Raw genomic sequence first — 51,945 nt, forward strand, 5'->3', positions numbered from 1 at the left:
CGGAACGGGCGACGGGGCCTCGACAGCCGGCGCCGGAACAGGGCGAAGGGCCGGCTGAGCGGCCGCGAGCTGGGCTGGCGCGGGCTGCGCGGCGGGCACCGGCTCGGCCGCACGGGCCGGCGCGGCGGGCAGGCCGCGCTCGAGCCGGTCGAGCCGGGCACCGAGGCCCGAGCGCGAGTCGTCCACCGCGGGAAGCAGCAGGCGGGCGACGAGCAGCTCCAGGTGCAGCCGCGGCGACGTGGCACCGGTCATCTCGGTGAGCGCGTCGTTCGTCAGGTCGGCCGAGCGCGACAGCTCGGACGCGCCGAGGTGCGCGGCCTGCTGGCGCATCGCGGCGAGCTGGTCGGCGGGCAGCCCGTGCAGCGCCGCCTCGGCCGCGTCCCCGGACGCCGCGATGACGATGAGGTCGCGCAGCCGCTCCAGCAGGTCCTCGACGAACCGCCGGGGCTCGTGACCGGTCGAGATGACCCGCTCGACCACCCGGAACGCCGCCGCGCCGTCGCGCGCGGCGATCGCCTCGACCACGTCGTCCAGGAGCGACGACTGCGTGTACCCGAGCAGCGCGGCCGCGCTCTCGTACTCCAGCGCGCCGTCCGCGCCGGCGATGAGCTGGTCGAGCACGGAGAGGGTGTCGCGCACGGAGCCGCCGCCGGCCCGCACGACGAGCGGCAGCACGCCCGCCCCGACGCCGACCCCCTCCGACGAGCAGAGGTGCTCGAGGTACGGCACCAGCACGTCGGGCGGCACGAGCCGGAACGGGTAGTGGTGCGTGCGGGAGCGGATCGTGCCGATGACCTTGTCGGGCTCGGTCGTCGCGAAGATGAACTTCACGTGCGGCGGCGGCTCCTCGACGATCTTGAGCAGGGCGTTGAAACCCTGGTTCGAGACCATGTGCGCCTCGTCGAGGATGAAGATCTTGTACCGGTCGCGCGCGGGCGCGAACGTGGCCCGCTCGCGCAGCTCGCGCGCGTCGTCGACGCCGCCGTGGCTCGCGGCGTCGATCTCGACGACGTCGAGGCTGCCCGGGCCGCCGCGCGCCAGCTCGACGCACGACTCGCAGACGCCGCAGGGCGTGTCGGTCGGGCTGGCCTCGGTGTTCTGCGCGCAGTTGAGGATGCGCGCGAGGATCCGCGCGGACGTCGTCTTCCCGCAGCCGCGCGGCCCGGAGAAGAGGTACGCGTGGTTGACCTGGCCCGAGCGCAGCGCCTGCCGCAGGGGCGCGGTGACGTGGTCCTGCCCGATGACCTCGGCGAAGCTCTCCGGCCGGTAGCGGCGGTACAGGGCGGTCGTCACGCGCACACCCTAGACGCCGCCACCCACGCGCGCCGCACCCCGGTGCACCCGTCCGGACGGCCTCAGCCGGCCAGCACCAGGCCCGCGAGCGCCACGACGACGAGCGACCCGACGGGCGTCACCCAGGCCCGCGCGCGCTCGCCCATCCGCGAGCCCGCGGCCGACCCGCCGAGCGCGAGGACGAGCTGCCAGGCCAGCGAGGCGAGGCCGGCGCCGACGACGAAAGCGACCGCGGCCCAGCCGCCGGGCGACCCGAGCCGGGCGACCGCGCCGACCGCGACCGTGGCGAACACCAGCGCCGTCAGCGGGTTGACGAGCGTCAGGGCGACGAAGCGCAGGTACGTCGTCCGCTGCGCGCCCAGGAGCGCCGGGACGGGCGGCTGCGTGCGCGTGCGCCACCAGGCGGCCAGCCCCCAGAGCCCGACGACCGCGAGGACGACCGCCGCGACCACGTGCACGGCCCGCTCGTGCCGGCCGAGCGCCGCGGCGAGCTGGGAGCCGACCAGCACCGCGGCCACCGCGTACAGCAGGTCGACGGTAGCGATGCCCGCCGCGGCGGCCACGGCGGTGCGGCGCCCGCGGACGAGCGCCTCCTGCAGGAGCAGCACCGCGACGGGGCCCACGGGCATGGCGACGGCGAGCCCTGCGAGCGCACCGAGTCCGAAGGCCTTCATGAGGTCCAGGGTCCCGCGTCCGGCCGGTGATCCGAAGCGAAATCGCGTGTGGCCGTGCCCACGTCGGCGCGCGGCAGGGGCGCGTCAGTCGGCACGGACGGTCGTCGTCGCCAGCACCTGCCGCAGCAGGGGACGCGACGCCTCGACCGCGCCGAGGACGAGCAGGACCCCGCCGGCCAGGCACGCGGCGAGCAGCACCAAGCCCCGCGGGTCCTGGACGGCCGCGACGCCGAACAGCGGCAGCAGCAGGAGCAGGGCGAGCGCCGCCGAGCCGACGGAGACGAGCACGACGGGCCCGAGCACCTCGCGCCGGCGGACGCGGTGCAGGAGGTCGGCGGGCACCCCGGCGAGCGTCTGCAGCACGAGCTCGCGGCGCCGGTCGAGGACCGCGGCGGCCTGCGTCACGCCCGCGCTCGTCGCCGCGACGACGAAGCTGATGGCCAGGGTCAGCATGCCGCCGGTCATGAGGTCGCGGCCGACGACGTCCATCCCGTCCTGCGCACCCACGCCCTGGACGAGCACCGGCAGGACCGCGAGCGCCCCGGCGACGAAGCCGGCGAGCGCGAGCCCGCCGACGACGCGCCACGCCGCCCGGGGGTCGCCCGCCAGCCGCCGCGCGGCGAGCAGCTGCTCCGGCGTGCGCGCCCGCTTCACGCGCCGTCGTCCGAACACGCCCAGCACCCACGGGCCCATCGCGTTCAGGCAGGCGAACGCGATCGCGAACATGCCGAGGAGCACGGCGACCGCCGCCGCCCCGAAGGCGCCCAGCACCTGCGTCACGACGACGAACGCGGCCATGGCGACGACGGCGACGACGACGCGCACCGCGCGGGTGCCCGGCGGGGTGACCCGCTGCGAGACGCCGAGCGGCGTGACGACGACCCGCCGCAGCGTGACCGCGCCCGACCCGGCCGCCAGGAGCGGCACCGCGACGAGCGCCACCACCGGCGCCTGCCAGCCGGTCCACAGCTCGGCGGCGGCGAGCGGCCGGCCCTGGAACGTGAACCGGGTCCACAGCGGCAGGAGCGCGAGGTAGCCGACGAACCCGAGCGCGGCGCCGACGAGGCCCTGCACGGCCGTCTCGACGAGCGTGAGCCCGACGACCTCGCGCGGCGTGGCCCCGAGCAGGCGCAGCGCGGCGAGGCGGGCGTCGCGCCGGGCGACGCCGAGCCGGGCGGCCGCCCCGCCGAGCGTGAGCAGCGGGACGACGAGCACGACGAGCGCCGTCCAGGCGAACGTGACGTACATGCCGCGCTGCTCCGGCGGGACCGCGAGGCCGGGCGCGTCGACACGCCCGCTGAACGCCAGGAGCCCGCCGACGACGCTCAGCGCCAGCGCCGTCATCGCGGCGAACGCGCCGACGGCGAGCACGGTGGTCCGCCGCGCGTCGCTGCCGCCGGCCCGCTGGAGCCTCGGGGCGAGGCCGACGACGGGCGACACCCGCCGCCGGCGGACGGGCGGCACCGGGATGTCGGCGACGAGCGCGTCGCTCACCGGCGCACCCCCGCCGTGAGGCCGTGCTCCGGCCGGTCCGGCGCGCCGGGGAGGGTGGGGTCTGCGAGGGCGGTCCGTCCCGGCGCCCCCTCCGGCGCCGGGACGGTCCGCCCGTCTCGCACGACGACGCGCCGGCCGCACCAGCCGGCGACCTGCTCGTCGTGCGTCACGACGACGAGGGACGCCCCCACGTCCCGCGTCGCCCGGGTCAGGACGTCCATGACGCCGTGCCCCGTGGTCTGGTCGAGCGCGCCCGTCGGCTCGTCCGCGAAGACGACCGAGGGCCGGGTGACGAGCGCGCGGGCGACCGCGACGCGCTGGGCCTGCCCGCCGGACATCTCGCCCGGCCGCCGGCCCTCCATCCCCTCGAGCCCGAAGGCGTGCAGCCACCGCGCGGCGACCGCCTCCGCCTCGGCGCGCGTCGCCCCGAGCAGCATCGCCGGCAGCGCGACGTTCTCCACCGCCGTCAGCTCCGAGACGAGCTGGCCGAACTGGAACACGAACCCGAAGTGCTGCCGGCGGACCAGGGAGCGCTGCTTCTCGCCCGCCGCGCTGACGTCGACCGGCGCGGCGCCCTCCGGCCGCAGCGCCACCGATCCCTCGTCGGGCAGGAGGATCCCGGCGAGGCAGTGCAGCAGCGTCGACTTGCCGGAGCCCGACGGCCCCATGACGGCGACCGACTCCCCCGGCGCGACGTCGACGTCCACGCCGTCGAGCGCGACGGTCGGGCCGAACCTCTTGACGAGGCCGCGGGCGGTGAGACGGGCAGCGGTGTCGGGCATGCCCCCAGCCTGGGCGGCGGGCGACGTCGCGGGCGTCGGCCGAGGGGCTGGTCCTGCCCTCGTCGCCGTGCGACCTGAGGCGGACCCCGCCCCCCCGGCAGGACCGCAGGAGGACCCGGGCATGCAAGGACCCCTCGCGCACCCGCCAGAGCTCGCCTGCCCTTGCTGCCTTCCGGCCCTGGGGGAGTTCAGCGAGATGACGCCGCACGAGGGGTCTGCCGCCCATCCTAACGGAGCCGCCGCCCACCCCCGACCCGCGCCCGCCGCCTGTGCCGACCCCCCACTCCCCTCCCGCCAATTCGTAGCCGGGCGATCAGTTCGGTGCGTGCGCCCTACGACGTCGTCGCCGGCCTACGAACTGGCGGGTGGGCGGGCGCGAGCGGGCGGCGCCGGGCACGGCGAGGTGGCGCGGGTCAGTCGAGGGCGCGGAGCGTCCGGTCCGGGGCGTCGAGGAAGGCGCGCCAGGTGCGGACGAGGTCGAGGTCCTCCCACGCGCAGCGACGCATGCCCCACTCGCCCAGCTCCCAGACGTCGGCGCCGGGCAGGGCCGCGAGCACGGGCGAGTGCGTCGACAGCAGCACCTGCGAGCCCTCCTCGGGCGCGCGGGCCAGGCGGCTCACCAGCGCCAGGCAGCTCGTGAACGACAGCGCCGCCTCCGGCTCGTCGAGCACGTAGAAGCCGCGGCGGTGCATCCGGTTGCCGACGAGCTCGAGGAACGACTCGCCGTGCGACATCCGGTGGAAGTCGGGGTCGTACCCGCGGCCGGGGTTGTCCTCGAGGAAGGAGTAGAAGGCGTGCATCGTCTCGGCCCGCAGGAAGAACCCGTGCCGCGGCCGGCCGATCGCGCGCTCGAGCTGCAGGTGCTGGGCGAGGCCGGACTCGGTCCGTCGCGTCGAGTACCCGGACCCGATCGACCCGCCCTCCGGGCCCATCCCGTACGCCTCGGCGACCGCCTCGACGATCGTGGACTTGCCCGCGCCGTTCTCGCCGACGAGCACCGTCAGCGGCGCGAGCTCCCAGCCCTCGGTCTGCAGCTGCCGCACGGCGGGGACGCCCGAGAACCACTCGTCCTCGGGCAGGGACCCGGGCCGCACCCGCACCACCGCCGCGCCCGCGCCCACGCCGGCCACGCTAGCGGCCGCGGGTCCCTCCAGGAGCGCGTCCCGGATGCCGATGCAGCGGCGAGGCCCGGCAGCGGCCGGCGAGGAGAGGCACGATGAGCGACGTCCGCCCGGGGTGGTACCCCGACCCGCAGCAGCCCGGGTGGCAGCGCTGGTTCGACGGCGAGCGGTGGACGCCCCACGTGCAGCCCGCGCCCCCGGGTGCGCTGCCGGCCGCGCCCTACGGCGCCGGGCCGAGGCGGCGGACGCCGACGGGCGTCATCGTCGGCGTCGTGGTGGGCGGCTGCGTCGCGGCGCTCGTCCTGGTCGGCGTCGCCGCCGCGATCGCCGTGCCGGCGGTGGTGCGGCAGCAGGAGAAGGCGGAGGTCGCCGCCCTCACGTGCGACGACGCCGTCGAGGACGCGGTCGCCCTCTCGCAGGACGACGACGAGATCCCGGTGGTCTCGATCGACGACGTCACCCTGGTGGAGGACCGCCGGGCCGACTTCCGGCGGCCGAGCGGGACCGGCGACGTGCTCGTCCTCACCTGCGCGGGGTCGGCGACCTGGGAGGACGGCTTCACCGCCGACGCGACGGTCGAGCTCTACCTCGACGCGGAGCTCACCCACCTCGTCGCGCTCGACTGGGACGAGTGAGCGCGCGGCAGACTGGGCGCTGACCCGCCGCCGATCTCCCGGGAGGCTGCCGTGCACGTCGAACCGGTCGTCGAGCCCGACGAGCTCGCGACGCTGCACGCCTCGGTCCTCGCGCCGTCCTTCCCGCCCGACGAGCTCGAGACCGCCGCCGGGATGGCGGAGGCCCTGCGGCGCGGGACGCTCGTGGCGGCCGTCGCGCGGGGCGACGACGGCACCGCGCTGGGCCTCGCGACCGGCAGCTGGTCCGCCGGGACCGGCGTCCTGCTCCTCTCGTACCTCGCCGCGGCGCCGGGCGTGCGCGGCGGCGGCGTCGGCGGGGCGCTGCTCGGCGCGGCGCTCGCGGCCTGGGTCGGACGGCTGGACCCGCTCGTCGTGCTCGCCGAGGTGGAGGACCCTGCCGCGGTGACCGGCGACCGGCCCGTCGACCACGGTGACCCGGCCGCCCGCCTGCGGTTCTACCAGCGACGCGGCGCCCGGTCGCTGCCGGTCCCCTACGTGCAGCCCGCCCTGCACCCGGGCGGGCGGCGCGTCCCCGGGATGCTCCTGCTGGCCCTCGCGGTCCGTGCGGACCTCGTCGACGACGACGGCGCATGGCGGCTGCCGGCCGCCCCGCTGCGCGACTTCCTGACCGGGTACTACGCGCAGACCGAGGGCGGATCGCCGCCGCCGGAGCTGCTCCGCCCGCTGGACCGCACGGAGGTCGTGCTGCCCCTCTGAGCGGCGCCGCTGCGGGTGACCGACGCGGTGTTGGTCAGATGCCGACGCCGCGTCGGGAACGGGCCGCCGGGCCGCGTCAGCTCTCGCCCGGCCCGGCGGTCCGCGCGACGTCGTCGAGGTAGGCGCCGACCAGGGAGGCCGCGGCGGCGTACGCGCGCTCGAGGTCACCGTCCTGCTCGACCCGCCGCGAGGCGGCGTGGACGACCGCGTTGACGAGCTCGGCCGTCGTCCCCGGGTCCGGCACGCCGAGCTCTGTCAGCGCGTCCAGCAGGGGCAGGAGCAGCTGCTCGTGGAACGCGCGTGACTCGCGCGCCAGGTCCTCGCCCGGCGCGACGAGGGACAGGGCCCGTGCCAGCGCGTGCTCACCGTCGGCGACCAGCTCGAGGTTCCCCCGGACGAACGCGAGCACGCGCGCCGCGGGGCCCTCGGCCGCGGCGAGCCCGGCGTCGAGGCGTTCCTGCCACCGGGGGAACGAGTCGCGGACGAGCGCGCGCAGCAGGTCGTCCCGCGAGCGGTAGTACTGGTAGACGCTGGAGCGCGACAGGCCGGCGAGGTCGCCGACCTCGGCGAGCGTCGGGAGGCTGCCCGGCTCCGCCGTCAGCAGGCGACGAGCCGCGTCCAGCAGCGCCCGCTCGCGTGCGGCACGGTGCTCGGCGACGGTGGGCGCATCGATCCGCGGCACGACGCCCCACCCCTTCCGACTCCCGCGGGCAGGCCGCCCGGCACCGGCCCACTCTAGGTCGCCTGCGCGGCTCGACCTGCGGCGACGCGAGGCGCGCCGCAGGTCGCCGGGCCCCCGGTCCGCGGGCGGGACGGCGGCGTCCGCGGCCCCGCACGTCGGGTACCCTGGTCCGGCGTCAGGAGGCGTGCGACCCCGCGAGGGCCGCGCCTGCTGCACCAGGAGGATTCGCCTAGTGGCCTATGGCGCACGCTTGGAAAGCGTGTTGGGTGCAAGCCCTCGGGGGTTCGAATCCCCCATCCTCCGCCAGCCGAAGGGCCCGTGACCCGCGAGAGCGCGTGACGGGCCCTTCGCGTTCCGGACCGTCGACCACGAGGAGCACACCGTGTGCAGCCCCGCCCCCTGCAGCACGTGCGGCAAGACGACCTGGACCGGGTGCGGGCTGCACGTCGAGGCCGCCCTGGCCGACGTCCCGCAGGACCAGCGCTGCACCTGCCCCTGACGCGTCGCCCTCCGCACGGCGCTCAGCCGGCGTGGGCCACGTGCAGCGCCGCCGCGAGGTAGCGCTCGGTCACGCGGGCCTGGACGGCACGCGCCACGGGCCCGCCCGCGCGGACGAACCAGCGGCCGGGACGGCTCACCGCGGTCACGCGGAAGACGAGACCGTCGGGACCACGCTCCACGGCGAACCGCTCGACGCCGTGCTCGGGGTGACCCGGCAGCGAGGCGTAGACGAGCGCGACGACGTCGTCGCTGCGGACGACCTCCAGGACGCGGCACGGCGCCGCGAGCACGAGCGGGCCGACGGCGAGCTCGCTGACCACCGTGGACCCCGCGCGCGCCGGACCGTCCGCGTCCACCCGGAGCCCCGCGAGCCGGTGCAGGCGCCAGGTGGTGAGCGCCTCCCCCACCGCACGGGGTGAGCCGCCGGGCAGCGGCGTGGCCGCCGACAGCACGCGGAAGCCCGGCGGCGGGGCGGCCAGCAGGGCGGCCGACGGGTGCTCGCCGGCGGCGCTCGCGGCGGCGAGACCAGGACCGATGCGCACGTCAGCAGGCTACGCGGGGCCGTCGTCGTCCCCCGGACGGGTGTGGCCCGGATCACCCGGCGCGAACGGGCGAATCCCCTCGGAACCGGGCGTGGCGGGCACAGGGCCGTCGATAGGGTCGGCGCGCCCGTCGCAGCCGACGGCGTTCTCGAGCGGGGTCTCCCGCAGGGGGCCGCACGATCAAGGAGAAGCATGAGGCGTCGTCTCGCCATCGTCCTGGGAGCGGGGTTGAGCCTCGTGCTCGCCGCCGGCCCCGCCACCGCCGTCACCGCCCCGCCGACCCCGACGCCCCGGGCCGCCGACGTGGACACCTCGGCCGTGTCCGGCACCGTCGAGATCCTCGCGGGCGACGACTTCGAGTCCGGCACGTCCACGCAGGTCGCGCACGTCGTGACCGACGAGGGCCGCGTCGAGATCCCGAGCCGGCTCGCGCAGGACCTCGTCGCGGGCTCGACGGTGGAGGTCACGACGGACGCGGGAGGGGACGTCACGGGCGTCGCGCCGCTGACCGCGCCCGCGCCGACGGCAGCCGCGCCCGACAAGGGCACCCACGAGCTCGTCTTCATGCCCGCGACCGTCGGGACGACCGCGCCGCCGCTCACCACGGCCCAGCAGGCGCAGGACCTGACGACGAAGGTCGACGCCTACTACAACACGGTCACCAAGGGCGCGATCCGCTTCACGCGCGGCTCGGTGGTCCCCTTCACCGTCGCGTCCGCGACGAGCGCGAACAGCTGCTCGGCCGAGGCGCTCTACACCGCGGCGGTGGCCAAGCTCGGCACCGCGGCGAAGTCGCGCTTCCACCACATCGTGATCGTCACGCCCGACATCGCGGGCTGCTCGTTCGCGGGCCTGGGCTCGATGGCGCCCTACCAGGACGGCCGCCAGCGGATCTGGCTGTTCGGCACCGAGGCCGTGCGCTCCGGCGTGCTCGCGCACGAGCTCGGCCACAACTTCGGCCTCGAGCACTCCGACCAGCTGCTCCCGTCGTGCGCCAACCCGACGACGCCGACGCAGGCGCTGTCGTCGAGCTGCTTCGAGGAGTACGGCGACCCGTGGGACGTCATGGGCGGCATGTACTACTCGTCCTCGCGTGACGTCGTCGGCCACATGTCGGCCTCGCACCTGGACAAGCTCGGCCTGCTGCCCGCTGCGGAGAAGGTGACGCCGCGGTCGACCGCCACGGTACGCCTGACGCCGGTCGCGAAGGGCACCGCCCCGCAGGGCTCGTACCGCCTGCTCTCCATCCCGTACGGCTCGCGCGTCTACACCGTGGAGTACCGCCAGGCGACGGCCGGCACCCTCGACTCCTGGATCAACACGGCCTACAACCCCTCGCGGGGCGCGGCCGGGTCCGGCGTCGTCATCCGCCTCGCGGACGTCAACGGCGCCAACCAGGAGACGTCGTTCATGCCCCCGGGCGCGGCGACGCGCGCGTGGCAGGCGGGCCAGACCTTCACCGCCGGCGCGCTGTCGATCAAGGTCGTCTCCGCGGACGCCAACGGCGCCTCGATCGCCGTCACCCGTGACATCGACACCGGCAAGCCGTCCTTCGGCACGGTCGGCTACCCGTACGACTACATGACGGTCAGCGGCCGCGGCGACGTCCTCGAGCGCAGCGACCTCAAGGTCGTGTGGACCTCGGTCAAGGACACCGGCTCGGCGGTCGCCACCGTCGCGCTCGTCGTCGACGGCAAGCAGCGCGTCGTCACGCCGCGCCCCGCGCCGTACACGCCGCTGAAGTACTCGCTGAGCAACGGCAAGCACACCTGGCAGCTCGTCGCGCGCGACGTCTTCGGCAACGCGGTCAGCACGACGAAGCGCGTCGTCTTCGTCGACACCGCCAAGCCGAAGGTGACGGCCAAGCCGGCCGCGTACCTGACGAACGGCACGGTGTCGACCAAGACCGTCCCGGTGAAGGTCAAGTGGGGCATGTCCGACGCGTGCGGGTTCTTCTGGACCGGCGTGCAGGGCTCGAACGGCCTCGACAAGGCGTACACGAAGGCGGTCACGGCCGTCACCTCGCGCCTCACCTTCAAGCAGACGTCGCAGTTCGCCTTCCAGGCGCAGGACTGCGCGCTCACGCTGACCCCGGTGACGCTCGGCCCGAAGACGACGGCCTCGCTCGTGAGCACGCCCTCGTCGACCGCGTACAAGGGCTCGTGGGCGACCGTGACGGGCTCGAAGTACCTGGGCAAGTCCGCCAAGGCGTCGAAGAAGGCGGGCGCGTCCGTCACCTACAAGGTCAAGGCGCGCGCCATCGGCGTCGTCGTGACCAAGGGCAAGGGCTACGGCAAGGCCTACGTCTACGTCGACGGCAAGAAGGCCGCGACGGTCGACCTCTCGGCGAGCTCGACGGCGTACGGCAAGCTCGTCTACAGCAAGAACTGGTCGACCGCCGGCACGCACACGATCAAGGTCGTGGCGACGTCGTCGAAGAAGGTCGTGGTGGACGGGTTCGTCCGCCTCTCCTGACCCGAGCAGCGCCGGACGGCGGGCACCCCTGCGGGGGCGCCCGCCGTCCGTCGTCTCCGGCCCCTGCCCCTGCGGTGCCGGCCTGCCCCCTCCCCCGCACGAGTTCGTAGGGCGGCGACGGCTTCGTAGGTCCGGAGCGACGAACTCGTCGCCAGGCTACGAACTCGCGGGTGTCCGGAGGCGGGTGCGGCGACGGGGGACGGACGCCCGGCAGCGGGCCGGAGGTAGCCTGCGGCCGTGGCCGACGACGCTCGCCCCCACGTCGTCGTGGTGGGCTCCGGGTTCGGTGGGTCCGTGGCGGCGCTGCGGCTCTCCGAGAAGGGGTACCGCGTCACGGTGCTCGAGGCCGGCAGGCGGTTCACGCCCGAGACGCTGCCCCGCACCTCGTGGGACGTGCGGCGGTTCCTGTGGGCGCCCCGGCTGGGCTGGCTCGGCATCCAGCGGATCCACGTGCTGCCGGACGTCGTGGTGCTGGCCGGCGCGGGCGTCGGCGGCGGGTCGCTCGTGTACGCGAACACGCTCTACCGGCCGGAGTCCGACGCGTTCTGGGACGACCCGCAGTGGTCCGCGATCACCGACTGGCGCGACGAGCTCGCGCCGCACTACGACCAGGCCCGGCGCATGCTCGGGGTCGTCGACAACCCGACGACGACACCCGCCGATGACGTCGTTCGCGCGGCGGCGCGCGACCTCGGCGTCGAGGGCTCGTTCCGGCTCGCGCCCGTCGGCGTCGTGTTCGGCGAGCCGGGCGCACCGGTGCCGGACCCGTTCTTCGGCGGCGCCGGGCCCGAGCGACGCGGCTGCCTGCAGTGCGGCGAGTGCATGACGGGCTGCCGGCACGGCGCCAAGAACACGCTCGAGACGAACTACCTGTGGCTCGCCGAGCGGGCCGGAGCGCGGATCGTGCCGGAGACGACCGTCACGTCGCTGCGGCCCCGTGCGGACGGCCGGTGGGACGTGGCGACGACGAGGACGGGCCGCCGCTCGCCGCGCGGACGCCTCGTCGCCGACCAGGTGGTGGTGGCGGCGGGCGCGTGGGGCACGCAGGCGCTGCTGCACCGGCTCAAGGCCGACGGGACGCTGCCGCACCTGTCCGACCGGCTCGGCGAGCTGACCCGCACCAACTCCGAGTCCCTCGGCGGCGCGGTCCGGCGGGTGCGCGGGTGGCGGCGGGAGCCCGAGCTGAACCGGGGCGTCGCGATCACGTCGTCGGTGTGGCTCGACGCGCGGACCCACCTGGAGCCCGTCCGCTACGGCCGCGGCTCGAACCTCATGGGTCTGCTCGGCACGGTGCTCACCGACGGCGGCGGGCGGGTGCCGCGCCCGTTGCGCTGGCTCGGCCAGGTCGTGCGGCACCCGCTGCGCGCGTCGTCGGCGCTGTGGGGCATCGGGTCGTGGTCGCAGCGGGCGGTCATCGGGCTGGTCATGCAGACCGGCGGCGCCGCGATCCGCGTCCGGCCGCGGCGCACCTGGCGTGGCGGGTGGCGGCTCACCTCGTCCCCGGACGCGGGCGAGCCGAACCCGACGTGGATCCCGCAGGCCAACGCCGCCTACCGCCGCATGGCCGCGCACGTCGGCGGGTTCGGCGCGAGCAGCCTCGGCGAGATCGTCGACGTGCCGATGACCGCGCACTTCATCGGCGGCTGCACGATCGGCGCCACGCCGGACGAGGGCGTCGTCGACCCGTACCACCGGGCCTTCGGCCACCCCGGGCTGCACGTGCTGGACGGCTCGACGATCTCCGCGAACCTCGGCGTGAACCCGTCGCTCACCATCACCGCCCAGGCCGAGCGCGCGTGCGCGCTGTGGCCCAACGCGGGCGACCGCGACCCGCGCCCGCCCCTCGGCGAGCCGTACCGCCGGACCGCTCCGGTGCCGCCTCGGCGTCCGGCCGTCCCGGCGACGGCCCCGGGCGCCCTACGCCTCACCGTGCTGCGCCGCGACCCTGTGTGACGTGCCCCCGGGGAAGCCGAGGCGCGTGCTGGCAGCATCGCCGCATGGACGTCTACCTCGTGCACCACATCCACCACGCCGCCTTCCTCGACGGGTCGCCCACCGTGCATCGTGGCGACGACGGGGAGCTCGTCTGGGATGAGGAGGACGGCGACGACCTCAAGATGCTGGGGGTCTTCTCCTCCGACGCGGCCGCCGCCCGTGCGGTCGACCACGCGCGGACCCTCCCGGGCTTCCGCGACGAGCCGGACTGCTTCCTCGTCACGCCCCACACGGTCGACACGGCCATGTGGGCCGAGGGGTATGTGTCCGATCCCGACTGACGGCGGCAGGCCGCGGGCCGGTCAGACGTCCTGCGAGTCCGCCACCGGCCCCGCCAGCGCGCGGACCGTGTCGATCGTGTCGGCCTCGGCGGCGGGCTTGTCGTCGCGGTAGCGGAGCACCCGGGCGAACCGCAGGGCGAGGCCGCCGGGGTAGCGGGTGGAGCGCTGGAGGCCGTCGAACGCGATCTCGACGACCTGCTCGGGGCGCAGGGTCACCGTCCAGCCGTCGTCGGCCACCTCGAGCTCGCGGAAGCGCTCCGTCTGCCACGCGAGCATCTCGTCGGTCATCCCCTTGAAGGTCTTGCCCAGCATGACGAAGCCGCCCGCGCCGTCGCGCGCGCCGAGGTGGATGTTCGACAGCAGCCCGGCGCGGCGGCCCGAGCCGCGCTCGACGGCGAGCACGACGAGGTCGAGCGTGTGCCGCGGCTTGACCTTGACCCAGCCGGCGCCGCGCCGGCCGGCCTCGTACGGAGCGGTCGACGCCTTGACGACCACACCCTCCTGCCCGGCGGCGACGACGTCCGCGAACCGCTGCTGGGCCGCGGCGACGTCGTCGGTGACGAGCCGCTCGACCGCGAGCGGACCGGCGACCGCGTCGAGCGCGGCGAGACGGTCGAGCAGCGGCGCGTCGAGCAGGTCGCGGCCGTCGACGTGCAGCACGTCGAAGAAGAACGGCGTGAGGTCGGTCGTCGCCGCCACGTCCGCGTCGCGGGTCGCGCTGCGCGACGCGGTCTCCTGGAACGGGCGGGGACGGCCGGACGCGTCGAGCGCGAGCGCCTCCCCGTCGAGCACCACGTCGGACGCGGGCAACCGGCGCACGGCCGCGACGATCTCGGGCACGCGGTCGGTGATCTCGTCGAGGCTGCGGGTGAACACGCGCACCTCGTCGCCGCGGCGGTGCACCTGGATGCGGATCCCGTCGAGCTTGGTGTCGACGACGACGAGACCGCCGAGCTGATCGAGCGCGGCAGCGACGTCGGGGGCCGACTGCGCGAGCATGGGCCGGACGGGCCGCCCGACGACGAGCCCGAACGACGCCAGCGCCGCCGCGGCCCCCTCGGGATCGGCGGCCGTGAGCGCGGCGACCGCGACCGGTTCCGTCGCACCCGCGAGCATCGCCGCCCGCCGCACGGCCTCGGGCGGCACCCCCGCAGCCTCCGCGACGGCGTCCAGCAGCAGCGCGTCGAGCGACCCCTGCCGCAGCTCCCCGGTGACGAGCCCCCGCAGCAGCCGCTGCTCGTCGGCCGTCGCGGCGGCGAACAGCTGACGCGCGGCGGCCGAGCGGGCCACCGAGGACCCGGGTCCCGACAGCGAGGCCATCGCCTCGAACGCGGCGTCCACCCCGAGCACGGTCAGCGTCGCCTGCTCCGCGGGCCCCGGCAGGCCCGACAGCGACCGCCAGCCCAGGCCCGTGCGGCGCTGGCGCAGCTCGCCGCCGAGGTAGCGGGAGACGACCTCGACGTCGTCGGGCGGCGTGCGGCGCAGCAGGTCGACGAGCAGCGCGCGCTTCGCGAGGCGCGAGCGCGTCGCGGCGACCTGCGTCGAGGTGGCGGCGACGTCGGCGAGGAGCACGCGCCGATCCTCCCGCCCGGCACCGACACCCGCCCGCCGAGCGCCGGCTACGCCGCGATGCGGCTCACCATCGGCAGCCTCGAGCGCGTGAGCAGCCAAGCGCCGCCCGTCGCCAGTAGCGGCACCCCGAGCGCGACGGCCGCGATCGCCGGCCACGGCACGACGACGAGCCACGTGGGGTCGTAGACCTCGAACCGCGCGCGCTCGGAGACCACGAGCACCCGCCCCAGGACGAGCCCCGTCACGGTCCCGACGCTCGCGCCGAGCACGACGAGGACGGCCGCCTGCGCCGCGGCCACCCGTCGCCGGACCCCCGGTGCGGCACCGACGGCGGCGAGCGTGGCCAGGTCCGGCCGCGCCTCGGCGCCCGCGAGGGCCACCGAGATGCCGGTGGCGCCGAGGCCGACGACGACGGCGGCGAGCGCGAGCAACCACACGACGAGCGGCTGCTCCCCGCGGTACCCACGCTCGACGGTGACGTAGCCGGCGCCGTCGGCCCGCATCAGCGCCAGAGCCGCGCGCGACTCCTCCGTCTCGCTCGGCATGCGCGTCGTCGTGGCCAGGAAACCGACGGGGACCGCGACGTACCCGAGGTCGTCCATGACGGGCGGGGGGACGACCAGCCCGTACTGCGCGGGCATCCCGGAGACGCGGCCGGGCACCACGAGGGACCGGTCGGTCGTGTGCTCGCCGGTCTGCGCGTCCCACCGCTCCAGGGCCAGGTGCACCGTCCCGTCGGGCCACAGCGCCCGCTCGTCGGAGACGAGCACGGCCCCGGACCGCAGGGCGGCCGCGTCGTCCTGCGCCCCGGCGAAGCCGAGCCGGCCGACCACGGCGCCGTCGTCGACGAGCGTGCCGCCACCGCCGTGCGCGTCCGTCCAGACCACCTGGTACGAGCCCTCGGCCACGCACCGCGGGTCGCGCCCGAGCTCGCGACGCTCGGCGGGGCTCGCCGCGAGCAGGTCGTCCAGCGGGCACCGCTGGTCGGGCGGCCGCTCGACGGCGACCCACGTCTCGTCGACGGGCAGATCCGCCCCCTGGGGGTCCCGCGTCTCACGGCCCGCCGAGCCCGGCGCGACGGCCAGCGACGCGGCGACGACGTCGCGCACCGGCAGCGTGGCGCGCAGCGCCCGCTCGACCGCGGCGGCCCGCGCCTCGACGTCGTCGCCCTCCGTCGAGAACGACGCGACCACCACCCCCTCCGCGGCGAGCGGCTGGTACTGCGCGCGACGGTGCTGCTCGCCCGACTCGACGTACACGGCCGCGGTGACGACCCCGGCGATCGCAGCCACGATCGCGGCGACCGCCGGGGCGGTGCGGCCGCGCTGGCGTACGGCGTCCCGCACCGCGAACCGCCCCGCGACGCCGAGCCGGGGTGCGAGCCGCCCGACGAGCGCGACGAGCGCACCCGAGCTCAGGACGAGGCCCAGCTCGATGCCCACGACGCCGCCGACGAGCAGCGGGGTGCTCGCCGACCGCACGCTCGCGGCGGCGGCGACCAGCCCCGCCGCCAGCACCACGAGGCCCGCGACGGGGACCGCACGCCGCGGCCGGGCCTCCGACCGCCGTCCGGACAGCGCGGCGACGACGTCCTGCCGCGAGGCCGCCCGGGCCGGGAACCAGGCGGCCGCCGTCGCGACGACGAGCCCGAGGACGACGCCCCAGGGCAGGTACGACCAGGGGACGCGCAGGTCCGGGAACGCCATGACGTCGAGCGCGAGGCACACCCAGCGCACGACGGCGGCGAGCGCGACGCCCGCGACCAGGGCGACGAGCGACGAGGCCGCGCCGATGACGACGCCGCCCAGCAGGACGACCTGCCGCAGGTGCCGACGCTCCGCCCCCGCGGACGCGAGGACCGCGAGCTGCCGCGCCGAGCGCCGCGCCCCGACGGCGAACGCGGGGCCGATCAGCAGGACCGCCTCCAGCACCCCCAGCGCGCCGACGCCCGCGATCATCGCGACCGCCCCGGCGCTGGTGGCCCCGTCGTCCGCGCCGATGCCGAGCGCGGCAAGCTCCGCCCGCGTCGGCGGGTGCGCGACGACGTGCCGGCTGACCACCGTCGAGCCGAGCTCGTTGATCGCGCGGACGTGCTGCCACGTCACCGGCGCGTCCCCGAGGACGAACCAGGCCGCGCGCCCCGCGTCCGCGGGCGCCGGCAGCACGGTGCCGGGGACGGCGTAGACGCTCGCACCCCCGGCCGCGGGCGCGAGGACCCCGACGACCTCGGCGGTCGCCTCACCGAGCTCGACGCCGCCCGTGGCGCTCGGCTGCTCGGGCTGCAGCGTGATCCGGTCGCCGACTCCGACCTGGAGCGCGCGCGCCCACGCGGCGCCGACCGCCACCTGGCCCGGCGCGTCGGGCAGCGTGCCGTCGCGCACGTCCGGCACCACGAGCGCCGCGAGATCCTCGGCGGGCGCCTCCAGCACGGACGACCAGCCCGGCGCCAGCAGATCGCCCGTCGAGAGGCGGGCGCCGCCCTGCCGGACGGCGACGAGGCGGTCCCCGGCCGGCAGCGCACCGGCGAGCGCGTCCTCGTACGAGGCGACGTCGACGGGCTCGACGGCCCCGGGCGCGTCCGCCCCGTACCAGGAGGTCGCGGTCGCGTCCTGCGCGAGACCCGGCTGGATGAGGCCGCCGATCCGCGCCTGAGCCTGGTCACCGAGGATCGCCTGCGCCTGACGGGCCGGCGTCGGGACGGTCGACAGCGCGAGCGTCCCGACGAGGCCGCCGACGAGGATCGGCAGGCCGACCATGACGGCGACGAGCGCCGTGCGTCCCTTCGCGCGACGTGCGTCACGCGCGGCGATGCGCCCCGCGGCACGCAGACCGCGCCACCAGGCGAGCATCAGGCGCCGGCCAGCAGGTGCTCGGCCCGGCTCGGCGCACCGGTGGAGTCCACGACGACGCCGTCCCGCAGGAAGACCGTCCGGTCCGCCCACGCGGCGAAGCGGGCCTCGTGGGTCACGAGCAGGCCGCCGGCGCCCGCGTCGACCCGCGCGCGCAGGATCCGCATGACCTCCTCGCCCGAGACCGAGTCGAGCGCGCCCGTGGGCTCGTCGGCCAGCACGAGGCGCCGCGGCCCGACGAGCGCCCGCGCGATGGCGACGCGCTGCCGCTGCCCGCCGGACAGCTCGTCCGGGAAGCGCCGCGCTAGCTCGGCGATGCCCACCTCGGCCAGCGCTTCCAGCGCCTCGGCACGCGCCCGCCGGGCGGCGACACCGTCGAGCTCGCGCGGGAGCGCGACGTTCTCGATCGCCGTGAGCGCCGGCACGAGGTTGAAGTCCTGGAACACGTAGCCGATCGAGCGCCGCCGCAGCCGGGCCCGCGCCTTCGTCGACAACGACCCCAGGTCGTCGCCCGCGACGGTGACCGTCCCGGCCGTCGGCGAGTCGAGGCCCCCGGCGATGGTGAGCAGCGTCGACTTGCCGGACCCGGACGCGCCCATGACGGCGACGAGCTCGCCGAGCCGCACGTCGAGGTCGACGTCGCGCAGGGCGTGCACCGCCGCCTCGTCGTGCCCGTGCACGCGGCCGACGCCGCGCATCGACAGCAGCACCGGTCCGGGCTCCCGCCCGCTCACCGCTGCACCTGCGGCTCGGGCGCGGGGGCCGTCCCGGCAGCGGCGGCCCCCTGCGCCGCCGCGGCCGGGCCTGCCGGCCGGACGCGCGCCGCCTCGCGGGCCACCCGCGCCTCCACGTGGTCGAGCCAGCGCACCTCCGCCTCGGCGGCGAAGATCAGGTGGTCCAGGACGAGCGACCACGCCAGGTCGTCGCCGGCCTTGTCCGCCTTGAGCAGCGTGTAGTCCCGCAGGGCGCGCATCGACGCGGTCCGCTGGTCCTGGATGACGGCGCGGACGTCGACGCCGGGGGCGGTGGCCGCGAGCGCGATCTTGATGACGAGCTCGTCGCGGGCGGGGGCGGACCGGTCGACCGGCGTGGTCCACCAGGCGGCGGCCGCCTCACGGCCCGCGGGCGTCAGCCCGAACCGCTCGACGTCGGCCTGGTTGTCCAGCGGCTCGACGAGCCCGTCGCGGACGAGCCGCTGCACGGTCGTGTACACCTGCCCGATGTTGAGCGGCCACGTGGCGCCGGTGCGCTGCTCGAACTCCTGACGGAGCTGGTAGCCGTGCATCGGCTGCTCCGCCAGCAGCGCGAGGATCCCCTGCCGGACCGACATCCTGCCTCCCCTGCTTACCGAGTAAGTAACGCGTGACCACCGAGGAGGTTACCGGGTAAGCACCCGACGTCAAGGAGCTCGTCGCCGTTCACCCGTCCGGGCGGTCCCACGGGCGATCCCGGGCCGGGCACCCGGTACCGGGCTACCGTCGAGACGTGCCCCGGTACCGCCACGACGCCTCCGCCTCCGTCCAGGAGGAGGTCGACGCCCTCGTCGAGACGAGCCTCGTGCTCGCCCGCGACCAGCTCGTGCGGTCGGCGGCCTTCAGCCCGTTCGCCGTCGCGGTGACCGTCGACGGCGAGCTGCAGACCTTCACGACGGACCCGGAGCTCTCCGACCGCATCACGACCGCCGACGCGCTGGGCCTGCTCTACGCGAGCGCGGCGGCGGACGACGAGGGGGTCGTCGGGTTCGGGTTCGTCTCGCAGGTGCTGCTCGACGGCGCCGTCGCGGTGCTGGTCGAGGTCGAGCACCGTGAGGGCCCGGCCCTGCGCCTGCACGCCCCCTACCGCCGCACGGGCACCACGCGCGCCGGGGTCGAGCTCGGACAGGTGCGCCTCTCGACGTGGGAGCGCCGCATCTGGCCGTGAGAGGTCAGCCCTCGCTCCACCGCCGCAGGGCCTCGTCGAGCGCCGCGTGCGCCTGGGCGGGCGCCGCGCCGAGCTGACGCGTCACCACGGCCAGCGTCTCGGCCGCGGCGCGCAGCTCGTCGACCGTCGCGGCGGGCGCCGTCCGCTCGAGCACCACCGTCCCGTGCCGGCCCGCCGCCTGCACCCAGCCGTCGCGCGCCAGCGCCTCGTACACCTTGTTCACCGTGCCCCGGGCGAGGCCCAGGTCGGCGGCCAGGTCGCGGATCGTCGGCAGTCGGCTGCCCGGCCGCAGCTGGCCTGACGCGATGAGGCGCTCCAGCTGCACGCGCAGCTGCTCGAACACCGGGACGGCCGACTCCTGGTCGACGTGCAGGATCACTCGGCCACCGGGGCGGCCGCGGCCTGCGGGCGGGCGCGGCGCAGCAGGACCACCGTCACGACGAGCCCCGCGACGACCGTGACGGCCAGCACCACGCCGAGCGCGGGGCCCGGCGTGGGCAGGCCGGCGCCGGAGAGCACCCACGTGGCGACCAGCACCGCCGCGGCGAGCTGCAGCCACGACACCGAGGCGTCGGCGAACGACCGGATCCGCGCGTCGACGGCCTGGGCCCGCTCGGAGAGCACCGGCCGGCGCCGGGTGTGCACGGCGTGCCGGGTCGCCTCCGCCACGGCCGCCATCCCCAGGCCGAGCACCGCGACGAGCAGCGCGTCGCCCCCGTGCCCGACGACGAGCACCACCACCGCGCCGACGAGCGACGCGACCGTGAGGATCCGGGCGGCCCGCACGACGCCGGGGCGAGGGGCGCCGGGACGGGGCCGCAGCGAGGCGGCGACGACGGACGAGCGCGGCTCCGAGAGCCGGAACGTCTCGGCGGAGAGGGCGCCGACGAGGATCCCGGCGAGGGAGCAGAACAGCAGGTCGCCGAGCGGGCTCCCACCGCCGACGCCGATCCGGATCTGCTGGTACCAGCCGATCCCGACGACGAACGCCACGCACGCGCCGAAGATCCCGCCCACCAGGCGGTGCCGCTCGTGCCGTCCGAGGTAGCGCCGGTAGACCTCGGCCTCGTCCGGCGGCACGTCCGCGCGCCCGGCGAGGGCGACCACGTCGCGCTGGCTCGGCGGGCGGCGCAGCGCGACGACCAGGATCGCCACGGAGCCGCCGAGCGCCAGCAGGGTGACGACGGGAAGCCATACCCGTGCCATCAGGACCTCCTCCCGGACGCACCCTTTCGGTCCGTCACATTGTCATAGTACATTGGGCCAATGACGACGACAACGCCCCGCACCGACGAGCCGGTCGACCCGACCCTGGCCACGCTGGTCCCGCGCCGCAGCCGCCTGCGGGACGCGGCCGCCGTGACGGCGGGGGTGCTCGTCGTCCTGCTCGCGCTCGCCTCGGCCACGGTGCTGCGCCCGGGCTTCGACGGCAGCTGGGCCGCCGGCGCGCGCCAGATCGACGGGACCGACCGGCTCGACACCCAGTACTGGCGCGTGCCCACCGGGTGGACCACCGTCACGCTTCTCGGCGTCGAGGACGTGCCCGGGGCGACCGTCGAGGGCGCCTGGCTCCTGCCCTCCGACGGCACGTCCGTGCCGTCCGACCCCGCGGGCGAGGGCGACCCGCTGCCCGCCTCGGCCGCGCCGGGCACGGAGGTGCAGGTCGTCGTCCGGTGGCGCGTCACCGACTGCGAGCGGGCGGCAGCCGCCACGCCGGTGGTCCACCTCCGGTCCGCGCTCGGGCTCCGGTCAACGGTCGACCTGGGCGGCACGCTCGGCGACTCGCTGCTCGGTGAGGACGGCCGGGCCTGCCACTGACCGCGGGCACCGGCCCGCACGACCGCGCCGTCGCAGGTCACAGGTCGGACACGATCTGGTGGCTTTGTGGGTGCGGTGCCGTACGGTAGTCGCCGTAGTCGCTGTGCATCGCTTGTCTGACCAGATTCTCCGTGGATTTACCCGGCTCGCCCGGGCGGACGACGACCACCGTGATTCACCGGTCCCGGCTCACGCCGGGGTCGTCCAACGCCGCAGGAGAGAAGAAGGAACATGGCTGCAGGCACCGTGAAGTGGTTCAACGCCGAGAAGGGCTTCGGTTTCATCGCCCCCGACGACGGCGGCCCGGACGTCTTCGTCCACTACTCCGCCATCAACTCGCGCGGCTACCGCTCGCTCGAGGAGAACCAGAAGGTCACCTTCGACGTGCAGGAGGGCCCGAAGGGTCCCCAGGCGTCGAACGTCGAGCCCGCCTGACGACTTCGTCGGACGACTCGACCTCGACCAGGTCAGGTCTCATGGGAACGGCCAGGACGGTGCACCGTCCTGGCCGTTCCTCATGTCCGTCCCGGAGAGGCTCCGCGTTCCCGTCCGGACCGGTGTGCTGCAGGTCGCCGTTGACCTGCAGCGGGAAGACCGTACCGCCTGTGACGGCGGTCACGTGCCGGTCCGTCCAGAATCCCTCGTCCGGGTGGACGACCTGCGGCTCGGGGCGAACTTCCGCCCCGTTCGCGGCACTCCGCGGACGACGGGTGGGCGCGCTGCGCCCGCCGCCTACACTCGGGGCCGTGATCTTCAAGGCGGTGGGTGAGGGCAGGCCCTACCCCGACCACGGGCTCGAGACCGTGAAGCAGTGGGCGGAGGTCCCGCCGCGCCAGGTGCGTCTCGACGAGCTCGTGACGACCAAGCGGACGCTCGACCTCGACCACCTCCTCGCGGAGGACTCGACGTTCTACGGCGACCTGTTCGCGCACGTCGTCCAGTACAAGGGCGTCCTGTACCTGGAGGACGGGCTGCACCGCGCGGTGCGGGCCGCCCTGCAGCAGCGCCCGATCCTGCACGCCCGGGTGCTGGTGGTCGAGTGAGCCAGGTCGACCGCGACCGCGCCCTGCGGCGCCGGCACATGCACGAGCGCCAGGCCGTCGTCTTCGGCGTCCTGCTCGCGACGCTCGCCGTCGCCGGCCTCGGCGCCGCGGCGATCTTCACCGACGCGATCTCCGTGCCCTTCCTCGACAAGGGCTTCAGCACCGAGCCGAGCGCGACGGCCCGGGCCGAGGCGGTGCCGTGCCCGCCCGAGGGCGCCAAGCCCGTCGCGTACAAGAAGGTCAAGGTCACGGTCTACAACGGCACCCAGAGCCCCGGCCTCGCCGGGGCGACGGGTGAGGCGCTCGCCGAGCGCGGCTTCAAGGTCGCCGGCACCGAGAACGCCCCGACGTCGCTGGACGGCACGGCGCGCATCACGTTCGGCGCCAAGGGCGTCGCCGCGGCCTACACGCTCAGCGCACAGCTGCCCGAGGCCCAGCTGCGGCTCGACGCCCGGGACGACGCGACGGTCGACCTCATCATCGGCGGCGACTTCGTGGACCTGCTGCCGGCCGACGAGGTGCAGCTGGACCCGAAGCAGCCGCTCGAGGGCATGCCGGACTGCGTGCCCTTCGACCAGGTCACCGCTCCCCCGACCCCCGCCGCGACGCCCGCCGCCGGCTGACGGCGCCGGCCCGGCCCACCCGGGCGATCTCACAGCTGAGCCGGGCCCGCCGCCCGCGCCCCCTGGCTACCCTGGGACCCGCACCCGCCCGCCCCTCGCCCGGAGGCCCGCCCTGACCGTCGTCGACCGCCTCCTGCGCTCGCGCCGCGCCCTGTGGACCGCCTTCGTGCTCGTCCACGCGTGGCTCGCGGCCCTCGGGCTCGCCCCGCTGAAGCAGCAGTCCTTCTGGGACCTGACGCTCTACCGCTACTGGATGTGGCTGGGGATCCACGAGGGCCAGTGGCCCGTGCTGTCCGGGGACTGGGTCTACCCCGCCGGCGCGCTGGTGCCGATGCTGCTGCCGTCCGTGGGAGGCACCGACCGGGACGGCCTGTACCTCGTCCTGTGGTGCGTCATGGTCGCGGCGCTCGACGCGGTGGCGGTCGCGATGCTCACGCGCCGGGGCCGGCGCCTGCTGGGTGCCTGGTGGTGGCTCGCCTTCCTCGTGCTGCTCGGCCCCATCGCGATGGGACGCCTCGACGCCGTCGTCGTGCCGCTCGTCGTGGCAGCCCTGCTCGTCGGCCTCTCGCACCCCCGGGTCGCCTCGGTGCTGCTGACCGCGGGCGCCTGGATCAAGGTCGCCCCCGGGCCGCTGCTCGCCGCGCTGTTCCTCGCCGTGCGCAGGCCCTGGCGGGACGTGGTCGCGCCCGCCGCCGCGGTCAGCCTGGTCGTCGTGGGGCTCGTCGTCATGGGCGGCGGCGCGGGGCACGTCGCCTCGTTCCTCGGGGCGCAGGGCACGCGCGGCCTGCAGATCGAGTCGCCCGGCGCGACGCCCTGGGTGCTCCTCGGCCTGGTCTCCGGCTCCGTCGACCGCTACGTCAACCGCGAGCTCATCACGTGGGAGATCCGCGGGCCGGGCTCGAACGTCATGGCCGACTTCCTCGGCGTCGCGTTCGCGCTCGCGCTCGCCGCGGGCGCCCTGCTGCTGTGGTGGTGCCGCCAGCGCGAGGGCGAGCGGTTCTGGCACGACGAGACGGCGCGGGCGCAGCTGCTCGTGCGCGGCGCCATGCTGCTGACCCTCGTGACGATCGTCTTCAACAAGGTGGGCTCGCCGCAGTACATGACCTGGCTGGCGGCCCCGGTGGCCGTCGCGCTGGCGCTGCGCCTGCCGGGCTGGCGCCGGACCGCCGCCGTGACCCTCGGCGTCGGGCTCGCGACCCAGCTCGTCTTCCCGTGGTTCTACAGCCAGATCACCGGCGGCTGGCCGGTCATGTCGCTCGTCCTGGCCGCCCGCAACGTCGCCCTCGTGTGGCTGCTCGTCGTGACGGTGCTGGCGCTCGTGCGCGAGGCGCGTGCGCGCGAGACGGTCGAGCCGGCCCCGGACGAGCCCGGGCTCGAGGCCCGGCCCGCGCGGTAGGCCGCCGCGGTAGGCCGCCCGCCGCGCCGCAGCGCGGCGGGCGGGACGCGTCACGGCAGGTGCGGCGCGATCTCCTGCGCGACGTGCGCCAGGTGGTCGAGGTCGTGCAGGTCGAGCACCTGCAGGTACACCCGCGTCGCGCCGAGCGACGAGAGCCAGCCCAGGCGGTCGACGACCTCCTGGGTCGTGCCCGCGAGCCCGTGCTCGCGCAGCTCGTCCGGCTCGCGCCCGATCGCGGCGGCCCGGCGGCGGAAGGCCGCCTCGTCGCTTCCCACCGCGAGCACGAGCGCGACCGAGAGCGTGAGCGACGAGGCCTCCCGCCCGACCTCGTCGAGCGCGCGCCGGACGTTGGCGAACTTCTCCTCGACCGTCCCCAGCTCGGGGAAGGAGAGGTTGAAGTCGGACGCGTAGCGGGCCGCGAGCGCGGGCGTCCGGACCGGCCCGTTCCCGCCGACCACGATCGGCACCCCGGCGCGCGACGGGTCCAGCGGAGACCGCTGCACCGGCTTGGGCAGGGCCGGCGAGTCCGTGAGCGTGTAGAGCGGACCCTCGTGCGTGTAGGTCTCGCCGACCGGCGTGCGCCACAGGCCCGTGACGACCTCGAGCTGCTCCTCGAGCATGCCGAACCGCCGCGGCGGGAACGGGATGCCGTACGCGGCGTGCTCCTGCTCGAACCAGCCCGTCCCGAGGCCGAGCTCGACGCGTCCGCCGGACATCTGGTCGACCTGCGCGACCTGGATGGCCAGCACGCCGGGGTGCCGGAACGTCGCGGAGGACACGAGCGTGCCGAGCCGGATCCGGCTCGTCTCGCGCGCCAGCCCGGCGAGGGTCACCCACGACTCGGTCGGCCCGGGCAGGCCGTCGCCGCCCATCGCGAGGAAGTGGTCGGAGCGGAAGAAGGCGTCGAACCCGAGCTCCTCGGTCGCCCGTGCGACCGCGAGCTGGTCGTCGTACGTGGCCCCCTGCTGGGGCTCGGTGAAGATGCGCAGCTGCATGGCTCCTACCCTCGCACGGGCCGCCGACCCGCTCGCGCGGTCCTGCTGCGGGCGGGTGAGGTGCGGTGTCGCTGCTCGCGACGGCGGCGGGCGCGTGCGACGGTGAGGGCATGTCGTTGCGCCCGTCGACCCCCGCGGCCGTCGTCCGGGAGACGCTCGACGTGGCGGACTGGCGGCGGCGCGTCGCCCGCACGTACGCCGAGGTCCGGACGATCGCCGAGGACGACCCCGAGGCCGCCCACGGCGTGTGGGTGCAGCAGCGCGACGAGCTGTTCGCGGAGCACCCGGCCTCGCCCCTGAGCGCCGGCGAGCGCGCGTCGTTCGGCGGGCTGGACGTCGCGCGCTACGACCCGGCGTACCGGTTCGAGGCGGAGATCGAGCCGACGAGCGTCCAGCGGCTCGACGTGGCGACGGGCACCGACGGCGTGGTGCCCTACGAGCGGATCGGCACGGTCACCCTCGGCGGGCTCGGCACCGTCGCCGTCTGGGCGCTGCGCAGCTACGGCGGCGGCCTGTTCCTCCCGGTGCGCGACGGGCTCGCGGGCCGCCCCGGCGGCACCTACGGCGGCGGGCGGTACGTGCTCGACACGATCAAGGGCGCGGACCTCGGCGTCCGGCAGGGCCGTCTCGTCGTCGACCTCAACTTCGCCTACAACCCCACGTGCGCGTACGACCCGGCGTGGGCCTGCCCGCTCCCCACGCGCGCCAACACGCTGGCGGCGCCGGTCCCCGTCGGCGAGCTGGCGTGGCCCGAGCCGGCCGGCGGCGCCGACGCCTGACGGCAGGCGAGCGCGTCAGGCGGCGCGCACCGGACGAGGCCGCGCCGGCGAGCCGGCGGGAGGGGGGAGGGTCCTCGTCGTGCGTGCGCGCCGCCTGACGCGCGGTCGGTGGTCCGGCGCGGCCGCCGGGCGGGTGGACCTCAGGCGACCCGCAGCCGGCCGTCGGCGGGCGTCGCGGGCCGGTCGCCCTCGACCGCCGGGACCGGGGTCGGGCTGGTCTCGGCCTCGTAGCGGCGCTGCGCCTCGGTGAGGACGGCCGTGATCTCGTCGCCGATGAGCTCGTAGCGCTCCAGCAGCGCGTCGCGGAGCGCCTCGACGAGGTGCCGGTTGCGGGACAGCAGCCGGCGCACGGCGGTGCGGGCCTCCTCGAGCACCTTCTCGAGCTGCTCGCGGGCGCTCGCGTCGGCGATGACCGCGGAGACCAGGTCGCGGTCGGTCGCGAGGAACGAGACGAGCGAGCCGGTCATGCCGGCGGCGCCGACCATCTGCGCGGCGGTGCGGGTCGCGGCCGCGAGGTCGCTGGCCGGGCCTGTCGTCGTCTGGCCGAAGAACAGCTCCTCGGCGACCCAGCCGCCCATCGAGATCTGCACGAGGGCGTTGAGGTCGTAGTGGGAGTGCGTCCAGACCTCCTCGCAGTCGTCGTGCGCGAGCAGGCCCAGGGCGTCGCCGCGCCGGACGATCGTGAGCACCTCAAGCGTGCGGTTCTGCGCGGTGAGCCACGCGACCGTGGCGTGCCCGGCCTCGTGCGTCGCGATGAGCCGCTGCTCGGCCGCCGTGTACTGCACGGGTTGCCCGATGCCGACCATCTCGGTGATCCGGGCCCGCTCGATGTCGACGAACGACATCTGCTGCGAGCCCCGGCGCAGCGCGTTGACGAGCGCCTCGTCGAGGAGGTGCTCGATCATCACGGGGGTCCAGCCGTTCGTCGCCGCCGCGATGCGGTCCCGCGAGCGCGGCTCGTCGAGCTCCGGCTCGTGAGAGCGGCGCGCGAGGAAGTGGTCGACGAGCGCCCGGCGGCCGACCGCGTCAGGGGTCGAGAACGTGAGGCGGCGGTCGAACCGGCCCGGGCGCAGCAGGGCCGGGTCGAGCTGGTCGGCCCGGTTGGTCGCGGCGATGAGCAGGATCGGCGCCCGGACCGGCCGGCGCTGCTTGATCTGCCGGTGGGCCGGCAGGAAGAGGTTCACGCGGGCAACGAGCCGGTTGAAGAGCTTCTCGCCGCCGGTCGGCTCGTCGAAGGACTGCATCTGGACCAGCAGCTCGTTGACGACGCCGCCCGTCCCCTCGGAGATCACGGGGCTCGTCACGACGGTCGGCCCGCGCCGCTCAACCGGCATGCCGAACGGCGCGCTGTGGAACACGCCCGCGCCGGACGGCCCGGCCGAGAAGGCGAGCGCGGACGAGGCCGCCGAGCGCGGCACCATCCCGCCGCGGGCCATCGCGATCGCGTCGATCTCCTCGATGAACCCGATCGCGCCGCCCTCCGCGCGCGCGGCCTTGCGCAGCGCCTTGAAGTAGGAGCGGATCTTGCGGGCCGTGGCGCCGTAGTACATCGACTGGAACGACGTCGCGGAGACGAACAGGAACGGGACGCCGGCCTCGGCGGCCATGGCCTTCGCCGTCATCGTCTTGCCCGTGCCCGGCAGCCCCTCGAACAGCAGGCCGCGCCGCGGGGTGCCGCCCATCTGGTCCGCGAACCGGCGGTGCGTCTGGAACAGGTCGATGGACCGGCGCACGTCCTCCTTCACCGGGTCGATGCCCACGACGTCGTCGAGGCGGACGTCGACCTGCTCGGGCCGGTAGGTGAGGTGCGGCGAGCGCGACGAGCCGACCTGCGTGCCCAGGACGACGACGATCATGAGGACGAAGAACAGGACGACCGTCAGCAGGAACGGGTCGATCGCAGGGACGACGGGCAGCACGGGGACCCCGAGCACGGCCGCCGTGACGACCCAGACCTCCGCGAGGATGACGACCGCCGCCAGCCGGTACACCCGCCGTCGGCGCATGCGCTCGCGGTCCAGGGCGATGTCGTGCGCGCCGAGCCGGATGGGCGACTGGTCCTCGGTCATGTCGTCACCTCTCGTCGGGCGGGGGCCGCGTCCGGCGAGGGCGCCGGTCGACGGGCAGGCGTCGTCGGACCCCGCGTCCGTCCATCGTGGGCGCCCCCGCGAGGGTCGGCAACATCGGACATACCGGACCACCCATTCGGACGAATCGGACATGCCGATCGGACCCACGGGCCCGGGGGACGTGCCACGCTCCTCCCATGACGCCCGGTGATGCGCACCGCATCGCGACGCCCGCCATCGGCAACCTGCGCGAGCTCGGGGGCCGGCCGACCGCCGACGGCGGGACCGTGGCCCGCGGGGTCGCGTACCGCTCGGCGGAGCTCGCCGCCGACGCGATCACCGACGACGAGGTCGTCGCGGCCCTGCGCGTGCGCACCGTGGTCGACCTGCGCACCGCGGCGGAGCGGCTGGCCCGCCCGGACGTGCTGCCCGCCGGCGCGCACGGGGTCACCCTCGACGTCCTCGCCGGCCTCCCGGCGCCGACGGGCCCGCTCGCCGACCTCGGCCGCGACCCCGCCGCGCTCGACGGCCGCCTCGACCACGTCGACGTCGTCCAGGCGATGACCGGCACCTACCAGGCGCTCGTCGCGGACCCGACCGCCCGCACCGCGTACGCGGCGTTCGTCCGGATCGTCGCCGACCCGACGTCGGGCCCGGTCCTGTTCCACTGCACCGCCGGCAAGGACCGCACCGGCTGGGCGGCCACGGTCCTGCTGCTCGCGGCCGGGGTGGACGAGGACGGCGCGATGGAGGAGTTCCTCGCCGTGAACCCCGCGGTGCGCGAGCTGTTCGCGCGGGCGCTGGCGAGCCTCGGGCCGCGCGCGGAGGTGCTCCTGCCGGCCTTCGAGGTGCGGCCGGAGTACCTGCAGGCGGCGCTGACGACGGTGCGGGAGCAGTTCGGGTCGTTCGACGGCTACCTGCGCGGCGGGCTCGGGCTCGCGGACGACGAGGTCGCGCGGCTGCGGCGACGTCTGCGACCCGACCAGTGAGCGCGGTGGTGCCGGCCGCGCCCGACGGCCCACCATGGGACGCATGACGAGCCGCGGTCGCCCGCGCCGCCGGACGGCGGCGGTGTCGCTCGTCCTGCTCGCGCTCGCCGCGGGCTGCGGCGTGCCACCGGACGCCGACCCGGCGGACCCGGTCGCCGTGCGGGCGGTCGTCGTCCCCGACAAGCGCCGGGCTCCGGAGCCGCCCGCGGCGCCGGACCTGTCCACGCTGCTCGTCGTCGAGCCGCGCGTGGTCGTCCCGGGCCTGCCGGGCTCGGAGGGGGCCGAGCCGGTCCGCACGGACGACGGCTGGCAGACCGTGACGGTGCTGCGGGACACCGCCGCCTACGACGCGCCGGACGGCGAGGCCGTCGGCGTGCTGCCCGCGCTGACGCTGCGCTACCCGACCGTCCTGCCGGTCGTCGGGCGCGAGTCCGGGTGGGTGCGGGTCATGGTCGCCGCGCGCGGCGCGCTGCCGTCGCAGGACGCGAGCCGCGTCAATCACCGCACGGCGTGGGTCCGCGTGCGGGACACGCGCGCCGGGTCGACGTCGTGGCGGCTCACGGTCGACCTCTCCGAGCAGACGCTGACGGTCGACGACGGCGAGCGCACCCGCGTGCTGCCGGTGCTCGCGACGGGCCGCCCGGGCGTGACGCCCACGCCACGCGGCCTGCAGTTCGTCGTCGGGCCGTTCTGGGACGAGCCCGGCACCACGACGCCGCGCGTCGTCCTCCTCTCGACGCAGAGCGAGACGATGGACGACTACGACCGCCGCACCGGCACGTCGGCCAGCGCGATCCACACGACCACGCTGCGCGCGACGGGCGAGGTGTCGAACGGGTGCGTCCGGGTCACCGACGAGGTGCTCGACGTGCTCTGGCACCGCGTGCCGGCCGGCACGCTGGTCGACGTCGTCCCGTAGGCACTCGCAGAGCGCCCGGAGAAGCCCGGAGGACGCTCAGAGCGTCAGCCGGACGACCGTGCGCGTGCGCGACGTCCGCGCGACCTCCTCGAACCCCGCGGCGGCGAACATCGACGCCGTGCCGTGGTACAGCTCGCTCGCTGAGCCGGACCCGTCGACCGGGTACGCCTCCAGCACGTGCGCGCCCCCGGACCGCGCCAGCGCGACGGCGCCGTCCAGCAGCTCCCCGGCGACGCCCTGCCGCCGGTACCCGACCCGCACCACGAAGCACGTCACCGACCAGACGGACGGGTCGTCGAGGTCGTCGTCCGGCACGCCGGAGCGCATCGTCGGGCGCCGGGCGAGGCGGTACTGCGGGCGCGGCGCGACCGCGCACCAGCCGACCGGCTCGCCGTCGCGCACGGCCACGACGCCCGGGCCGGGCTCGTCCGACGCGAGGTCGTCGGCGGTGCGGCGACGCAGCTCGTCCGGGCCGAGCTCGTCCCACTCGCGGGAGGTCACCCGGAACCACTGGCACCAGCAGCGGGCGGCGACGCCGCGGGTGCCGAACACCGCGTCGAGCTGCTCGAGCGTCGGGCGGGTCTCGATCTCGGTCACACCGCCGACGCTAGGGCCGGCCGCCGACGGCGTCACCCGCGGGCAGCCGCTGACGGCCGACGACGGCGAGCAGCGCCAGCCGCTCGGCGTCGACCGACCCGGGCGTCGCGGTGAAGACGAGCAGCCGCTGCCCGGTGTCCGTGTCCAGCAGGGTCGCGCAGTCGAGCGTGAGCGGCCCGACCTCGGCGTTGACGAAGCGCTTCGTCCGCGGGTGCTTCTCCCCCACGTCGTGCTGCGCCCAGACCGCCGCGAACTCGGGGCTGCGCGCGAGCAGCTCGGCGACCAGGGCGGCCGCGCGTGAGCCGCGGCCGCCCGTCGCGTACGCGGTGCGCAGCTCGGCGGTGAACACCCGGCCGTGCTCGGCCTGGTCCTCGGGCGGGTAGACGTCGCGCGAGGCGGGGTCGGTCCACCAGCGGTAGACCGTCGCGCGCTCCCAGCCGCGGTAGGCCGCGTGGTCGCCCAGCAGCGCCACGGCGGGCCCGTTCTGGGCGAGCGTCTCGCCGAGGTCGGAGAGCACCATCGCCGGGGTGTCCGTGAGCCGGTCCAGGATGCGCTGCAGCGCGGGGCCGACGTGGTCGGTGCGGCCGGCGCGCTCGGGCGCGTGGTGGCCCGCGAGCCGGAACAGGTGGTCCCGCTCGGCCCTCGTCAGGCGCAGGGCGCGCGCCATCGCGGCGAGCATCGGCTCCGAGGGCTGCGGCCCGCGGCCCTGCTCGAGGCGGCTCCAGTAGTCGGCGGACATGCCCGCGAGCGCGGCGGCCTCCTCGCGGCGCAGCCCGGCGGTGCGGCGGCGCGGGCCGCGCGGCAGCCCGACGTCCTCCGGCTGCAGCGCGTCCCGGCGGGTGCGCAGGAAGTCGGCGAGCTGGCGGCGGTCCATGCGGCCATCGTCGCCCGCCTGCCGCCGCGCATCCAGGGATCGGCGGTCCGTGGACAGGTGCGCCCTGGAGGCGGCGCCGGCCGAGGACGCACGGTGGTCGCGTCATCCCCGACCGAAGGAGCACCCATGACCTCGCGCATCGCCCTCATCACCGGCGGGTCCCGCGGCCTCGGCCGCGCCAGCGCCCTCGCCCTCGCCGACGACGGCACGGACGTCGTCCTCACCTACCTGCACGGCCGGGAGCAGGCCGACGAGGTCGTCGCGGAGCTCGCCGCCCGCGGCCGCCGCGGCGTCGCCCTGCAGCTCGACACGCGCGACGACGCGACGTTCGCCGCGTTCGCCGACGAGCTGCGCCGCGCGCTCGTCGCGACCTCGGGCCGCGAGCAGCTCGACGTGCTCGTGCACAACGCCGGGACGTTCGCGCCGACACCGTTCGGCGCGACCGGGCCGGCCACGCTCGACGACCTGTTCGCGCTGCACGTGCGCGGCCCGATGCTGCTCACCGACCACCTCGCGCCGCTCGTCGCCGACGGCGGGCACGTGCTCACCGTCTCCAGCGGCCTCACCCGGTTCTTCGTCGACCCCGTCTACGCGGGCTACGCGGCGATGAAGGGCGCGGTCGAGGTGTGGACCCGGTACCTCGCCGTCGTCCTCGGCGCCCGGGGCATCGCCGTCAACACGGTCGCGCCCGGCGCCACGGCGACCGACTTCGGCGGCGGCGCCGTCCGCGACACCCCCGCCTACCAGGAGCGGATCGCCGCGACGAGCGCGATGGGACGGGTCGGGCAGCCCGACGACGTCGGCCGCGCGGTCGCCGCGATCGTCTCCGGACGGATGGGCTGGGTCACCGGGCAGCGGATCGAGGCGTCCGGCGGGCAGGCGATGGGCCACGCCTGACCGTCAGGCGGGCGGGCGTCCGTCGCCCTCGTCCGGCGGGGGCACGAGCTCGTGCAGGCGGGGCTGCTCCCAGACGACGCGCTCGCGCTCCGGCGTGCGCCGGTGCCACTCCTCGTCGGCACGCAGCCGCAGGTACGACCGCCACGAGTGCCACGCGAGCAGGCCCGTGACGGTCGCGACGACGCCGGTGCCGACGAAGCCGAGCGAGTCGGTCGTCTGGCCGCCCTCGACGGCCTTCTTCACCATCACGGCGACGAGCAGCAGCGTCCACGCGCTCAGCCCGAGCGCGACCCACCGCCGCACGATCCTCACCCCCGGGCATCGGGCGCGGCGGGCGCGACATTGAGCGCGGCGCCCGGATCGCCCCGGCACGACGGCGCGCACCGGTACGTTTTGTCCGGATCGCTGCCGTCGAGCCGGGAGGTCTGCGGTGACCACGACGACGCCCGCGCCCGCCGGTGCCCTGCGCTCCCGGCGGGCGAGCCGCCCGCCGCGGCACCCCCGCCGGCGCGTCCTCGTCGTCGTCGCCGTCCTGCTCGTCGTCGTGCTGGCCGGGGCGTGGCTCCTCGTCGGCTCCCGCTCGTGGGTCCGGGCGGACGGCACGTCGTCGTGGTCCCCCGGGCTCGTGCAGGAGGTCGGCTCGGTGACCGGCCTCGGCACGGGCGTGGTCTGGCTCGTCGACGACGAGCAGGGGTGGGTGCTCGTCGGCGTGCGCAACGCGGGGCCGCTGCCGGTGACGCTCGCGGTGCAGCCGCTCGACCACGCGGCCGCCACCGCCTCGCTCGAGGCGGGCGGCGCAGCGGCCCCGCGCCTCACGCTCGGCCCCGGCGAGCGCGCCGACGTGCGCGTCGCCCTCGACGTCACCTGCGCGACGTACGGGGACGGCGTCGGCGAGTCGATCGACGAGGTCCGGCTGCGGACCACGACGCTCGGGGTGACCCGGACGCAGGTCCTCGCGCTGGAGCCGCAGCCGGGCGTGCTCGGGCCGCACGAGCCGGACGCCTCCTGCGCCGCAGCCGGGTGATCAGCGCGGCGATCCGGCGCACCGGGTCCGTCCGCTCTGCCACCATGCACGGGTGACCAGCCCGTCGGACGCGCCGCCCGTCGCCGAGCCGCTCGTCCTGGCGACGTACGCGAGCTGGAGCCGGCGCGTCGTCGCCGCGCTGCTGGACTCGGCGATCCTCACCGGCGTCGCGTGGCTCGCGACCGGGGACGGCCCGGTGTGGTCGCTCGTCACGTGGGGCGAGTCGGGCGTCGAGTCCTCGTCCTGGGGCTTCGCCGCCCTGGCCACGCTCGTGCTGCTGCAGGCGTACGCCGGCTCGACGCCCGGCAAGCGCGTCGTCGGCATCCGCATCCTGCGCGCGGGCACCGGGCGCCCGGCCGGGCTGCTGCGCACCGTCGGCCGGGAGATCGCCCACCTGCTCGACGCGATCCTCATGATCGGCTACCTGCGCCCGCTGTGGCACGAGCGCCGCCGCACGTTCGCCGACTCGATCTGCGACACTGACGCCGTCCACCTGCCGCCGCCGTGGAGCCCCGTGCGCGGCGCGACCCCCGGCCAGGCCCGCACGACCTGGCTCGCGCTCGCCGCCTGCGCCCTCGGCGTGCTCTACAGCGTCGGGCCGTCGGGCGGGACGTCCGAGGAGGTCACCGACGCCGCCTGCACCGTGTCGGGCGAGACGCCGATCGAGGTCACCGTCGGGCGCGCGATCGAGGCCACGACGAGCACGCGGCTGGGCGTCACGCGGGGGCAGCGGACGGAGCGGCCCGTGGTGCAGTGGGCGAGCGAGGAGGCCGGCAGCACGGAGCTGTGGGTCCGGGTCACCTACGGCGAGCCGGGCTCGCAGCGCGTGGTGGACACCTCCACGAGCCACCCGCCGGCCGACGGGTGGGTCGAGGGCGACGTGGAGCGTCAGTCCTCCGAGACCTGGGGCCGCGCGGTGCTGCCCACCGACTCCGAGCTGCTGCGCCAGCGCCCGGTCGAGTGGCGGGCCGAGGCGTTCGACGGGGAGACGAGCCTGGGCACGTGCTCGGGCCCGCCGCTGACGTGACCGACCGCACGACCACCCCTGACCCCGCCCTCGGAGGATCGTGAGCACGCCCCAGAACCAGCCGACGGACGCGATCGAGGACGGGCCGGTCGACGCACCCGTCGACCCGTCCGACGACGCGGCCTCGCCGACCGCGCGACGGCTGCTGGGCGGCGTGCCCGCGGACGTCGGCGACCTCGTCACCGACTGGGTCGCCGCGGCGCTCGACGCCTACCCGCGCCCCGTCTACCCGCTCGCGCGCGAGTGGGACGTCTCCGTGCAGGGGCTCGTCCGGCTGGTGCCGTACGTGCCGCGTTTCGCGACCGCACCGCTGGGCCTGCTCGACCGGTTCGGCGCCGTGACGGTCGGGCCGGAGCGCGTCGGGCTCGACGGCAAGGACGTCGCGTGGGAGCGGGTGCTGGAGATCCGCACCGAGCCGGCGTGGACGGCCCTCTCGGCCGAGGCGCTCGAGGCGGACCTCGCGCGGTTCGTGACCTTCATCCCGCCGCTGCCCGGCCGCGCCTGGGTGCTGCGCAAGATCGGCGAGCTCGTCCTGTCGCTCTACCTGTCCGCGCTCCCGCCCGAGGACGCGCCGGTCGACGACGAGAGCGGCGACCCGCTGTTCTCCCGCGTGGTCTCGTCGGTGCGCTACCGCCGCCGGTTCGGCCAGGGCGAGGCCGAGGTCAGCGCGACGTCGGCACTGCTGCAGCTCGCGCTGCCGAGGACGGTCGACACGATCGTCCGGACCGCCGCCCAGCACGGCGTCACGGTCACGCACGTGCCCGCCACCGAGACGACGCTCGGCTCGGTGATCGAGCGGGCGGCGATGTGGCGGCGCACCGCGATCGACCTGCGCCTGCGCGTGCTCGACCGGCTCACGGCCGCCCGGCCGAGCTGAGCTGTACCGGGCTCAGGCGCTGCGCAGCGACGCGGCGCCGCCGAGCCGCACGAGCGGGACGAGCGTCGAGCCCTGGTGGTCGGTGAGCTCGACGGCGATCGTCGCGAGCCGTCCGCGCCGGCGCGCGGCGACCCAGTCCAGCACCTCGGTGACGTCGTCGACATCCTCCAGGCGCCAGTGCTCGGCCTCCTGCCCGCGGGCCGTGCGCAGCTCGACCACGTAGACCGGGTCGTCGACGACGAGCCACGACGCGCGCGGGTGCTGCCCCGGAACTGCCCTCACGTCCACCCCTCCCTCGTGCGGAGCGTCGAGCATCGCCGCGCCGGGTGAACGCGGCGCCAACCCCGCCGGGCGTCGGGATGGACCGCCCCGGAACGTCCGGCGCGGAACACCGGGCCGCCGCGCGGGCGTTCGACCGGGTGGACCGCTTTCCGCCCACGTGAGGAGGAATCGATGAGCAGCTGGACCCCGCAGGAGCTGGACACCGTCGACCGCACCGACGAGGTGCACCTGGCCTCGTCGCGTCCCGACGGCACGCTGCGCCCGGCCGCGACGATCTGGGCCGTGCGCGTCGGCGACGACGTGTTCGTCCGCTCGGCGTACGGGCCGAGCAACGGCTGGTTCCGCCGCGCGCAGGCGTCCGGCTCCGGGCACCTCGCCGTGGGCGACGCCGAGCTCGACGTGACGTTCGAGCCGGCGCCCGACGACGTGCACGAGGCCGTCGACGCGGCGTATCACGCGAAGTACGACGGCCGGTACGAGGCGTCGATCGTCGGGACCGTCGTCGGACCCGAGGTCCGCGACGTCACGCTGCGCGTGGTGCCCCGCGACTGACCCGCCCCGTGGTCAGTCGGTGGCCGACCGGATCACGCGCGCCGGGTTGCCCACCGCGACCACGCCGGCGGGCAGGTCCCGCGTCACCACCGACCCGGCACCGACGACCGTGTCGTCGCCGATCGTCACGCCCGGGCACACGATGACGCCGCCGCCCAGCCACACGTTGTCGCCCAGCACGATGGGCTTCGCCGCCTCCAGCTTGTCCCGCCGCGGCTGCGGCTCGACGGGGTGGGTCGGCGTGAGCAGCTGGACGTTCGGGCCGATCTGGCAGTCCTCGCCGATCGTGATCGCCGCGACGTCGAGCGCGGTCAGGTTGAAGTTCACGAACGTCCGGGCGCCGATGCGGATGTTCTCGCCGTAGTCGACGAACAGCGGCGGCCGGACGAACGCGTCCTCCCCCAGCTCGCCGAGCAGCTGCTCCAGCAGCGGACGCGCCGCCTCGGCGTCCGCGACGAACGCGCGGTGGTACGCGTCCGCGAGCCGGATCGCCCGGCGGGAGATGCGCTGGCTGTCCGGGTCGTCGGCGATGTAGAGGTCCCCGGCGAGCATCCGCTCGCGGTTCGTCCGCGGGTCGTCGGCGAAGTAGTCGGTCGTCGGCTCGTCGCTCATGCGGACGAGCGTACGGACCGAGCCGACGGGCGCTCGCCCGATGTCCCGCGGCACGGGAGCCTCGCTCGCGCTGCGAGGATGGCGTGGTGAGCCCGCTCCAGCACCCCCGTCGGCCGGACGTCACCTCGGTCGAGATCGTCGGTGGCGCCGAGGCGATCGAGGTCGCCCTGCACCCGTACGACGACCGCTGGCCGAGCGTCTACGAGGAGCACCGGCGGCGCATCGCGGCCGCCCTCGGGGACGCGGACGTCCGGATCGAGCACATCGGCTCGACGTCCGTCCCGGGCCTGGCGGCGAAGCCGATCGTCGACGTCGTCGTCGGCGTCGACGACGTGACGGCGGAGGAGGACTACCTGCAGCCGCTCCTCGACGCCGGGTACGTGCTGCGCGTCCGCGAGCCGGGGCACCGCCTCGTCCGGACGCCCTCCCGCGACGCCCACGTGCACGTCTACCAGCGCGACGACCCCGCGATCGACGAGTACCTGCTGCTGCGCGACCACCTGCGGTCGGACCCGCAGGACCGCGCGCTGTACGAGGGCACGAAGCGCGCCCTGCTGGAGCGGCAGTGGTCCGACATGAACGACTACGCGGACGCGAAGACGGACGTCATCGTCGCGATCAAGGCGCGGGCGCGGGCGCGGCGCGACGCCGGCTGAGGCGCCGGGCACGGGCGCCCCGCCCGGCTCAGATGGTGATCCGGCCGGTCCACAGGCCGACGCCGGCGACCACCGCTCCCACGAGGATGAGCGCGAACAGCGCGAGCTCCGTGGGCGTGAAGATGCGCCGCCCCGACTCCGAGCGGGCCTTGACGTAGAGCAAGGTCGCCGGGGCGAGGATGAGGGTGCACAGGACGACGAACTCGAAGCCCGCCGCGTCGAACAGGAACAGGGTGTACGCCGTGGCGACCCCCGCCACGATCGTCTCCTTGCGCCGCGTCCGCGGCGTCACGCCCTCGTACGACTCCCCGGTCAGGCCCAGCTTGAGGGCGTAGGCCGCGGCGAGGAAGTAGGGCAGGAGCGCGAGGACGGTGCTGAGGTCGAGCATGAAGTTCAGCGCGTCGGTGAGCACCAGGGTCGCGGCGAGCAGCGCCTGCACGGCGAGCGAGGTGACGACGAGCGCGGTGATCGGCGTGCCGCGGTGGTCCTCGCGGCCGAGGAACCGCGGGAAGTCCGAATTGCGCGCGGGGATGTACATCACCTCGGCGGCCATCAGCGTCCACGCCAGGTAGGCGCCGAGCACGGAGACGACGACGCCGACGCTGATGAACGTCTGCCCCCAGTCGCCGACGACGGACTGGAACACCCCGATCATCGACGGCTGGCGCGTGTCGGCCAGCTCGGGCTGCGGCAGCACGGAGTAGCTCGACAGCGTCACCAGGGCGAACAGGCACAGGACGCTGAGGAAGCCGAGCACGGTGGCCCTGCCGACGTCCTCCCGCCGCCTGGCGTAGCGGGAGTAGACGCTCGCGCCCTCGATGCCGATGAACACGAAGGTCGTGATGATCATCGTGTTGCGGACCTGCTCGTCGAGGCCGCCGAGCTCGCCGTAGCCGTACGCGGTCCAATTGTCCGCGAAGACGCCGGCGTCGAAGTTCACGAAGAGCACGACGACGAACACGACGATCGGCACGATCTTGCAGATCGTCACGATGCGGTTGATCACCGCCGCGTCCCGCACGCCGCGGGCGATCAAGGTGTGGAAGAACCACACCCCGAGGCTGCCCAGCAGCGCGGCCAGCACCGTGTCGCCGTCGCCGAAGCCCTCGAAGAACGCGCCGAGAGTCGCGGAGATGAAGACCCAGTAGAAGGTGTTCCCGGCGATGGCGCTGGCCCAGAACCCGATGGCGGAGGTGAACCCGGCGTAGTCGCCGAAGCCCGCCTTGGCGTAGATGAAGACGCCCGAGTCCAGCTCCGGCTTGCGGATCGCCAGGTTCTGGAAGACGAAGGCCAGCATGAGCATGCCCGTGCCGGCGATCGCCCACGCGATGAGCGAGCCGAGGATCCCGGTCGCGACGCCGAACCGGGCGGGCAACGAGAAGACCCCGGCGCCGACCATCGACCCGACGACCATCGCCGTCAGGGTCGGCACGCTCATCTTGCCCGGGCTGCTGGGCGGAGCGTCCGCCTCCTGCTCGACGGTCATCGGGGCCCCCTCGTCCGGAACGCCGTGGTCAGCGGGTCAGAACTCGACCGGGTCGCGGATGATCGGGCAGGTCATGCAGTGCCCGCCGCCGCGGCCGCGCCCCAGCTCGGCCCCGACGATCGTGACGACCTCGACGCCGGCCCGGCGCAGCAGCGTGTTCGTGATGGTGTTCCGGTCGTAGGTGACGACGACGCCGGGCTCGACCGCGACGGCGTTGTTGCCGCTGTTCCACTGCTGGCTCTCGGACTCGTACACGTCGCCGCCGGTCTCGAGCACCTGCAGGCCCGGCAGGCCGAGCGCACCCGCGACCACGTCGACGAACGGCCGGCTCTCTTCCGTGACGTGCACGCCCCCGCTGTCGTCGCCGGGGCGCAGCGTGAACGGGTGCACGTGGTCGACGATCGCCGGGTACACGGTGACGATGTCGCGGTCCGCGAAGGTGAAGACCGTGTCCAGGTGCATGGCCGCGCGCAGCTTCGGCATCCCGGCCACGACGACCTGCTCCGCGGCGCCCTGGGCGAACAGCGCCGCCGCGACCTGGGTGATGGCCTGCCGCGAGGTCCGCTCGCTCATGCCCATGAGCACGACGCCGTTGCCGACCGGCATGATGTCGCCGCCCTCGAACGTGGCCAGTCCCCAGTCCTGCTCCGGGTCGCCCCACCAGACCGTCGAGCCGACGAAGTCCGGGTGGAACGTGTAGATCGCCTTGTAGAGCAGCGTCTCGTCCTGGCGGGCGGGCCAGTACAGCGGGTTCATCGTCAGCCCGCCGTAGAGCCAGCACGTCGTGTCCCGCGTGTACAGCGTGTTCGGCAGGGGCGGCATCAGGTACTCCCGCTGGCCGGTCGACTCGCGGACGAGCGCGACGTAGCCGGACCGGAACTCGCCGGGCACGTCCTGCGTCGCCAGCCCGCCGATCAGGTGCTCGGCGAGCGCACGCTCGCTCAGGGTCTCGAGGAACGCCCGCGTGCCGTCGACCAGACCGAGGCCGACCCGGTTGGGCGTCACCTTGCGGTCGAGGACCCAGTCCCGCGCCCCGGGCACCGCGAGCGTCTGCGCCAGGACGTCGTGCAGCTCGACGACCTCGACGCCCCGGTTGCGGAGCTTGTTGACGAAGTCGGCGTGGTCGCGCTGGGCGTTCTCGACCCACAGCACGTCGTCGAAGAGCAGCTGGGCGCCGTTCGACGGCGTGAGCCGCCGGTGCGCCATGCCCGGGGAGCAGACCAGCACCTTCCGCAACCGGCCCACCTCCGAGTGGACGCCGTAGGCGCTTGCAGGGTTCACGGAGGTCTCGGACATCGGCACCTGCCTCTGCTGGACGGTGGTCCTTCGGATGCTAGCGGCGCGTCCGCGTCGCGAACATGGCCCTGCACCCGACGCCGGCAGTCCTCGCAGCGGTCGCCGCGCCGGTCGTCACGCTCACTCCGGCCGCGCGTGCGTCCTCGTCGTCGTCGCCGCCGTCTCGCCACCTGCCGCTCCCCGCGCGACCAGGGAGCCCAGCAGCGCCAACCGCTCGGCGGTCGGCGTCCCCGGCGGCGCGTGGTAGACCGCGAGCGTCTGTCCCTCGGTGCCGCCGACGGCGAGCTTCTCGCAGTCCAGCTCCATCAGCCCCACGACCGGGTGCGCGAAAGCCACGCGGAAGCCGGCGCGCGGCCGGACGTCGTGCCGGGCCCACAGCCGGCGGAACTCCTCGCTCGCGAGCGAGAGCTCCCCGACGAGCTCGACCAGCCGCGGGTCGTCCACCGCGACGCCCGACGCTCGCACCCCCGCGACGAGGTACGGCAGGAGCGTCGGCCAGTCCGGGTGCAGGTCGCGCTGGGCCGGGTCGAGGAACACGTCGCGCAGGCGGTTGCGGCCCGGCACGAGGCTGGGGTCGAGCGCGCGGCACAGGTCGTTGGAGGCCAGGACGTCGAACACCTGCCCCTCGACGAACGCGGGCAGCCCGATCGCGTCCAGCAGTCGGAGCGTCCCCTCGGGCACCACCTCCGGCCGCGGGCGACGCCGACGACGAGGAGCCGCGGGCGCGCCCAGCGCGAGCAGGTGGTCCGTCGCCGCATCGTCCAGGCGCAGCACCCGGGCGAGCGCCTCCAGCACCTGCGGCGACGGGTGCCGGTCGCGCCCCTGCTCCAGCCGCAGGTAATAGTCGGCCGAGATGCCCGCGAGCATCGCGACCTCCTCGCGCCGCAGCCCGGGCACCCGCCGCACGCCGGTCCCCTCGGGGATCCCGACATCCGTGGGCCGGACGAGCTCGCGGCGGGCCCGCAGGAAGTCGCCCAGGCTCGTGCTCATGCCGCCACCCTAGGCACGGGGCCGGCGGTCATCCTGGTCCCCTCACTCCCAGGATCGGCGGGGACCTGCCTGGCCTCGCGGCGCCGGCGCACGGTGGAGCCATGACCACCACCACGAGCACCAGCACCCTTCCCGGCGGCACCTTCACGATGGGCGACCTCGAGGTCACCCGCGTCGGCTACGGCGCGATGCAGCTCGCCGGCCCCGGCGTCTTCGGCCCGCCCGCCGACCGCGCGGGCGCCGTCGAGGTCCTGCGCGAGGCCGTCCGCCTCGGCATCACGCACATCGACACGTCCGACTTCTACGGCCCGCACGTCACGAACGAGATCATCCGCGAGGCCCTGCACCCCTACCCCGCCGGCCTGCACCTCGTCACCAAGGTCGGCGCCCTGCGCGACGAGCACGGCGGCTGGCCCGTCGCCATGGCCCCTGACCAGCTCCGCCAGGCGGTGCACGACAACCTCGAGCACCTCGGCCTGGACGTCCTCGACGTGGTGAACCTGCGCGTCGGCGGCTTCGACACCCCGGAGCCCGGCTCGATCGCCGCGCCGTTCGAGGTGCTCGCCGAGCTGCAGCAGCAGGGCCTCATCCGCCACCTCGGCATCAGCACCGCCACCCGGGAGCAGGTCGAGGAGGCCCGCACGATCGCCCCCGTCGTCTGCGTGCAGAACCGGTACAATCTCGCCCACCGCGACGACGACGAGCTGATCGACTGGCTCGCCGGCGAGGGCATCGCGTACGTCCCGTACTTCCCGCTCGGCGGCTTCACGCCGCTGCAGGCCGACGAGCTCACGTTCGTCGCGACCCGGCTCGGCGCCACGCCGATGTCCGTCGCCCTCGCCTGGCTGCTCCACCGCTCGCCGAACGTGCTGCTCATCCCGGGCACCTCGTCGGTCGCGCACCTGCGGGAGAACGTCGCGGGCGCGGCGCTGGAGCTGGACGACCAGGCGCTGGCGGAGCTCGACGCGATCGGGCGGTGAGGCGACCTCCGCACACCGTCCCGGCGCCAGGCCACCTGCGCGCACCGTCGCTACGGGGCCCGGCGCTCGCAGCCGAGGCTCAGCCGTCCACGTCCACGGTTGCACGCACAACGAAGGGCCCCTGTCCGCATGACTCAGCGGACTGGGGCCCTTCGGCTGCTGGCGGTAGCGGTGGGATTTGAACCCACGGTGGACTTTCACCCACACACGCTTTCGAGGCGTGCTCCTTAGGCCGCTCGGACACGCTACCTCGGTGCAGAAGAGTACCGGCCCGCGCCCGATGCTCCGAATCGGGCGGTCTCCAGGGGCGGAGCGGCAGGTCAGGGCGGAGAGTCACGTCGCAGCAAGAATCGTGTCACCGCTTGTCTTGACGCGGCACCTGAGAGCGCTACCATCGCTCCAGTCGGCTGCGAGAGCGGCCGCATCGCTCGGAGGGGCGAGGACGCCCCGACGACCTCGCTCGCCACGAGCACCCGCCGGCATCCGGCCGGCAGAAGAGCACCACCCGAAGTTCCGCCCGTCGTATCCCGCCGGACTGCTCGTCGTCGCGCAGTCCGCGACGGACGTCGTTCTCTCTGATCGGAGACACCGATGTCCGACGTCCCTCGGGGCCTGCGCGCCTCCACGCTGCTGCGCCGCCACCGGCGCCTCGCCGCAGCCGCCGTCGCGGCGGCTGCCACCGTCACCGCGCTCGTCGCGGCGACCATGTCGCCCGCGAGCGCGTCCCTCCCGGCGACGCCGTCGGGCTGGACCCAGGTGTTCGCGGACGACTTCACGGGCTCGGCGGGCAGCCGGCTCGACGGCAGCCGCTGGCTGTACGACATCGGCCACGGCTACCCGGGCGGCGCGAGCAACTGGGGTACCGGCGAGATCGAGTACATGACCGACTCGACGGCCAACGTGTACCAGGACGGCTCGGGCAACCTCGTCATCAAGCCGCTGCGCGACGGCGCGGGCAACTGGACGTCGGGGCGCGTGGAGACGCAGAAGACCGACATCGCGGCGCCGGCCGGCGGGAAGATGCGCGTCGAGGCGCGGATCGCCCAGCCGAACGTCACCGGGGCCGCGGCGGCCGGGTACTGGCCGGCGTTCTGGATGCTCGGCGCCGAGGCGCGGGGCACGGGGGCGACGGGCTGGCCGCGGATCGGCGAGATCGACATCCTCGAGAACATCAACGGACGGCCGTCGGTGTTCGCGGCGCTGCACTGCGGCACCAACCCGGGCGGGCCGTGCAACGAGACGACCGGCATCGGCTCGGGCGAGCGCTCGTGCGCCGGGTGCCTCGGGAACTTCCACACCTACGCGATGGAGTACGACCGCTCGGTCTCGCCCGAGCAGCTGCGGTACTACCTCGACGGCAACAACTACTTCACGATCACGTCGAACCAGGTCGACGCGACCACGTGGAACAACGCCCTGCACCACGGGTTCTTCATCATCCTCAACGTCGCGATCGGCGGCGGCTTCCCGGCCGCGTTCGGCGGCGGGCCCACGGCCGCGACGCAGCCGGGCGTGCCGATGCTCGTCGACTACGTCGCCGCGTACACCGCGGGCGGCGGGACGACGCCTCCGCCCACCGGCACCGGCGGGTCGATCACGACGCCGTCGGGCTTCTGCCTCGACAACAACGCCGCGAACACCGCGAACGGCAACAAGATCCAGATCTGGGACTGCAACGGCAGCGCCGCCCAGAAGTGGACCTTCGTCGAGGCCGGCACGACCCTGCACGTCCAGGGCAAGTGCCTCGACATCCCCGGCGGCGGCACGGCCAACGGCCTGAAGCTGCAGCTCTGGGACTGCAACAACACGGCGGCGCAGGTGTGGATCCCGCGCAACGGCGGCTACTACAACCCGCAGTCGAACCGCTGCCTCGACAACCCGAGCAACTCCACGACCCGCGGCACGCAGGTCCAGATCTGGGACTGCAACGGCAGCAACGCCCAGAAGTGGACGCTCCACTGACCCCAGCCCGACCCGGCTCTCCCGTGCGCACCCGCGTGCGGGAGAGCCGCGCGTCGGCCTGTCCGGTCGGCGCGGCAACCCCGAAGGAGCACGACGCATGAGACTGAGGACCAGGACGACCATCGCGGGGGCGCTCGGCACCCTCGCCATCGCGGTGGCGGTGGCCGTCGCGGGCATGCCGGCGGCGCAGGCCGTCGGGCCGGACCGGCTGCCGCTGACGGTGACGAACAGCTCGGGCCGCGGCGAGGCGACGTACCTGTACGTGATCGGGGTGAACCTGGCCGACGGCCGGCTCGGCTACGTCAACGGCTCCGGCACGTTCTCGCCGTGGCCTGCGGGCGCCAACCCGCCGGTGCCCGCGCCGGACGTGTCGATCGCCGGCCCGGCCAACGGCGGCAGCAAGACCCTGCAGGTCCCGCGCGGGTTCTCCGGGCGCGTCTACTTCTCGTTCGGTGACAAGGTGCCGTTCAAGCTCACGCCCGACGGGCTCGTGCAGCCCGCGCCGTGGGCGGGCGGCGACCCGAGCGCGAACATCCTGTTCGACTGGAGCGAGTTCACGTACAACAACGACGGCCTGTGGCTGAACAGCTCGCAGGTCGACATGTTCGCCGTCCCGCACGCCGTGCTCGTCACGGGCGCGGACGGCACGACGAAGCGCACGGGCGACACGGTCACGAACGGGCGCCTCAACGTTGCCAACGCCCTGAAGGCCGACCCGGCGTGGGCGGGCAGCGTCGTGACGCGCTCCGACGGCACGCTGCTGCGGATCCTCTCCCCCGGCAAGGCCGCAGGCGCGGGACTCATGAGCGCGACGTACCTGGACTCGTACATCGCGTCGGCGTGGTCGGCGTACGCGTCGAAGACCCTCACGGTCGTGCCGTTCAAGGACCAGCCGAGCGTCAAGTACTTCGGGCGCACGTCCGGGACGACGATGACCTTCACGAACTCGGCGGGCCAGCAGGTCGCGTCGTTCCAGCGTCCCTCGTCGGCCGACGTGTGGGGCTGCGACGGCCGCCTGCACGCGCCGAACGACCAGGTGGTCGGCCCGATCGCCCGGACGCTGTGCGCCGCGCTGTTCCGCGGCACGCTCGGCACGATCGACACCCAGCCCAGCACCGACGCGTCGCAGTTCTACAAGAGCACCCCGCCGAACCGGTACGGCAAGGCGGTGCACGAGGCGATGGCCGACGGCAAGGCGTACGCGTTCGCGTTCGACGACGTGGGCGCGTTCGAGTCGCTCGTGCACGACGGCGACCCGCGCTCGGCGGGCATCGTCCTCAGCCCGATCAACGGCGGTGGCGGCGGCACCGGCGGCGGCGGGACGACGCCCCCGCCGACCGGCACCGCGGGCTCGGTCACCACGCCGTCCGGGCTCTGCCTGGACAACAACGCGGCCAGCACGGCGAACGGCAACAAGGTCCAGATCTGGGACTGCAACGGCAGCGTCGCGCAGAAGTGGACCTACGTGGAGGCGGGCAGCACCCTGCGCGTGCAGGGCAAGTGCCTCGACATCCCCGGCGGGGGGACGACGAACGGTCTCAAGCTGCAGCTCTGGGACTGCAACAGCACCGCCGCGCAGGTGTGGATCCGGCAGAACGGCGGGTTCTACAACCCGCAGTCGGGCCGGTGCCTCGACAACCCGAGCAACTCCACGACGCGTGGGACCCAGGTCCAGCTGTGGGACTGCAACGGCAGCAACGCACAGCGGTGGACGCTCAACTGACGTCGGCCTGAGCGTGGCCCGCGGGGCCGTCCGGTGCGCCGGGCGGCCCCGCGGTTCGCCCGGCCCGGCACGGCGCGATCGCCCCCGGCTGCCTACCGTGGGTCCCGTGAGCCTGCCGTACGCCCGCCCCTTCGCCGAGCACCCGCTGACCCCCGCGACGCTCGGCCAGGCCGTCGAGGTGCTGGCCGGCCACCGGCTCGTCGCCCTCACCGGCGCGGGTGTCTCGACGGACTCCGGCATCCCCGACTACCGCGGCCCGGACTCGCCGCCGCGCACGCCGATGACGTTCCAGCAGTTCGTCGGTGACCCCGCCTTCCGGCGCGTGTACTGGGCTCGCAACCACGTGGGCTGGCGGCACGTCGGCCGCACGATGCCGAACGCCGGCCACCGCGCGCTGGCGGAGCTCGAGGCTCGCGGCGTCGTGCTCGGCCTCATCACCCAGAACGTCGACCTGCTGCACGAGGCCGCCGGCTCGCGGAACGTCATCGACCTGCACGGCCGCTACGACCGCGTGGTCTGCCTCTCCTGCGGCACGGTCATCAGCCGAGCCGAGCTCGCCGACCGGCTGGACGCGCTCAACCCGGGCTTCACCGAGGCCGTCGAGGACGTCGAGATCGCGCCGGACGCCGACGCCGTCGTCGAGCAGACCTCGCACTTCGTCGTCGCCGACTGCGCCGTGTGCGGGGGCGTCCTCAAACCCGACATCGTCTACTTCGGCGAGACCGTGCCGCGCGAGCGCGTCGAGCGGGCGTACGCGATGGTCGACGAGGCGGACGCGATGCTCGTCGCCGGCTCGTCGCTCACCGTGCAGTCGGGGCTGCGGTTCGTCCGGCACGCGGCGAAGGCCGGCAAGCCCGTCGTCGTCGTCAACCGCGGCGCGACCCGCGGCGACCGCCACGCCACCCTGCGCCTCGACGCCGGGACGTCGGAGACCCTCACCGACCTCGCGCAGCTGCTGCCGACGCCGATCGCCCGGTAGGCCTCAGTCCTCGCGGCGCAGCTCGAAGAACCGCTCGAGCAGCAGGGCGCACTCGTCCTCCCGCACGCCCCCGACCACCTCGACCCGGTGGTTGACCCGCCGGTCGCGCACGACGTCCCACTGCGAGCCGCACGCCCCCGCCTTCGGGTCCCACGCGCCCAGGACGAGCCGCGGCACACGCGCCAGCACGAGCGCACCGGCGCACATCAGGCACGGCTCGAGCGTGACGACGAGCGTGCAGTCGTCCAGCCGCCACCGGCCGAGCGTGCGGGCGGCGGCGCGCAGGGCGACGACCTCGGCGTGACCCGTCGGGTCGTCCTGCGCCTCGCGCACGTTGTGCCCGCGCCCGACGACCTCGCCGCCCGGCCCGACGACGACGGCGCCCACCGGCACGTCGTCCGCGAGCGCGGCCCGTCGCGCCTCGTCGAGCGCGCGACCCATCGCCCACGCGTCGGCGTGGTCGACCGGCCGCCGCGGCCCCGCACCGGTGGCGGCGTGCTCTCCCGGGCCGGCGTCGCGCATGGCGCTCATCCTGGACCCTCGACCCTGCTCGCGGCACCTACCGACCGGTACGTTGTGCCCATGCGCCTGCACGTCGCCGACCACCCGCTCGTCGCCCACAAGCTCACGGTCCTGCGCGACGTGCGCACGCCGTCCCCGACCTTCCGCCTGCTGGTGGACGAGCTCGTCACGCTGCTCGCCTACGAGGCGACGCGCGACGTCAAGGTCGCGACCGTCGACATCACGACCCCGGTCACGGAGACGCAGGGCGTGAAGATCGCCGACCCCCGCCCGATGATCGTGCCGATCCTGCGCGCGGGCCTCGGGATGCTCGACGGCATGACGCGGCTGCTGCCGACCGCCGAGGTCGGGTTCCTCGGCATGCAGCGCGACGAGACGACGCTCGAGGCGGTCACGTACGCCAACCGCCTGCCCGAGGACCTCTCGGGCCGGCAGTGCTTCCTGCTCGACCCCATGCTCGCGACCGGCGGCACGCTCGTCGCGGCGATCGACTACCTCACGGCGCGCGGCGCGAGCGACGTCACGGCGGTCTGCCTGCTCGCCGCGCCCGAGGGCCTCAAGGTCGTCGAGGACCACGTCGGCGACCGGGCGGACGTCTCCGTCGTCGTCGCCGCGGTCGACGAGCGGCTCAACGACAAGGCGTACATCGTCCCCGGCCTGGGCGACGCGGGCGACCGCCTCTACGGTGTCGTCTGACGCCGCCCGCTCGTCCAACTGGCGAGCACCAGCACCGGTCGACTCGTCCCACCTGACGAGACGGTGACCGGATCGGCGTGGACCCCGGCGTCCCGCCGTGTGACGATCGAGGCATGACCGGCGCGCGCACCCTCCCCACGGAGTGGCAGCAGCGCGCCCATGCCCGGGTACGCGCGTCCCGCACGCGAATGATCGGGCGGATCTGCACGGGTCGTTGTCAGGCGTTCTGAGCCGACGACCGACCGCACGATCCGCCCGCCTCGCACCCCGCACCCCGCGCCGACTCCCGGAGCCCTCCCATGACCACGCAACGCCCCGGCATCGCCTTGTACGTGAGCCTGCCCGACGAGGACGCCGCGCGCCTGGTCGACGCCGCCGACGTGCTCCGCGAGCTCGCCCTCGACCTGCTGCCCGACGCGGAGACCGTCACCGAGCTCGCGCTCGTGCCCGTCCCCGCCGACCCGTTCGACGTCCCGCCCGCCGCGCACCCGGGCGGCTCCTCGCGCCGCCGCGCCGCCGCCCACCGCTGAGCCCTCCGCCGCCGTCGCCAGCCGGTCCCGCTCCGCTGCGGTCGCCGCCCGGCCCGACGGTGCCTAGCGTGGAGGGCATGCGCATCGCCATCGCCGGGGGGCACGGCCGCGTCGCCCGACTCCTGTCCCGGGCGCTCGTCGACCGTGGGGACGTGCCGGTCGCGATCGTCCGGAACCTCGACCACGTCCCTGACCTGCAGGACGACGGCGCGGAGCCGGTCGTCCTCGACCTGGAGTCCGCGCTCGTCGGTGACGTCGCCGACGCGGTGGCCGGCGCCGACGCGGTCGTCTTCGCCGCGGGCGCCGGGCCCGGCAGCGGGGCCGCCCGCAAGGACACCGTCGACCGGGGCGCCGCGGCGCTGCTCGCCGACGCGGCCGAGCAGGCCGGCGTCCGCCGGTACGTGCTCGTCTCGTCGCTCGGCGCCGACGCCCCGCCCCCGCCGGGCACCGACGACGTGTTCGCCGCCTACCTCGCCGCGAAGGGCGCGAGCGAGGAGGACCTGCGCCGCCGCACGCTGGACTGGACGATCCTGCGGCCGGGGGCGCTCACCGACGACGAGCCGCAGGGGCACGTCGAGCTCGCTCCGGAGGTCGAGCGCGGGGCCGTGCCGCGCGGCGACGTCGCGGCCGTGCTCGCGGCGCTGCTGCACGAGCCGGCGACGTCCGGCATGGTGCTCGAGCTGGTCGGCGGGCCGACGCCCGTCGAGGAGGCCGTCCGGTCGGTCACCGCCTGAGGCGTCAGGGCGCCGCCGGAGGCGTCAGGGCGTCGGGCGCGCGGTCGGGCTGCTCGTCGTGGTCGCGGCCGGCGGCGACGCCATGAGCGTCACGGCGCCGACGAGGTACTGGTCGCTCTGCGTCGTGGGCGTGAGGCTGCCCACCTCGCAGTCGAGCGACGCGGCCGCGAACGCCTTGACGTCGACGCCGAGGGCGTTCGACGCGCGCCACCCGGTGGCGGTCGAGTCGAAGGCGTTGGACGACGAGCCGCCGGAGACCTGCGACGAGCCGTTCCAGCGCAGCGGCGTGAGGTCCGTCGTCACCGGCGAGCACGACGAGCCGAGCGTCAGCCGGTCGCCCGTGCCGTTGCGGTCCCCCTCCCACGCGACGACGCCCGCCCGCACCTCGGTGCCCGGGTCGGCGGCGAACCGGAAGACGGGCGGTGCCTGCCGCGCGGCGACCCACGCGCCCCCGTCGTACACGGTGGCGGTGCGGTCGGCGGAGTCCGCGTAGACCACGACGAGCGCCCAGCCCGCGTAGTAGCTCGGGTTGCCGCCCCGGCGCACGTCGCTCACGGCCGTGTCGGCGACGGACCACGTGCCGCCGCGGTGCGCCTGGACGAGGCTCGTGACGTCGGCGAACGACTGGTAGTACTCGCGGCCCGCGTTGTCCTCGACCGTCGTGACGTCGGACGGCGCCGCGGACACCGTCGTCCACGCCCCGCCCGGGCCGCGCACGGTGGCGGTCGTGAGGTCGTTGCTCCAGCCGTCGGTCGCCGGGGAGCGGTTGGCGGACCAGTACAGGCCGGCCCACGCGACGTCCCGGCCGCCGGGGATCGACAGGTGGGTGCTCGACGAGACCGGCACCGCCGGACGGACGCCCGTCGGCGGGTCGGCCGCCTCGTCGAGCGCGACCATCGTCCGGCCGTTGTTGTCCCCGGAGCCGGCGAGCACCGTGGAGCACGCGCGCGACGGCGCGCACGACAGCAGCGGGGCGCCCGCCTGCCGCACGCTCGCCCCGGGAACCGAGACGCGCGGGCTGAGTCCCGCGGAGGTGGTGCGGGCGGTGGCCGAGCCGGCCGCGTCCTTCGCGCCCGCGGCGCCGAGCGCCACCGACGCCGTGCGCTGGCCGGCGCTCGTCGCGCGCACGCTCAGCAGCACGGACCGGTCGGCGCCGGCCGCGAGGGTGCCCAGGTCGCAGACCACCCGCCGCGCCGTGCGCTCGGCGGCCTCGCACACCTCCTCGACGGCGCCGGGGTTCCAGACGAGGTTCGCGGGCAGGCTGACGGTGACCGTCGCGCCGGCGGCGTCCGCGCCGGATACGGACGAGCGCGCCTCCAGGGTGCCCTGGCCGTCGGCGGCGAGCTGCAGCGTCGCGGTGACCGCCAGCGACGGGTGCGCGACGTCGAAGGGCAGGCCGAGCCGCTCGCTCGGCTCGGCGTCCGCCGCGGTGGCCGACGCGCGCAGCGCCTGCTCCCCGAACTCGCCCGGCACGCCGTCGAGCGCGACCGACGCCTCGACGCGCTCGTCCGGGTCGAGCGCCGGGCCGGTGCACGTGAGCGTCGCCCCCGCGTCGTCGCAGAGCCAGCCCGGCACCGGGTCCTCGCCCCACCGCACGGCGCTCGTGCGCTCCAGCCGGAGCGTCACGGCCTCGGACCGGACGCCGCCGGTGTTGCGGACCGCCAGGGCGACCGTGCTGGGTCGGCCGCCGGCGACGCGCACGTCCGCCGACGGTCCGGTGAGCGCCAGCGTGGCGGGCGCACGGACGACGACCGGCACGGTCGCGGTGCCGGGGGCGCCGCGGCCGGACGGGCTGAGCTCGAGCCGGACGGCTCCCTCGACGTCCGTCCCGGCGGCGCGCAGGTCGAGCGCGAGGGTGGACGTGCGGTGGGGGCCGAGGCCGTCCAGCGCGCACGTCAGCGTGCCGCCCTCGTCCCCGGCCACGCACGCCCAGGGCGAGCCGGTGGCCGCGCCGCCCCGCACGCCGGCGGGCAGGTGGACCGTCGCGGACACGGCCGACGAGCGGCCGCCCGCGTTCACGAGGTCGACGGAGAACGGCCGGCTGCGCCCGGCGACGAGCGAGACGGTCTCCGGCGCGGAGGCCACCGCGAGCCGAGCCGGGGCGGGCTGCACGCGGACCGGGATCGGGTCGGAGCGGAAGTCGAGGCCGCCGCCCGCGACGCGCACCTGCACGGTGCCGTCGGTGCGGTCGTACGACTCGGGCACCGAGACGCGCAGGAGCAGCTCCGCGGACGCGCCCGCCGGGAGCTCGTCGAGGGTGCACCGGGCGGCGGTGGCCGACCCCTCGAGCCGGTCGCACGACCACGTCGCGGCCGCGGCGACGACCGAGAAGCCCGGGCCGCCCAGCAGGTCGGGCACGCTGATCGCGTCGAGCTCGACCCCCTCGGGCAGGGTCACGGACGCCTCGAGCGCGGCGGCCGGCGAGCCGCCGGCGTTCTGGACCGCGAAGCGCAGCTCCTGGCCCGCGACCCCCGCGTCGAGCGAG

At 75.4% G+C, this 51,945-nt stretch carries 53 protein-coding genes, 2 tRNA genes and 1 other RNA gene; 29 read left to right on the forward strand and 27 right to left on the reverse strand.

What is annotated here, in order from left to right; all coding sequences use genetic code 11:
- From HGCM_RS02390 to HGCM_RS02410, 6 genes are all read right to left on the reverse strand, one after another.
- The coding region (locus HGCM_RS02390; RefSeq protein WP_019135291.1) for a DNA polymerase III subunit gamma and tau at positions 1-1,293 on the reverse strand (1,293 nt) is incomplete at its 3' end.
- 62 nt (positions 1,294-1,355) lie between these two features.
- On the reverse strand, positions 1,356-1,967 hold the full coding sequence (locus HGCM_RS16520; RefSeq protein ID WP_019135292.1) for a LysE family transporter: 612 nt from the start codon (positions 1,965-1,967) through the stop codon (positions 1,356-1,358).
- A gap of 84 nt (positions 1,968-2,051) precedes the next feature.
- The gene (locus tag HGCM_RS02400) at positions 2,052-3,461 is read right to left on the reverse strand and encodes an FtsX-like permease family protein (RefSeq protein ID WP_019135293.1); all 1,410 of its coding nucleotides are present in this window, start codon (positions 3,459-3,461) and stop codon (positions 2,052-2,054) included.
- Positions 3,458-4,243: an ABC transporter ATP-binding protein gene (locus tag HGCM_RS02405; protein ID WP_019135294.1), complete on the reverse strand. Its 786-nt coding sequence runs from the start codon at positions 4,241-4,243 to the stop codon at positions 3,458-3,460. The genes HGCM_RS02400 and HGCM_RS02405 overlap by 4 nt, the downstream gene beginning before the upstream one ends.
- 122 nt (positions 4,244-4,365) lie before the next feature.
- Positions 4,366-4,462: signal recognition particle sRNA small type (gene ffs, locus HGCM_RS19015), an RNA gene on the reverse strand.
- Positions 4,463-4,656: 194 nt separating this feature from the next.
- Positions 4,657-5,364, reverse strand: coding sequence for an AAA family ATPase (locus tag HGCM_RS02410; RefSeq protein WP_019135295.1), 708 nt, complete (start codon positions 5,362-5,364; stop codon positions 4,657-4,659).
- A 95-nt stretch (positions 5,365-5,459) separates the two neighbouring features.
- Here HGCM_RS02410 and HGCM_RS02415 point away from each other — a divergent pair, with 95 nt between their 5' ends.
- Positions 5,460-5,999, forward strand: coding sequence for a DUF2510 domain-containing protein (locus HGCM_RS02415; RefSeq protein ID WP_019135296.1), 540 nt, complete (start codon positions 5,460-5,462; stop codon positions 5,997-5,999).
- 51 nt (positions 6,000-6,050) lie between these two features.
- The gene (locus HGCM_RS18670) at positions 6,051-6,716 is read left to right on the forward strand and encodes a hypothetical protein (RefSeq protein WP_019135297.1); all 666 of its coding nucleotides are present in this window, start codon (positions 6,051-6,053) and stop codon (positions 6,714-6,716) included.
- Between the two features lie 76 nt (positions 6,717-6,792).
- On the opposite strand, the gene HGCM_RS02425 is transcribed toward HGCM_RS18670, so the two are convergent.
- A complete protein-coding gene (locus HGCM_RS02425; RefSeq protein WP_019135298.1) occupies positions 6,793-7,398 on the reverse strand; it encodes a TetR/AcrR family transcriptional regulator in 606 nt (201 codons plus the stop codon).
- Positions 7,399-7,616: 218 nt separating this feature from the next.
- On the opposite strand from HGCM_RS02425, the gene HGCM_RS02430 reads away from it, so the two are divergent.
- Together HGCM_RS02430 and HGCM_RS20585 are read left to right on the forward strand one after the other, a co-directional pair.
- A tRNA-Ser gene (locus HGCM_RS02430) sits at positions 7,617-7,704 on the forward strand.
- A 76-nt stretch (positions 7,705-7,780) separates the two neighbouring features.
- Positions 7,781-7,897 carry a DUF8730 family Cys-rich protein gene (locus HGCM_RS20585; protein ID WP_019135299.1) on the forward strand — a complete coding sequence of 39 codons (117 nt, stop codon included), beginning with the start codon at positions 7,781-7,783 and terminating at the stop codon, positions 7,895-7,897.
- 22 nt (positions 7,898-7,919) lie between these two features.
- Here the strand turns inward: HGCM_RS20585 and HGCM_RS16530 are convergent, their stop codons facing one another.
- A complete protein-coding gene (locus HGCM_RS16530; RefSeq protein WP_019135300.1) occupies positions 7,920-8,441 on the reverse strand; it encodes a DUF1990 domain-containing protein in 522 nt (173 codons plus the stop codon).
- A gap of 192 nt (positions 8,442-8,633) precedes the next feature.
- Here HGCM_RS16530 and HGCM_RS02445 point away from each other — a divergent pair, with 192 nt between their 5' ends.
- The 3 genes from HGCM_RS02445 to HGCM_RS02455 all read left to right on the forward strand — a co-directional run bounded on the left by HGCM_RS02445 (position 8,634) and on the right by HGCM_RS02455 (position 13,192).
- Positions 8,634-10,916 (forward strand): metallopeptidase domain-containing protein, encoded by a 2,283-nt coding sequence (locus tag HGCM_RS02445; protein WP_147572599.1) that lies wholly within the window; start codon positions 8,634-8,636, stop codon positions 10,914-10,916.
- A gap of 237 nt (positions 10,917-11,153) precedes the next feature.
- Positions 11,154-12,869: an FAD-dependent oxidoreductase gene (locus HGCM_RS02450; protein ID WP_019135301.1), complete on the forward strand. Its 1,716-nt coding sequence runs from the start codon at positions 11,154-11,156 to the stop codon at positions 12,867-12,869.
- Positions 12,870-12,913: 44 nt separating this feature from the next.
- Positions 12,914-13,192 (forward strand): hypothetical protein, encoded by a 279-nt coding sequence (locus HGCM_RS02455; protein ID WP_019135302.1) that lies wholly within the window; start codon positions 12,914-12,916, stop codon positions 13,190-13,192.
- A 21-nt stretch (positions 13,193-13,213) separates the two neighbouring features.
- Here HGCM_RS02455 and HGCM_RS02460 read toward each other — a convergent pair whose 3' ends face one another.
- Genes HGCM_RS02460 through HGCM_RS02475 form a run of 4 tightly spaced genes read right to left on the reverse strand, consistent with a single transcriptional unit; the run spans position 13,214 to position 18,943 of the window.
- Positions 13,214-14,764 carry an ATP-dependent DNA ligase gene (locus HGCM_RS02460; RefSeq protein ID WP_019135303.1) on the reverse strand — a complete coding sequence of 517 codons (1,551 nt, stop codon included), beginning with the start codon at positions 14,762-14,764 and terminating at the stop codon, positions 13,214-13,216.
- 47 nt (positions 14,765-14,811) lie between these two features.
- A complete protein-coding gene (locus HGCM_RS02465) occupies positions 14,812-17,613 on the reverse strand; it encodes an FtsX-like permease family protein (protein ID WP_019135304.1) in 2,802 nt (933 codons plus the stop codon).
- The gene (locus HGCM_RS02470) at positions 17,613-18,311 is read right to left on the reverse strand and encodes an ABC transporter ATP-binding protein (RefSeq protein ID WP_173390552.1); all 699 of its coding nucleotides are present in this window, start codon (positions 18,309-18,311) and stop codon (positions 17,613-17,615) included. Before HGCM_RS02470 ends, HGCM_RS02465 begins: the two co-directional genes overlap by 1 nt.
- Before the next feature lie 32 nt (positions 18,312-18,343).
- Positions 18,344-18,943, reverse strand: a complete 600-nt coding sequence (locus HGCM_RS02475; protein WP_019135306.1) for a PadR family transcriptional regulator — start codon at positions 18,941-18,943, stop codon at positions 18,344-18,346.
- Between the two features lie 155 nt (positions 18,944-19,098).
- Here HGCM_RS02475 and HGCM_RS02480 point away from each other — a divergent pair, with 155 nt between their 5' ends.
- On the forward strand, positions 19,099-19,533 hold the full coding sequence (locus HGCM_RS02480; RefSeq protein WP_019135307.1) for a hypothetical protein: 435 nt from the start codon (positions 19,099-19,101) through the stop codon (positions 19,531-19,533).
- Between the two features lie 4 nt (positions 19,534-19,537).
- Here the strand turns inward: HGCM_RS02480 and HGCM_RS02485 are convergent, their stop codons facing one another.
- Both HGCM_RS02485 and HGCM_RS02490 read right to left on the reverse strand, forming a co-directional pair.
- Positions 19,538-19,912, reverse strand: a complete 375-nt coding sequence (locus HGCM_RS02485) for a GntR family transcriptional regulator (RefSeq protein ID WP_019135308.1) — start codon at positions 19,910-19,912, stop codon at positions 19,538-19,540.
- A complete protein-coding gene (locus HGCM_RS02490; RefSeq protein WP_019135309.1) occupies positions 19,909-20,739 on the reverse strand; it encodes a hypothetical protein in 831 nt (276 codons plus the stop codon). The genes HGCM_RS02485 and HGCM_RS02490 overlap by 4 nt, the downstream gene beginning before the upstream one ends.
- Before the next feature lie 60 nt (positions 20,740-20,799).
- Here HGCM_RS02490 and HGCM_RS02495 point away from each other — a divergent pair, with 60 nt between their 5' ends.
- The 5 genes from HGCM_RS02495 (at position 20,800) to HGCM_RS02515 (ending at position 24,413) form a co-directional block, all read left to right on the forward strand.
- Positions 20,800-21,351 carry a hypothetical protein gene (locus tag HGCM_RS02495; RefSeq protein WP_019135310.1) on the forward strand — a complete coding sequence of 184 codons (552 nt, stop codon included), beginning with the start codon at positions 20,800-20,802 and terminating at the stop codon, positions 21,349-21,351.
- A 231-nt stretch (positions 21,352-21,582) separates the two neighbouring features.
- Complete coding sequence (locus HGCM_RS02500; protein WP_019135311.1) at positions 21,583-21,786, forward strand: cold-shock protein; 204 nt, start codon at positions 21,583-21,585, stop codon at positions 21,784-21,786.
- A 311-nt stretch (positions 21,787-22,097) separates the two neighbouring features.
- Positions 22,098-22,394: a type II toxin-antitoxin system VapB family antitoxin gene (locus HGCM_RS02505; protein ID WP_019135312.1), complete on the forward strand. Its 297-nt coding sequence runs from the start codon at positions 22,098-22,100 to the stop codon at positions 22,392-22,394.
- Complete coding sequence (locus HGCM_RS02510; RefSeq protein ID WP_019135313.1) at positions 22,391-23,017, forward strand: LytR C-terminal domain-containing protein; 627 nt, start codon at positions 22,391-22,393, stop codon at positions 23,015-23,017. The genes HGCM_RS02505 and HGCM_RS02510 overlap by 4 nt, the downstream gene beginning before the upstream one ends.
- A gap of 166 nt (positions 23,018-23,183) precedes the next feature.
- Entirely contained in the window at positions 23,184-24,413 is a 1,230-nt protein-coding gene (locus tag HGCM_RS02515; RefSeq protein ID WP_019135314.1) for a glycosyltransferase 87 family protein, read from the forward strand.
- A gap of 50 nt (positions 24,414-24,463) precedes the next feature.
- On the opposite strand, the gene HGCM_RS02520 is transcribed toward HGCM_RS02515, so the two are convergent.
- Positions 24,464-25,408 (reverse strand): LLM class F420-dependent oxidoreductase, encoded by a 945-nt coding sequence (locus HGCM_RS02520; protein ID WP_019135315.1) that lies wholly within the window; start codon positions 25,406-25,408, stop codon positions 24,464-24,466.
- Positions 25,409-25,518: 110 nt separating this feature from the next.
- On the opposite strand from HGCM_RS02520, the gene HGCM_RS02525 reads away from it, so the two are divergent.
- Positions 25,519-26,187 carry a DUF1684 domain-containing protein gene (locus HGCM_RS02525; protein ID WP_040399306.1) on the forward strand — a complete coding sequence of 223 codons (669 nt, stop codon included), beginning with the start codon at positions 25,519-25,521 and terminating at the stop codon, positions 26,185-26,187.
- 140 nt (positions 26,188-26,327) lie between these two features.
- Here HGCM_RS02525 and HGCM_RS02530 read toward each other — a convergent pair whose 3' ends face one another.
- Positions 26,328-28,256 (reverse strand): AAA family ATPase, encoded by a 1,929-nt coding sequence (locus HGCM_RS02530; RefSeq protein ID WP_019135317.1) that lies wholly within the window; start codon positions 28,254-28,256, stop codon positions 26,328-26,330.
- A 197-nt stretch (positions 28,257-28,453) separates the two neighbouring features.
- On the opposite strand from HGCM_RS02530, the gene HGCM_RS02535 reads away from it, so the two are divergent.
- Entirely contained in the window at positions 28,454-29,245 is a 792-nt protein-coding gene (locus HGCM_RS02535; protein ID WP_019135318.1) for a tyrosine-protein phosphatase, read from the forward strand.
- Positions 29,246-29,288: 43 nt separating this feature from the next.
- Positions 29,289-30,164 carry a L,D-transpeptidase gene (locus tag HGCM_RS02540; RefSeq protein ID WP_019135319.1) on the forward strand — a complete coding sequence of 292 codons (876 nt, stop codon included), beginning with the start codon at positions 29,289-29,291 and terminating at the stop codon, positions 30,162-30,164.
- A gap of 36 nt (positions 30,165-30,200) precedes the next feature.
- On the opposite strand, the gene HGCM_RS02545 is transcribed toward HGCM_RS02540, so the two are convergent.
- Together HGCM_RS02545 and HGCM_RS02550 are read right to left on the reverse strand one after the other, a co-directional pair.
- A complete protein-coding gene (locus tag HGCM_RS02545) occupies positions 30,201-30,761 on the reverse strand; it encodes a GNAT family N-acetyltransferase (protein ID WP_019135320.1) in 561 nt (186 codons plus the stop codon).
- Positions 30,762-30,771: 10 nt separating this feature from the next.
- Positions 30,772-31,635, reverse strand: coding sequence for a helix-turn-helix transcriptional regulator (locus HGCM_RS02550; RefSeq protein WP_019135321.1), 864 nt, complete (start codon positions 31,633-31,635; stop codon positions 30,772-30,774).
- Between the two features lie 126 nt (positions 31,636-31,761).
- Between HGCM_RS02550 and HGCM_RS02555 the strand changes: the two genes are divergently transcribed.
- Positions 31,762-32,532: an SDR family NAD(P)-dependent oxidoreductase gene (locus HGCM_RS02555; RefSeq protein ID WP_019135322.1), complete on the forward strand. Its 771-nt coding sequence runs from the start codon at positions 31,762-31,764 to the stop codon at positions 32,530-32,532.
- Positions 32,533-32,535: 3 nt separating this feature from the next.
- Here HGCM_RS02555 and HGCM_RS02560 read toward each other — a convergent pair whose 3' ends face one another.
- Positions 32,536-32,835 carry a hypothetical protein gene (locus HGCM_RS02560; RefSeq protein WP_019135323.1) on the reverse strand — a complete coding sequence of 100 codons (300 nt, stop codon included), beginning with the start codon at positions 32,833-32,835 and terminating at the stop codon, positions 32,536-32,538.
- A gap of 127 nt (positions 32,836-32,962) precedes the next feature.
- On the opposite strand from HGCM_RS02560, the gene HGCM_RS02565 reads away from it, so the two are divergent.
- From HGCM_RS02565 to HGCM_RS02575, 3 genes are read left to right on the forward strand one after another with little or no spacing between them, the layout of a single operon-like run.
- Complete coding sequence (locus HGCM_RS02565) at positions 32,963-33,556, forward strand: hypothetical protein (RefSeq protein WP_019135324.1); 594 nt, start codon at positions 32,963-32,965, stop codon at positions 33,554-33,556.
- Positions 33,557-33,608: 52 nt separating this feature from the next.
- Complete coding sequence (locus tag HGCM_RS18675) at positions 33,609-34,583, forward strand: RDD family protein (protein WP_019135325.1); 975 nt, start codon at positions 33,609-33,611, stop codon at positions 34,581-34,583.
- A gap of 40 nt (positions 34,584-34,623) precedes the next feature.
- Entirely contained in the window at positions 34,624-35,460 is an 837-nt protein-coding gene (locus tag HGCM_RS02575; protein ID WP_019135326.1) for a hypothetical protein, read from the forward strand.
- Between the two features lie 12 nt (positions 35,461-35,472).
- Here the strand turns inward: HGCM_RS02575 and HGCM_RS02580 are convergent, their stop codons facing one another.
- The gene (locus tag HGCM_RS02580; RefSeq protein WP_147572601.1) at positions 35,473-35,742 is read right to left on the reverse strand and encodes a hypothetical protein; all 270 of its coding nucleotides are present in this window, start codon (positions 35,740-35,742) and stop codon (positions 35,473-35,475) included.
- Positions 35,743-35,913: 171 nt separating this feature from the next.
- Between HGCM_RS02580 and HGCM_RS02585 the strand changes: the two genes are divergently transcribed.
- Positions 35,914-36,294: a DUF2255 family protein gene (locus HGCM_RS02585; protein ID WP_019135328.1), complete on the forward strand. Its 381-nt coding sequence runs from the start codon at positions 35,914-35,916 to the stop codon at positions 36,292-36,294.
- 12 nt (positions 36,295-36,306) lie between these two features.
- On the opposite strand, the gene HGCM_RS02590 is transcribed toward HGCM_RS02585, so the two are convergent.
- Positions 36,307-36,906, reverse strand: a complete 600-nt coding sequence (locus tag HGCM_RS02590) for a sugar O-acetyltransferase (protein WP_026075214.1) — start codon at positions 36,904-36,906, stop codon at positions 36,307-36,309.
- Between the two features lie 86 nt (positions 36,907-36,992).
- Between HGCM_RS02590 and HGCM_RS02595 the strand changes: the two genes are divergently transcribed.
- Positions 36,993-37,562 (forward strand): GrpB family protein, encoded by a 570-nt coding sequence (locus tag HGCM_RS02595; RefSeq protein ID WP_019135330.1) that lies wholly within the window; start codon positions 36,993-36,995, stop codon positions 37,560-37,562.
- A 28-nt stretch (positions 37,563-37,590) separates the two neighbouring features.
- Here the strand turns inward: HGCM_RS02595 and HGCM_RS02600 are convergent, their stop codons facing one another.
- The 3 genes from HGCM_RS02600 to HGCM_RS02610 all read right to left on the reverse strand — a co-directional run bounded on the left by HGCM_RS02600 (position 37,591) and on the right by HGCM_RS02610 (position 41,334).
- Positions 37,591-39,048 carry a basic amino acid/polyamine antiporter gene (locus HGCM_RS02600; RefSeq protein ID WP_019135331.1) on the reverse strand — a complete coding sequence of 486 codons (1,458 nt, stop codon included), beginning with the start codon at positions 39,046-39,048 and terminating at the stop codon, positions 37,591-37,593.
- 36 nt (positions 39,049-39,084) lie between these two features.
- Positions 39,085-40,344, reverse strand: coding sequence for an arginine deiminase (locus tag HGCM_RS02605; RefSeq protein WP_019135332.1), 1,260 nt, complete (start codon positions 40,342-40,344; stop codon positions 39,085-39,087).
- 120 nt (positions 40,345-40,464) lie between these two features.
- Positions 40,465-41,334: a helix-turn-helix transcriptional regulator gene (locus HGCM_RS02610; RefSeq protein WP_019135333.1), complete on the reverse strand. Its 870-nt coding sequence runs from the start codon at positions 41,332-41,334 to the stop codon at positions 40,465-40,467.
- 101 nt (positions 41,335-41,435) lie between these two features.
- Between HGCM_RS02610 and HGCM_RS02615 the strand changes: the two genes are divergently transcribed.
- Positions 41,436-42,314 carry an aldo/keto reductase family oxidoreductase gene (locus HGCM_RS02615; RefSeq protein WP_019135334.1) on the forward strand — a complete coding sequence of 293 codons (879 nt, stop codon included), beginning with the start codon at positions 41,436-41,438 and terminating at the stop codon, positions 42,312-42,314.
- A 160-nt stretch (positions 42,315-42,474) separates the two neighbouring features.
- Here HGCM_RS02615 and HGCM_RS02620 read toward each other — a convergent pair.
- A tRNA-Ser gene (locus tag HGCM_RS02620) sits at positions 42,475-42,564 on the reverse strand.
- Between the two features lie 341 nt (positions 42,565-42,905).
- On the opposite strand from HGCM_RS02620, the gene HGCM_RS02625 reads away from it, so the two are divergent.
- The 3 genes from HGCM_RS02625 (at position 42,906) to HGCM_RS02635 (ending at position 46,978) form a co-directional block, all read left to right on the forward strand.
- On the forward strand, positions 42,906-44,276 hold the full coding sequence (locus HGCM_RS02625) for a ricin-type beta-trefoil lectin domain protein (protein WP_019135335.1): 1,371 nt from the start codon (positions 42,906-42,908) through the stop codon (positions 44,274-44,276).
- Between the two features lie 97 nt (positions 44,277-44,373).
- Positions 44,374-45,999 carry a beta-1,3-glucanase family protein gene (locus HGCM_RS02630; RefSeq protein WP_026075215.1) on the forward strand — a complete coding sequence of 542 codons (1,626 nt, stop codon included), beginning with the start codon at positions 44,374-44,376 and terminating at the stop codon, positions 45,997-45,999.
- Positions 46,000-46,105: 106 nt separating this feature from the next.
- A complete protein-coding gene (locus HGCM_RS02635; RefSeq protein WP_019135337.1) occupies positions 46,106-46,978 on the forward strand; it encodes an NAD-dependent protein deacetylase in 873 nt (290 codons plus the stop codon).
- A 3-nt stretch (positions 46,979-46,981) separates the two neighbouring features.
- On the opposite strand, the gene tadA is transcribed toward HGCM_RS02635, so the two are convergent.
- Complete coding sequence (gene tadA, locus HGCM_RS02640) at positions 46,982-47,419, reverse strand: tRNA adenosine(34) deaminase TadA (protein WP_026075217.1); 438 nt, start codon at positions 47,417-47,419, stop codon at positions 46,982-46,984.
- Between the two features lie 141 nt (positions 47,420-47,560).
- Between tadA and upp the strand changes: the two genes are divergently transcribed.
- The 3 genes from upp to HGCM_RS02660 all read left to right on the forward strand — a co-directional run bounded on the left by upp (position 47,561) and on the right by HGCM_RS02660 (position 49,460).
- Positions 47,561-48,196 carry a uracil phosphoribosyltransferase gene (gene upp / locus HGCM_RS02645; protein WP_019135339.1) on the forward strand — a complete coding sequence of 212 codons (636 nt, stop codon included), beginning with the start codon at positions 47,561-47,563 and terminating at the stop codon, positions 48,194-48,196.
- 299 nt (positions 48,197-48,495) lie between these two features.
- Complete coding sequence (locus tag HGCM_RS02655; protein WP_147572603.1) at positions 48,496-48,726, forward strand: hypothetical protein; 231 nt, start codon at positions 48,496-48,498, stop codon at positions 48,724-48,726.
- Between the two features lie 77 nt (positions 48,727-48,803).
- Positions 48,804-49,460, forward strand: coding sequence for an NAD(P)H-binding protein (locus HGCM_RS02660; RefSeq protein WP_026075218.1), 657 nt, complete (start codon positions 48,804-48,806; stop codon positions 49,458-49,460).
- A gap of 24 nt (positions 49,461-49,484) precedes the next feature.
- Here the strand turns inward: HGCM_RS02660 and HGCM_RS16540 are convergent.
- The coding region (locus tag HGCM_RS16540; protein WP_040398911.1) for a COG1361 family protein at positions 49,485-51,945 on the reverse strand (2,461 nt) is incomplete at its 5' end.

The organism is Cellulomonas massiliensis JC225 (assembly GCF_000312005.1).
Lineage (GTDB): Bacteria > Actinomycetota > Actinomycetes > Actinomycetales > Cellulomonadaceae > Cellulomonas > Cellulomonas massiliensis.

Excerpts from the sequence above, each read along its gene's own strand:
- HGCM_RS16520 (WP_019135292.1), bottom strand. The coding sequence starts at position 1,967 with ATGAAGGCCTTCGGACTCGGTGCGCTCGCAGGGCTCGCCGTCGCCATG.
- HGCM_RS02405 (WP_019135294.1), bottom strand. The coding sequence starts at position 4,243 with ATGCCCGACACCGCTGCCCGTCTCACCGCCCGCGGCCTCGTCAAGAGG.
- HGCM_RS02415 (WP_019135296.1), top strand. The coding sequence starts at position 5,460 with ATGAGCGACGTCCGCCCGGGGTGGTACCCCGACCCGCAGCAGCCCGGG.
- HGCM_RS02445 (WP_147572599.1), top strand. The coding sequence starts at position 8,634 with ATGAGGCGTCGTCTCGCCATCGTCCTGGGAGCGGGGTTGAGCCTCGTG.
- HGCM_RS02455 (WP_019135302.1), top strand. The coding sequence starts at position 12,914 with ATGGACGTCTACCTCGTGCACCACATCCACCACGCCGCCTTCCTCGAC.
- HGCM_RS02465 (WP_019135304.1), bottom strand. The coding sequence starts at position 17,613 with ATGCTCGCCTGGTGGCGCGGTCTGCGTGCCGCGGGGCGCATCGCCGCG.
- HGCM_RS02470 (WP_173390552.1), bottom strand. The coding sequence starts at position 18,311 with ATGCGCGGCGTCGGCCGCGTGCACGGGCACGACGAGGCGGCGGTGCAC.
- HGCM_RS02475 (WP_019135306.1), bottom strand. The coding sequence starts at position 18,943 with ATGTCGGTCCGGCAGGGGATCCTCGCGCTGCTGGCGGAGCAGCCGATG.
- HGCM_RS02490 (WP_019135309.1), bottom strand. The coding sequence starts at position 20,739 with ATGGCACGGGTATGGCTTCCCGTCGTCACCCTGCTGGCGCTCGGCGGC.
- HGCM_RS02495 (WP_019135310.1), top strand. The coding sequence starts at position 20,800 with ATGACGACGACAACGCCCCGCACCGACGAGCCGGTCGACCCGACCCTG.
- HGCM_RS02500 (WP_019135311.1), top strand. The coding sequence starts at position 21,583 with ATGGCTGCAGGCACCGTGAAGTGGTTCAACGCCGAGAAGGGCTTCGGT.
- HGCM_RS02520 (WP_019135315.1), bottom strand. The coding sequence starts at position 25,408 with ATGCAGCTGCGCATCTTCACCGAGCCCCAGCAGGGGGCCACGTACGAC.
- HGCM_RS02525 (WP_040399306.1), top strand. The coding sequence starts at position 25,519 with ATGTCGTTGCGCCCGTCGACCCCCGCGGCCGTCGTCCGGGAGACGCTC.
- HGCM_RS02530 (WP_019135317.1), bottom strand. The coding sequence starts at position 28,256 with ATGACCGAGGACCAGTCGCCCATCCGGCTCGGCGCGCACGACATCGCC.
- HGCM_RS02535 (WP_019135318.1), top strand. The coding sequence starts at position 28,454 with ATGACGCCCGGTGATGCGCACCGCATCGCGACGCCCGCCATCGGCAAC.
- HGCM_RS02540 (WP_019135319.1), top strand. The coding sequence starts at position 29,289 with ATGACGAGCCGCGGTCGCCCGCGCCGCCGGACGGCGGCGGTGTCGCTC.
- HGCM_RS02550 (WP_019135321.1), bottom strand. The coding sequence starts at position 31,635 with ATGGACCGCCGCCAGCTCGCCGACTTCCTGCGCACCCGCCGGGACGCG.
- HGCM_RS02555 (WP_019135322.1), top strand. The coding sequence starts at position 31,762 with ATGACCTCGCGCATCGCCCTCATCACCGGCGGGTCCCGCGGCCTCGGC.
- HGCM_RS02585 (WP_019135328.1), top strand. The coding sequence starts at position 35,914 with ATGAGCAGCTGGACCCCGCAGGAGCTGGACACCGTCGACCGCACCGAC.
- HGCM_RS02590 (WP_026075214.1), bottom strand. The coding sequence starts at position 36,906 with ATGAGCGACGAGCCGACGACCGACTACTTCGCCGACGACCCGCGGACG.
- HGCM_RS02600 (WP_019135331.1), bottom strand. The coding sequence starts at position 39,048 with ATGACCGTCGAGCAGGAGGCGGACGCTCCGCCCAGCAGCCCGGGCAAG.
- HGCM_RS02605 (WP_019135332.1), bottom strand. The coding sequence starts at position 40,344 with ATGTCCGAGACCTCCGTGAACCCTGCAAGCGCCTACGGCGTCCACTCG.
- HGCM_RS02610 (WP_019135333.1), bottom strand. The coding sequence starts at position 41,334 with ATGAGCACGAGCCTGGGCGACTTCCTGCGGGCCCGCCGCGAGCTCGTC.
- HGCM_RS02615 (WP_019135334.1), top strand. The coding sequence starts at position 41,436 with ATGACCACCACCACGAGCACCAGCACCCTTCCCGGCGGCACCTTCACG.
- HGCM_RS02625 (WP_019135335.1), top strand. The coding sequence starts at position 42,906 with ATGTCCGACGTCCCTCGGGGCCTGCGCGCCTCCACGCTGCTGCGCCGC.
- HGCM_RS02630 (WP_026075215.1), top strand. The coding sequence starts at position 44,374 with ATGAGACTGAGGACCAGGACGACCATCGCGGGGGCGCTCGGCACCCTC.
- tadA (WP_026075217.1), bottom strand. The coding sequence starts at position 47,419 with ATGGGTCGCGCGCTCGACGAGGCGCGACGGGCCGCGCTCGCGGACGAC.
- upp (WP_019135339.1), top strand. The coding sequence starts at position 47,561 with ATGCGCCTGCACGTCGCCGACCACCCGCTCGTCGCCCACAAGCTCACG.
- HGCM_RS02655 (WP_147572603.1), top strand. The coding sequence starts at position 48,496 with ATGACCACGCAACGCCCCGGCATCGCCTTGTACGTGAGCCTGCCCGAC.
- HGCM_RS02660 (WP_026075218.1), top strand. The coding sequence starts at position 48,804 with ATGCGCATCGCCATCGCCGGGGGGCACGGCCGCGTCGCCCGACTCCTG.